Genomic DNA, 57671 nt, shown 5'->3' on the forward strand with positions numbered 1-57671 from the left:
AGGCTAATGCATTAATAGATGAACAATCCCGATTTGTAACGGAAAGAGTTAAATCCAGATTAAAAGGTGAATTCCCGATTGTTACACCTGACCAGGTTGAATATATGGATGTTGCACCAGCGCAGATAGTTAGTCCGGCTGCAGCACTTATTCCATTTCTTGAACATGATGATGCAAACCGTGCACTTATGGGTTCGAATATGCAACGCCAGGCTGTTCCTTTATTAAAGCCGCAAACTCCAATCGTTGGAACCGGAATGGAAGGAAGAGTTGCTCGTGATTCAAGATCAATTATTGTTGCTGAAAACAGCGGCGTTATTGAATTTGTCGATTCAACAAAAATTATTGTCCGGTATGATATTAATCCCAACAGTATTGAAGCTATTACTGCATTCAATGACGTTAGAAGAGTAACATATACACTTATAAAGTTCCATGGAACAAACCAGGAAACAAGCATTAACCAAAAGCCATTTGTCTCCGAAGGTCAGCGTGTTGAAAAGGGGGATGTACTAGCAGATGGTCAGGCAACCGAGCAAGGTGAATTAGCGCTTGGGCGAAATGTACTTGTAGCCTTCATGCCTTGGCGTGGTTATAACTTTGAGGATGCTATTATTCTAAGTGAAAATTTAGTTAAGAATGATGACTTCACCTCTTTGCATATCGAAGAATTTGAACTGCAGGTTCGGGAAACAAAACGTGGTGAGGAAGAACTAACACGAGAAATTCCAAACGTGAGTGAAGAAGCTGTAAAAAATCTTGATGAGTATGGAATTGTAAGAGAAGGTGCGGAAGTTAAAGAAGGAGATATTTTAATCGGAAAGATCACCCCTAAAGGTGAATCAGATCCAACACCCGAAGAAAAATTACTAAGAGCAATTTTTGGTGATAAAGCTGGTGATGTGAAAGATGCTTCCCTTAAAGCACCTCCAGGACTAAGAGGTACTGTAATAAAAACAAGATTATTCAGCAGAAAGAAAAGAGATGCTGAGTCAAAGAAAACAGAAAAAGCGTTGTTTGATACGCTTGAACACGAACACAGTGTTCGTTTAAAAGACCTTTATACGAAACTCGTTGAAAAACTTACCAAACTCTGCGAAGGTTTGGTTACTACAGGCATAAGGGATCTTGATGGAACAGTGGCTTTAAGAGCAAATACAACCATTAAAGATTCTACTTTTGCTTCTGTGGAAGATGTAACCAAGCTTGATTATACTCTTGATTGGTTTGATAGTAAGAAAACAAATCAGCATATAAAAACTTTATTCAAAAATTATTTTGATAAATCGGCTGAAATTGGTGAGGACTACAAACGTGAAAAAATAAAAATTGCCAGCGGTGATGAACTTCCTCCGGGAATAGTGCAGCTTGCAAAAGTTTACGTTGCTAAAAAAAGAAAAGTATCTGTTGGTGATAAGATGGCAGGACGACACGGAAATAAAGGTGTTGTTGCCAAAGCAGTACCGGTTGAAGATATGCCTTATCTGCCTGATGGAACCCCCGTCGATATTATTTTAAATCCTCTCGGTGTTCCTTCAAGAATGAATCTTGGGCAGCTATATGAAACTGCACTCGGATGGGTTGGCAATAAACTCGGTATCAAATTCGCCACACCAATATTCGATGGAGCTAAGGTTGAGGATGTCGAAGAATGGCTGGCTAAAGCTGGTCTTGAATTGGGATCAAAAACTGATTTATATGATGGCAGATCGGGTGAGAAATTCCACCAGAAGGTAACCTGTGGATTTATTTATATGATGAAGTTGAGTCATTTGGTTGATGATAAAATTCACGCACGCTCAATTGGACCTTACTCATTAATCACACAACAGCCGCTTGGAGGTAAAGCACAGTTCGGCGGTCAGAGATTTGGTGAGATGGAAGTTTGGGCACTTGAAGGTTATGGTGCTGCGTATACTTTACAGGAAATCCTGACAATTAAAAGTGATGATGTGGCTGGAAGAGCTAAAGCTTATGAAGCAGTTGTTAAAGGTGATAATTTATTGCAGCCAAATATTCCTGAATCATTTAACGTACTTATAAAAGAGCTTCAGGGATTAGGGCTCGATGTTACGATTAACTAATTGAATTATTTAAAAGAATTTTAATAGAACTTAGGAGATAAAATATGGCTTTTAGAATCCAAGAACATGCAATGATGGATATTGATAGCATTACTATTAGTCTGGCTAGTCCGGATGATATTTTATCAAGATCTTATGGAGAAGTAACCAAACCTGAAACTATTAATTATAGATCATTCCGACCAGAAAAAGATGGGTTGTTCTGTGAAAAAATATTCGGCCCAACACGGGACTGGGAATGTTTCTGCGGTAAATATAAAAGAATCAGGTACAAAGGAATTATTTGCGACCGTTGCGGTGTTGAAGTAACTCAAAAAAGCGTACGTCGCGAGAGGATGGGACATATCGGTCTTGCAGTTCCGGTTGTACATATCTGGTTTTTCAGGTCGCAGCCATCTAAGATCGGAAATATTATTGGCTTAAGTCTTAAAGAACTTGAAAAAGTAATTTATTATGAATCATACATAGTCTTAAATCCCGGACCAACTGGATTGAAGAAAGGTGATCTCATTTCAGAGGATCAGTACTTTGAAGTGATGAGTTCGCTACCAACTGAAAACCAGAGATTTGAGGATACTCATCCTGATAAATTTGTTGCTAAAATTGGTGGCGATGCGGTAAAAACCATTCTCAAGAATACTAATGTCGAAAAGTTATCAGAAGAACTGCGTGAACAGGTAAAAGTAGAAACGTCGCAGCAAAAGAAAGCTGACTTGCTAAAAAGATTAAGAGTGATTGAAGCTTTCAAAGCAGAAAATGTTAAAGTTGAAAATAAACCTGAGTGGATGGTCTTAAGTTACATACCGGTAATTCCACCTGAATTAAGACCTCTGGTGCCGCTTGAAGGCGGAAGATTTGCAACAAGTGATCTGAATGATCTTTATAGAAGAGTTATCATTCGTAATAATCGCTTGAAAAGATTGATGGATATCAAAGCCCCTGAAGTTATTCTTCGCAACGAAAAAAGAATGCTTCAGGAAGCTGTTGATGCTTTGTTTGATAATTCGAGAAGAGGCAGTGCTGTAAGAAGTGATAGTAATCGTCCATTGAAATCTTTAAGTGATATGCTCAAAGGCAAACAGGGAAGATTTCGTCAGAACTTATTAGGTAAAAGAGTTGACTATTCAGCACGTTCAGTTATCGTAGTCGGTCCTGAATTAAAATTACATCAATGCGGTTTACCGAAAGATATTGCTGTAGAATTGTTCAAACCCTTTCTTATAAGAAAATTAATTGAAAGAGGACATAACAAAACAGTTAAAAGTGCAAGGAAAGTTGTTGACAGAAAAGATCCGATGATTTGGGATATACTTGAAAAAATAATCCAGGCTCATCCTGTTTTATTGAATCGGGCTCCTACTCTTCATAGACTCGGTATTCAGGCTTTCCAGCCAATACTAATTGATGAAAAAGCAATTCAGCTTCATCCGATGGTTTGTACTGCATTCAATGCGGACTTTGATGGTGATCAGATGGCTGTTCACGTACCTCTGTCTTATGAAGCACAACTTGAAGCTGCGTTGTTAATGTTGAGCAGTCATAATATTCTTTCACCTCAAAATGGTAGTCCAATAGTTGTTCCGACTCAGGATATCGTTCTTGGATGTTACTATTTAACCAAACAAAGAGAAGGTGATAAGGGTGAAGGAACTGTCTTTTATTCACCTGAAGAAGTGATTATAGCTTATGACAATAAAAAAGTCGGTTTACATGCAAAAATTAAAGTTAAAATCGATGGTAATTTTATAGAAACCACAACCGGACGCGTAATCTTTAATCAAGTACTTCCAAAAGAAATGGGATACATCAATCAACTACTTATTAAAAAAGTATTTGGTGGAATAATTGGAAAAATGTATATCCAGCTTGGAAATAAAGTAACAGCTAAATTTTTAGATGATTTAAAAGATCTGGGATTCAAATTTGCCAGTGAAGGTGGATTGTCAGTTAGTTATGCTGACATGGTTGTTCCGGAAGAAAAAGGTAATCTTATTGCAAAAGCGAATAAAAAAGTTGATGGTATTCTCAATGAGCACGAACAGGGTGTAATTACAGATGCTGAAAGATATAATAAAATAATTGACGTTTGGACACACACCACCAACGATGTTTCGCGTGCGTTAATGGAAAAAATTAAAAAAGTTGAGGGTGGATTTAATTCACTGCATATGATGGTTGATTCAGGTGCAAGAGGTTCTCAGGAACAGGTCAGACAACTCGCTGGTATGAGAGGATTAATGATGAAACCTCAAAAAACATTATCCGGTCAAGCAGGTGAAATTATTGAAAACCCAATCGTGGCTAACTTCAAAGAAGGATTGACTGTTCTAGAATATTTTATTTCGACTCACGGTGCGAGAAAAGGTCTTGCAGATACAGCTCTTAAAACCGCTGATGCCGGTTATCTTACTCGTAGGTTAGTTGATGTGTCGCAGGATGTAATCATTACAGAAATAGATTGCGGAACTATTCTCGGAATAGAAATAAAAGCATTGAAAGATGTTGAACAGGAAAGAGAACCACTTGGCGAACGTATTACTGGCAGAGTAGTTCAGGAAGATGTTTATCATCCGATCAGTGAAGATCTTATCATAGAAGCTGGTGAAATTATCACTGAAGAGATTGCCGATAAAATTGAAGACGCTAACATTGATACAGTTTATATCAGAACAGTACTTACTTGCGAGTCCAAGAAAGGTGTCTGTGCAAAATGTTATGGTAGAAACCTGACTACAAGTAAGCTTGTTGAGGTTGGAGAAGCTGTAGGTATTGTTGCTGCGCAATCCATTGGTGAGCCGGGAACTCAGCTTACATTAAGAACCTTTCACCTCGGCGGAACTTCATCAAGAATCGCAACTCAATCACAGGTGGAGACAAATATCGAAGGAAGAGCAATCTTTGAAAAAGTAATTTTTGTTGAGAAAAATGCTCAGGACCCTTTTACCGGAAAGGACTTTAAAGTAAAAGTTGTTACAGGTAGAAGAGGTGCAATTGGTATCTATGATGAAAATAATCGGCAGCTTAAAAAGTATGATGTTCCTTATGGAGCTGAACTAACTGTTGATGATGGTCAATTAGTAAAAAGAAATGAAGCACTATATCATCATGATCCATACAATGCACTGATTATATCTGATATCACAGGTAAAGTTGGCTTTGTTGATTTAATTGATGGATCAACTCTGAAACAAGTAACAGATGAACAAACCGGACATGTTCAGAAGGTTGTTATCGATTCCAAAGATAAAACTCTCACACCAAGCATCGTTATTGTAGCTGAAAATGGAGATAAAAAATCATTTAATCTTCCAACAAGATCATATTTGGCAGTCGAAGAAGGTGAATCTATAAATGCTGGAACTGTACTAGCCAAGATTTCAAAACAGACTACAAAAACCAGGGACATCACTGGTGGCTTACCACGTGTGACTGAACTGTTTGAAGCTCGAAGTCCTCAGGATCCGGCTATAGTTACGGATATTGAAGGAATCGTAAAGTTTGGTGGAAGGAAGAAAGGATCAAGAGAAATTTCAGTCGTAGCACACGATGGTTCCGATGAGAAAAAATATGCTGTACCACTCGGTAAACATATTCTAGTTCAGGAAGGAGATGATATTCCCGCTGGTGAAAAAATTACTGATGGCCCTATGAATCCTCACGATATTTTAAGGATTAAAGGAACAAGTGCGGTTCAGGAATATCTCGTTAATGAAATTCAGGATGTGTATCGTTTGCAGGGTGTGAAAATTAATGACAAACATATAGAAGTGATCGTAAGACAAATGCTTCAGAAAGTCAGAGTTGTTTCACCTGGTGATACAAAATACCTGGAAGAAGACCTGGTAGATAGAATAGAATTCCTTGATGAAAATAGTAAAATGGATAATTTAGTTGTGGTGGAAGAAAAGGGTGATTCTCGTCTGAAAAGTGGTTCTTTACTTTCCAAAACGAAAGCTAGAGAAATAAATACGGATATTAAGAAGAAAGAGAAAAAGCTTATGGAAGTAAGGGATTCAATGCCTGCTACTTTCGAGCATGTCCTTTTAGGGATTACGCAGGCAGCCCTATCAACCGAGAGCTTTTTGTCAGCAGCATCATTCCAGGAGACAACAAAAGTATTAGCAAACGCTGCGATTCAAGCAAAGATCGATCGTTTAATTGGATTAAAAGAGAATATCGTGATGGGTCATTTAATTCCTGCTGGAACAGGTCTTAAAAAATACAAAAATTTGAAGCTTTCAAGTGAATTAGAAGTAGTAGTTGAATCTAAAGAAGAAGAAGTCAAAGTTGAAGAAAGTAGTCTCCAACAAAATTAAAGAGGATTGAATTTCTTGACTTAATAGTTATCAAGAAGTATATTTGAAATCCGAATTTTTTAATATGAATAAAACTTAGGAGAAAGTATTGCCAACAATTAATCAACTCGTAAGAAAAGGACGAGTTCAAATATTATCAAAGAATAAAGCTCCGGCTTTGAGTGCCTGTCCGCAGAAACGTGGAGTATGTACTCGTGTTTATACAACAACTCCTAAGAAACCAAATTCAGCTTTGAGAAAAGTAGCGAGAGTAAGGCTTACAAATCATATTGAAGTAAGTGCTTATATACCCGGAGAAGGACACAACCTTCAAGAACATTCCATTGTTTTAATTCGTGGTGGTCGTGTAAAGGATTTACCGGGAGTAAGATATCATATAATTCGTGGCACTCTTGACACAAGTGGTGTTGAAGATCGGAAAAAAGGCAGATCTAAGTACGGTGCAAAAAAACCTAAATCTTAATGACGTATGAGAAAAAGAAGAGCAGAAAAAAGATACATAAAGCCAGATCCAAAATTCAATGATATTACCGTTTCAAAGTTTATCAATGTACTGATGAATGAAGGTAAAAAATCTGCAGCCAGAAAAATTATTTATGGTGCGTTTGATATCATCGAAGGAAAAACAAAAAAAACTGGTCTGGAAATTTTTAAGCAGGCACTATCAAATGTTCAACCTGTGATTGAAGTTAGAAGCCGGAGAGTTGGAGGAGCTACCTATCAGGTTCCTAGCGAAGTTCGACCTGAGAGGAGAACTGCTTTGGCAATGAGATGGATTAAAACTTATGCAAGTCAGCGAGGCGATAAGACTATGTCGCAGAAGCTTGCACAGGAGTTAATTGCTGCATCAAATAATGAGGGATCTGCTGTTAAAAAGAAAGATGATACACATAAAATGGCTGAAGCCAATAAAGCTTTTGCTCATTTCAAATGGTAAAGTAAACTAAGATTTTATGTCGCAGAAAGTTAAAATAGATCAAGTAAGAAATATTGGCATCATGGCACATATTGATGCCGGTAAAACCACAACGACTGAACGTATTCTTTTTTATACCGGAAAACTTCACCGTCTTGGAGAAGTCCATGATGGCGCAGCTGTGATGGATTGGATGGAACAGGAGAAAGAACGTGGAATTACAATTACAAGTGCAGCCACAACCTGTTTCTGGAATGATCATCAGATAAATATTATAGATACACCAGGTCACGTAGATTTTACTGTTGAAGTTGAAAGATCTTTAAGAGTGTTAGACGGAGCTGTTGCTTTATTTTGTGCTGTCGGTGGAGTTGAACCACAATCTGAAACAGTTTGGAGACAAGCTGATAAATATGGTGTTCCGAGAATAGCTTTTATCAATAAGGTTGATAGGATTGGAGCCGATTTTTATAACGCAGTTCAGATGATGAAGGATAGATTGAAAGCGAACGCAATTCCAATCAATTTACCGATTGGTCAGGGAGACATGTTCGTTGGAGTCATTGATCTTATAAATTTTAATGCACGAATGTATCACGAGGAAACTTTTGGAGCTACATACGATGAGATTCCAATTCCTCAAGATCTCATGGAAACAGCAACTAAATACAGAACACAGATGTTGGAAGCAGTTTCTGATGTTGATGATACATTGTTAGAAAAATATCTTGAAGGTAAAGAGATTACTGCAAGTGAAGTACTGACTGTTTTGAGAAAAGCAACAATTGAATTGAAAATTATTCCTGTTCTTTGTGGATCTGCATTTAAGAATAAAGGCGTTCAGAAATTACTTGACTATGTTGTTGAACTTCTTCCTTCACCAGTTGATTTTAAAGAGATCGAGGCACATCACATTGGAATAAATGATTCAGTTACCAGAAAAATTGATGAGAAAGAAAAATTTGCTGCGTTAGCTTTTAAGATTATGAATGACCCTTATGTTGGAAAATTATGTTTCTTCCGTGTCTATTCAGGAACACTGAAAGCCGGGTCATATATTTATAATTCAGTCAGCCAGAAAAAAGAACGAATTGGCAGACTATTACAAATGCACGCAAATCACCGGGAAGATATTGATGAAGTTAGAGCAGGTGATATTGCTGCGGCAGTTGGTTTAAAGCACACTAAAACCGGTGATACTCTCTGTGATGAACATGATCCGATCGTACTTGAAAAGATGTCATTTCCTGAACCGGTTATTCAGATTGCAATTGAACCAAAAACAAAAGCAGATCAGGATAAACTATCAGAATCTCTTTCAAAACTCTCTGATGAAGATCCTACATTTAGAGTGACAGTTGATCAGGAAACAGGTCAGACATTAATAAGTGGAATGGGAGAACTTCATCTGGAAATTCTTGTTGACAGGATGAAGAGAGAATTTAAGGTTGAAGCTAACATCGGCAAACCACAAGTTGCTTATAGAGAAACTATAACAGAGACAGTTCAGGTTGAAGGAAAGTTTATAAAACAATCTGGTGGTCGGGGAAAATATGGTCACGTTGAAATCGAATTAGGTCCGAACGATCCAGGAAAAGGATATGAGTTTATAAATGCGATAGTTGGTGGATCGATACCCAAAGAATATATCCAGCCGGTCTCTGCTGGAATTCAGGAGGCGATGCGAAATGGTGTCGTTGCAGGATTTCCGGTTGTTGATATTAAAGTCAAGTTGTATGATGGATCATTTCACGATGTAGATTCTGATGAATTATCTTTTAAAGTAGCTGGTTCGATGGCTTTCAAGAGTGGTTCTAAAAAAGCTAAACCAATCCTGTTGGAACCTATCATGTCTGTTGAAGTTGTTACGCCTGAAGATTATCTGGGCGATGTGATGGGCGATTTAAATTCGCGAAGAGGAAAAATTGAAGGATTTAATGCAAGGAAAGATGCTCAGGTAATTAAAGCACTTGTTCCTCTTTCTGAAATGTTCGGTTACGCAACAATTTTAAGATCAATGACTCAGGGCAGAGCAATTTATACAATGCAGTTTGATCATTATCAGCAGGTTCCTCAATCAATAGCTGAGGAGATTGCTGAAAAAACATTAGGCAAGAAATCAACAGCAGTTTAATTAACAAAAAAATAAATTAATAAAGGAACAAAAGTAAAAGGAGAATCCGATGGCAAAAGAAAAATTTGACAGGAGTAAGCCGCACGTTAACGTTGGAACAATTGGTCACGTAGATCATGGTAAAACCACTTTAACCGCTGCCATCACTATGGCTCTCAGTAAAAAGGGCTTGTCAGAGGTTAGAACATTTGATAGTATTGATAATGCACCAGAAGAAAGAGAAAGAGGCATTACAATTGCAACGTCACACGTTGAATACGCAACTGAAAAAAGACATTATGCGCATGTAGATTGTCCTGGTCACGCTGACTATGTGAAGAACATGATTACTGGTGCAGCACAGATGGATGGTGCTATTCTGGTTGTTGCTGCTACGGATGGTCCAATGCCTCAGACCAGAGAACATATTCTTCTTGCAAGACAAGTAGGTGTTCCGAGAATCGTTGTTTTCATGAATAAAGTTGATCTGGTTGATGATCCTGAACTTCTTGAATTAGTGGAAGTTGAATTGAGAGATTTATTAACATCTTATGAATTCCCTGGTGACGAAATCCCGATCATACAAGGATCAGCACTAAGAGCTCTTGAAGCTGCTTCCAGTGCTGAAACTAAAATTGATGATCCAAGACTTGACTGTATCTGGAAACTTATGGATGCAGTAGATTCTTATATTCCAATACCTGAAAGAGAAACAAAGAAACCATTCTTAATGCCTGTTGAAGACGTATTCTCAATTACAGGTCGTGGTACAGTTGCAACTGGCAGAGTTGAAAGAGGCGAAGTGAAAATTCAAGAGGAAGTCGAACTTATCGGTCTTGGAATACACAAGAAAACTGTTGTAACTGGAATTGAAATGTTTAGAAAAGAACTTGACTCAGCAATGGCTGGAGATAATGCAGGTATATTACTTAGAGGTGTTGATAAAGATGAAATTGAAAGAGGAATGGTACTCGCAAAAACTGGTTCAATTACTCCACACACAGTTTTCGATGGCTCGGTTTACATTCTGTCAAAGAATGAAGGTGGAAGACACACACCATTCTTTAATGGTTACAGACCACAGTTCTATTTTAGAACCACAGACGTTACAGGTGTTGCGACACTTCCTGAAGGAACTGAAATGGTTATGCCAGGTGATAACGTGAACCTAAAAGTTGAATTGATATCAGAGATAGCTATGGAAGAAGGTTTGAGATTTGCTATTCGTGAAGGCGGAAGAACCGTCGGTGCTGGTGTAGTAACAAAAATTTATAAGTAAAATTAAATATTCTTTAATGTGAAGAGAAAAATTATTTCTCTTTTCGTTTATGAAAATTAAAGGAGTTTCTAAGTGCCAGGTCAGAAAATAAGAATCAAGTTGAAATCATACGATCATATTTTGATTGATAAATCAACAGAGAAGATTATTAAAACTGTTAGAAGTACAGGAGCTGTTGTCTCAGGACCAATTCCACTTCCGACAAGAAAAACTGTCTATACAGTACTTAGATCACCTCACGTTGATAAAAAATCACGTGAACAATTTGAAACACGAGCCCATAAAAGAATTATTGATATTCATAACTCTAATAACAAAACCGTCGATTCATTAAGTAAACTTGATATTCCGGCGGGTGTTGATATAGAAATTAAATTATAATAACACTGAGTTTGATATGCCCGGAATCTTAGGTAAAAAAATTGGAATGACAAGCATCTTTAATACTGAAGGTGATTTGATAACTGTAACAGTTATTCAAGCCGGACCTTGTAAAGTTGTTTCACTACGCGAAAAAGAAAAAGATGGTTATTCGGCTGTGGTAATAGGCTTTGAAGATAAAAAAGAAAAACATGTTAGCAAGCCAGTTTTGGGTCAATTTAAGAAAAATAATTTATCGCCAAACAAAACAGTAAAAGAATTCAAAGGATTTGATACTGGTAGTCTAAAAATTGGTGATGACCTCAAAGTTGATTTATTTAAAGAAGGCGACATTATAAAAGTCAGAGGAAGAAGTAAAGGAAAAGGATTTCAGGGAGTAATGAAGCGTCACAACTTTGGTGGTGTTGGTGGAACAACTCATGGTCAAAGTGATAGATTAAGAGCTCCGGGATCGATTGGTGCCAGCTCCTGGCCCTCAAGAGTTTTTAAAGGTCAGAGGATGGCTGGACGTAAAGGTTTTGAAAATGTAACTGTTCGTAACCTCAAAGTAATAAAAATTATTCCTGACGATAATTTAATTATGATTAAAGGTGCTGTGCCTGGCTCAATAAATTCAATAGTTGAACTGATAAAGAATTAATAACTGAATAAAAATGACTTTAGAAATTTTTAAAACAGACGGCAAGCCTTCAGGTAAAAAAGTTAAGCTTGACGATGAAATTTTTGGCATTCAGCCAAACGATCATGCAATTTATCTTTCTGTTAAAGCATTTCTTGCTAATCAAAGACAAGGAACTCACAAAGCTAAAGAAAGAGCAGAAGTAAGAGGCGGCGGTAAAAAACCTTGGAGACAAAAGGGAAGAGGAACTGCAAGAGCAGGTACGATTCGTTCACCTTTGTGGATTGGTGGTGGTACTATTTTCGGTCCTCGACCAAGAGATTACAGACAAAAACTTTCTCAAAAAGTTAAACAACTTGCACGAAAATCTGCTCTCAGCTACAAAGCAAAAGATGAGCAATTAATAGTTGTTGAGGATTTTTCTTACGATAAACCAAAAACAAAGGAATTTGTTTCTTTAATGGATGCGTTGAAACTAAATGGAAAAAAAATTCTTTTGTTAACCGGAAAAAATGAGACCAATGTTTATAAGTCTGGAAGAAATATTAATAAAGTAAGTATAATGGAAGCAAGTAAGGCATCTACTTATGATATTCTGAATAACCAGATCTTAGTTTTACAAAAGACGGCTGTTGATGCAATAGCCCAAACCTTTAATGAGAAAGAAGCAAAGGTGGTGAACTAATGCACCAGATATTAATCAGTCCTCTTATTACTGAGAAGATGACAAATATAACTGCCGATAAAGGTAAATATGGGTTTCTTGTTAATCCGAATGCAAATAAAATTCAAATAGCAAAAGCTATAGAAGAAAAGTTTAATGTTCATGTAACTGATGTGAAGACAATTAATCACCAGGGAAAAACTAAAACGCAATTCAGGAAAAGTGGAAGATTCACTGGTAAAACAGCAAAATTTAAAAAAGCTATCGTTACCCTTAAAGAAGGGGAAAAAATTGAGTTATTCGAAGCAGTTTAGCTGATAGGAACAGGTAAGTAAATGGGAATTAAAAAAAATAAACCAGTAACTCCAGGAACAAGATTCAAAAGCAATTATACTTTTGAAGAATTAACGAAATCAACTCCTGAGAAATCATTAACAGTTGCATTACGAAAATCTGGTGGAAGAAATAATCTTGGCAGAATTACCGCAAGACATATTGGCGGTGGGCATAAAAGACGCTACAGGATAATTGATTTCAAGAGAAACAAGCATGGAATTTTTGCAAAAGTATTTTCAATTGAATACGATCCAAACAGATCAGCAAGAATTGCTTTGTTACATTATACTGATGGTGATAAAAGATACATACTGGCTCCGAATGGATTAAAAGTTGGTGATAAAATTTCTTCTGGTTCTGGAAGTGAAATTTCAGTTGGCAACACATTGCCATTAAAGGAAATGCCTTTGGGCAGTTTTGTACACAATGTCGAAATAAAGCCAGGTAAAGGTGGTCAGTTGGGAAGAAGCGCCGGTAGTTCTCTTCAACTCATGGCTAAAGAAGGTAATTTTGCTCAGTTGAAAATGCCCTCTGGTGAAGTCAGAATGATAAATGTTAATTGCCTTGCTACTTATGGAATGGTTGGTAATTCAGAACACGAAAATATTAGTCTTGGTAAAGCTGGTCGTTCAAGATGGTTGGGAAAGAGATCATATGTGAGAGGTGTTGCAATGAATCCCGTTGATCATCCGATGGGTGGAGGAGAAGGCAAAACATCTGGTGGTGGGCATCCGGTTTCTCCCTGGGGTCAAAAATCAAAGGGATTAAAAACAAGGAAGAGAAAAAATCCATCTAATAAATATATTATTAAAAGAAGGAAAAGTTAGGTTTATTTATGCCACGTTCTGTAAAAAAAGGACCATTTATTCATTACAAGCTGTTCAAAATGATCAAGCAGCTTAATGATAATAATCAAAAAAAAATTATTAAAACATGGTCACGTGCATCTATCATTACTCCTGATTTCGTTGGTCATACAATCGCAGTTCATAATGGAAATAAGATGATTCCGATTTTCATTACTGAAAATATGGTTGGACATAAATTAGGTGAATTTGCACCAACGCGGATTTTCCGTGGTCATCCCGGAACTAAAGCCGAAAAATCAGTTAAAGCAGGTTAATCAAGAAAGATTATTTACGATGGAAGCAAGAGCAATAAATAGGTTTATAGGTTCATCTCCGAGGAAGATGAGGCTAGTGATTGATTTAATCAGAGGTGAATCTGTTGATAAAGCATTGGAAATACTCCATTTCTCGCCAAAGCATTCTTCAAAAAATGCCGAGAAGACTTTAAGGTCAGCAGTTTCAAATCTTATTAATAATAAAGAAGAAACTATAAGAATTGAACCGGCTGATCTGTTCGTTAAAGAAGCATTTGTTGATGTTGGTCCGATTTTAAAAAGAATATCTCCCGCACCACAGGGAAGAGCATACAGGATAAGAAAAAGATCTTGTCATTTAACAATAGTAGTAGCAAAAAAAGCATAATATCAGGAGGAATTTTTGGGACAAAAGACTAATCCGATAGGTTTAAGAGTAGGCGTGATCAGAGGCTGGAATTCAAATTGGTACGAGAGTAAAAGTTATGCTATAAAATTAAAAGAAGATGACAAACTTCGTGATTATATCAGGAACAGATTAAAAAAAGCAGGGATATCTAAAATCATTATTGACAGGACTTCGAAAAGTATAATTTTAAATATTCATACTTCAAGACCAGGTGTTGTAATTGGTAAAAGTGGAAAAGAAATTACACAGCTTGAAGAAGAGTTGAAACAAATTTCAAATAAAGAAATAAAAATTCAGATTTCAGAGATAAAGAGACCAGAATTAGATGCTTACCTGGTAGCAGAAAACATTGCCAGCCAATTAGAAGGAAGAATTTCTTTCCGCAGAGCAATGAAGATGGCTATTACTGCCTCGATGCGTATGGGTGCGGAAGGAATTCGTATTAAATGTGGTGGCAGACTCGGTGGTGCTGAAATCGCAAGAACTGAACAATACAAAGATGGAAGAATACCGCTTCACACTTTAAGAGCCGATATTGATTATGCTAATGGCAGAGCAGAAACTATATATGGTTCAATAGGAATTAAAGTGTGGATTTGCCGGGGTGAAATTCTCGGTAAAAGAGTTGCGGAATAATTTTGAGCAGGAGCTAACATTATGTTAATGCCGAAAAGAGTTAAATACAGAAAAGCACATAGAGGTAGAAGAAAAGGGAATGCAAAACGTGGTAGTTCAGTTGCGTTTGGTGATTTCGGACTGAAATCATTAGAACCAGCGTGGATTACAAGCAGGCAGATTGAAGCCTGTCGTGTTGCACTTACACGAAAAATGAAAAGAGATGGCCGCGTTTGGATCAGAATTTTTCCTGATAAGCCTGTTTCAAAGAAACCTCTCGAAACAAGAATGGGAAAAGGTAAAGGTGCCCCTGAATTCTGGGTCGCTGTTATTAAACCCGGAAGAATTCTTTTTGAAGTTTCAGGTGTAACAAGAGATATGGCAAATGAAGCATTAACATTATGTTCTCATAAACTGCCAATTAAAACAAAAGTAGTCTCCAGACCAGATTTTGAATAAGGAACGAGTTTAAATGAAGATTCACGAAATAAAAGAATTGAAAACTGAAGAAATAGTTCAAAGAATTAAAGATGAGGAACGCAATCTCGTTGATTTGAGGTTTTCGCATCAATTGAAACAGTTGACTAATACTTCGAAACTGAAAAATGTGAAAAGGGATATTGCAAAATTGAAGACAGTTCTCAGAGAAAGAGAATCACAACTGGTAAGTACTGAAGTGAAAGGAGCAAAAGCTTAAGTATGGAAACTCGAAGTCTTAGAAAAACAAGGATAGGTATTGTTGTTAGCAACAAGATGGATAAAACTATCACTGTTGCCATCGAAAGAAAAGTAGCTCATCCTATTTATAAAAAATATTTCAGGAAAACTACAAAGCTCATGGCTCACGATGAAAAGAAGGAATGCGGCATAGGTGATAAAGTAAAAATTATGGAAACACGCCCGCTCAGTTTAAAGAAGAGATGGCGATTAGTTGAAATTATTGAAAAAGCCAAGTAGGCAGGAGATTCACGGCGATGATACAGGAAGAAACAAATCTGATTGTAGCTGATAATTCGGGTGCGAAGAAAGTAAGATGCATTCGTGTTCTTGGTGGAAGTGGAAGACGTTATGCTACGGTCGGTGATACTATAGTCGTTAGCGTAAAGACTGCTATGCCGAACGGAACGGTTAAAAAAGGCGAAGTATCCAGAGCAGTTATTGTCAGAACAAAAAAGGAAGTTAGAAGAAAAGACGGCTCGTACATTAGATTTGATGAGAATGCAGCAGTATTGATCAATCCGCAAAATGAACCGAGAGGCACTAGAATTTTTGGTCCTGTTGCCAGGGAATTAAGAGATAAACAATTTATGAAAATCGTTTCATTAGCACCCGAAGTATTGTAAAAGGTTTTAAAATGAAAATTAGAAAAAATGATATGGTAATGGTAGTCTCCGGTAATGACCGAGGTAAAACCGGTAAAGTTTTAAAAGTTTTTCCTCAGAAATATCGTGTAATAGTTGAAGGTATCAATCTTAGGAAAAAGCATACAAAACCAAATCAAAAAAATCCGCAAGGCGGAATTATAGAAAAAGAAGCATCAGTCCACGCATCTAATGTGATGATTTTAGATCCAAAATCAAATGAACCGACAAGAATCGGATCCAGAGTCATTTTAGATGAAAAGACAGGTAAAAAGAAAATTGCACGTGTTGCAAAAGCAAGCGGAGAAATGATTCAATAAGAATTTAATTATTGTTAAGAAAATGGCAGAAAAAAAACAAGCAAAAGAATCAAAAGAGAAAAAAGATAAGCCAAAAAAAGAAGCTGAAAAATCACAGATAGAAAAGGATCTAAAAATTCCAAGCCGGCTCGCAAATTTCTATCATAGTGATGTAGTTCCAACTTTGATTAAAGCTTTCACTTATAAAAATGTAATGCAGGTCCCAAAGATCGAAAAGATTGTGGTAAATATGGGAGTTGGTGCAGCGGTTGCAGAACCAAAAATACTTGAAGAAGCAGTTAAAGAACTTGAATCGATTACAGGTCAGAAAGCCAGCATTAGAAAAGCAAAGAAAGCGATTTCAAATTTTAAACTGCGGGAAGGAATCAGCATTGGTGCAATGGTAACTCTTCGTAAAGAAAGAATGTACGAGTTTCTTGACAGACTGATAAATGTTGCGCTTCCACGGGTTCGTGACTTTAGAGGATTATCTGATAAATCATTTGATGGAAGAGGAAACTATACCCTTGGAGTTAAAGAGCAAATTATCTTCCCCGAAATTAATGTTGATAAAATTACTCGTGTGCTTGGAATGGATATTACTATAGTTACTTCAGCAAAAAGTGACAACGAGGCTTACGAATTACTTAAAACATTCGGAATGCCTTTCATCAAAAAAGAAATTAAAAAAGCTTAGGAGATTTTAATGGCCAGAACATGCTTGATAGCAAGAGAGAATAAAAGACACAGACTTTACGAAAAGTATAAAAAAATTCGTGAAGATTTGAAAGCTTCAGGAGATTATGAAGCTCTTCAAAAGCTGCCTCGTGATTCTTCAGTTACGAGATTGAAAAATCGATGCATGTTCACTGGCAGAGCCAGAGCCTATTACAGAAAATTTGGAGTTTCCAGACTTGTCTTCAGAGAAATGGCTCTGAGAGGTGAAATTCCAGGTGTAAAAAAATCAAGTTGGTAAACGGAGAAAGTTTAAATGGCAGTTACAGACCCTATTGCAGATTATTTGACAAGAATCAGAAACGCTACAAAAGCAAAAAAAGTACGTGTTGAAATTCCGGCAACGAAAACTAAAATCGGATTGTCAGAAATTTTAAAAAACTTAGGTTACATAATTGATTATGAAATAATCGATGACACTAAACAGAAAAAATTGAATATAGTGCTTAAATATAAAAACGGAGTATCAGCCATTACAGGCTTGAAGAGAATCAGCAAACCAGGTCTGCGTGTTTATAGATCGTCTGATAAACTTCCAAGAGTATTAAACGGTTTAGGCACTGCGGTTATTTCTACGCCGAAAGGTTTGCTGACTGATAAAGATGCCAGAAATAATCTGGTTGGTGGTGAAGTAGTTTGTTATATATGGTAAAATTTTTAAAGTCGGAGATTTAAGAGTGTCCAGAATAGGTAAAAAACCAATAGAGATTCCAAAAGGTGTGACAATATCATTGGATGGTCAGACAATTAAGGTTAAAGGTCCAAAAGGTGAGCTTCATAGAATACTTCACCATTTGATAAAGACTGAAATTGTTGACAACGAAATAAAGTTTAGCAGACCTGATGATTTGAAGGAAACAAGATCTTTACACGGATTAACCCGTGCTTTAGTTCAGAATATGATTGTTGGTGTAACCGATTCATATAAAAAATCTCTTGAGATAGTTGGCGTTGGTTACAAAGCAGAATTAAAAGGCAAAAATTTACTTTTAAATATTGGCTACTCACATCCGATTTACTTCGTCCCCCCGGATGAAGTGAAACTTGAAGTTCCTGCACCAACTCAGATTAATATTTCTGGAAATGATAAAGAATTAGTCGGACTGGTTGCTGCAAAAATCAGGTCTTTTAGAAAACCAGAACCATACAAAGGTAAAGGTATTAAATATTCTGATGAAAGAATTATCAGAAAAGCTGGCAAAACTGCTGGTGCATAATTTTTAGGAGTTTATTTTGTAATGAAAAAGAAAACATCACGAACAAGATCAAGAATAAAAATCAGAAAAAAAATTTCCGGTACAACTGAAAAACCACGTCTTTCAGTTTACAGGAGTCTGGATAATATTTATGCTCAGATCATTGACGATTCAACAGGTAATACGTTAGTTGCTATGTCAAGCTTGAATAAAGAAGCTAAAACTGAAGTGAAATCTGTTAAAGGTAAAATCAATAAAAGTAAGCTTATAGGATCTATGCTTGCAAAAAAAGCATTAGAAAAAAATATAAAATCTGTCGTGTTTGATAGAGGCGGATTCAGATATCATGGTCGTGTAAAAGCTTTAGCTGATGGTGCCCGAGAGGGAGGACTTGCATTCTAATGATTCTTGCCGGGTCGTCTAATGGTAGGACTACGCCCTTTGGAGGCGTCTGTAGAGGTTCGAATCCTCTCCCGGCAGCTTCCATATTATTAAAGAAAGTTTTTTAGGAGATAAATTGAAAAGAGTTAAATCCACCGAAACAGAAGGATTGAAAGAAAAAGTTGTTCACATTAATCGTGTAGCTAAAGTTGTCAAAGGCGGACGAAGATTTAGCTTCAACGCAATTGTTGTGGTTGGTGATGGTAATGGTATTGTTGGAGTTGGACTTGGTAAAGCTAACGAAGTTACTGATGCGATTTCAAAAGGTATTGATGATGCCAAAAAGAATCTTGTAAAAGTCACAATGCGTAAAGGCACTGTCTCTCATCAAATCATTGGCAGATACGGTGCTGGAAAAGTTCTTCTAAAACCAGCTACTCCAGGTACAGGGCTTATTGCCGGTGGTGGAGTCAGAGCAGTTCTTGAAGCTGTGGGTGTGCAGGATATTTTAACAAAGTCATTGGGTTCAAGTAACCCTCATAATCAGGTTAAAGCAACCTTAAACGGATTATTGATGCAAATTGATGCAAAGAGTATGGCAGATAAAAGAGGAAAAACTATTCAGGAAATTTTTGCTTCTTAATAGAGGAATTATGGCAAAGTTAAAAATAATACAAACTAAGAGTGTAATTGATAGACCCGAAACACAGAAAAGGATTATCGAAGCATTGGGTTTAGGAAAACCAAACTGGGAGAAAATTCATAACGATACTCCTCAAATCAGGGGTATGATAAATAAAGTTACACATCTCGTTAGAGTTGAAGAAGTTAAGGAGTAAGGAAACTAAAAGATGGACATTTTAAGTAATTTAAAATACGCTGAAGGTTCAAGAAAAAAACGTAAAAGAGTCGGCAGAGGTGAAGGTTCAGGTCACGGTGGTCAGGCTACAAGAGGTATGAACGGTCAGGGCTCTCGTTCTGGTTCCAAGAAGAAACCATGGTTCGAAGGCGGACAGATGCCTTTGCAAAGAAGAATTCCCAAATTCGGTTTTACAAATATTTTCAAAGAAACCTATCAGATCGTAAATCTGAATGCACTGCAAAGAGTAGCAGACGCAAATAAACTTAATGGTGTTATTAATATTGCTGAATTAAAGAACTTAGGTTTGATTTCGAGTACAGAAAAACCAGTTAAAATTCTGGGTAAAGGCGAACTTAAAGTAAAATTAAACCTTGAAGTTAATGCAATAAGTCAGAGTGCTAAAGAAAAAATCGAATCGGCTGGCGGTTCAATAAAGTTAATCTAATACGGTATTAAATGTCGAGACTTACAGATACTTTCCGGAACATTTTCAAAATACACGAACTTCGCCAGAGGATTTTTTATACACTGGCTATACTGTTTCTTGTTCGTTTAGGTGCACATATTACTATTCCTGGTGTTGATACAACACTACTTGCTGAGAGCATGAAAAATGCAACAAGCGACAATCTTTTTGGTATGTATGATCTGTTTGTCGGTGGTGCATTTTCAAATGCTGCAATATTTGCGCTTGGAATAATGCCCTATATTTCTGCTTCAATTATTTTGCAATTGCTTGGGGCTGTTTGGCCGTATTTACAAAAACTCCAGCAGGAAGGCGAAGAAGGCAGAAAAAAAATTACTCAATGGACTAGATATGGAACTGTCGCAATCGCCGGGATGCAAGCCTGGGGTGTTACGATCAGATTGTTGAATATTCAGGTACAGGGAATGCCAATTGTACCTGAAGCAGTTAGTGGATTTGCATGGGTTCTTTCAACAATCATTATTCTAACTTCCGGAACGATTTTAATGATGTGGATGGGTGAACAGATGACTGAGAAAGGGATTGGTAATGGAATTTCTCTTATCATCTTTATTGGAATCATCGCACGTTTTCCTCATTCAATTATTGATGAGATTAGATTAATCAGCGTTGGGCAGAGATCAATTATAATCGAAATAATTATTCTGATTTTTATGTTCTTTATAATTGCCGGAGTCGTTCTTGTAACTCAGGGAACCAGACGAATTCCTGTTCAGTACGCAAAAAGAGTTGTTGGAAGAAAAATTTATGGCGGTGTTACACAATACATTCCTTTAAGAGTAAACACAGCTGGAGTGATGCCGATAATTTTTGCTCAATCTATCATGTTCATTCCAAATACCGTTTTGTCATTTTTCCCGGATAATGAATTTTTACAGAATGTAGCTGGGTACTTTGCTTATAATTCACCGGTTTACTCTATAATTTATGCATTGATGATTGTGTTCTTCACATATTTTTATACTGCTATTGCATTCAATCCGAAGGATGTAGCTGACAATATGAAGAAACAGGGAGGTTTTATTCCGGGCATCCGACCAGGAAAACAAACCTCAGAGTTCATTGATAATATTTTAACTAAAATTACTTTACCCGGATCAATCTTTTTGGCGATTGTTGCAATAATGCCAGCATTCATTTCCGGTTTTAATGTGTCACAGCAATTTGCTCAATTTTTTGGCGGAACAAGTTTATTGATTATCGTTGGTGTAGGTTTGGATACATTGCAACAGATTGAATCACACTTGCTGATGAGACACTATGATGGTTTCATGAAAGCCGGTAAACTTAGAGGACGCAGAGCTTAGTCATCAATTGTGATTTATATTAAAACACAAAAAGAGATTGATTTTATCATAGAGAGTTGTAGAATTGTTGCAGAAACGCTGCGATTACTAAAAAGTAATGTTAGTGTTGGTATCACAACGATTGAGTTGGATAGGATAGCAGAAGATTATATCAGAAGTAATAATGCTTCACCTGCATTTAAAGGATATTCGCAGGGTGGATTACCCGGTTTCCCGGGTTCTGTTTGCACATCTGTAAATGATGCAGTTGTTCATGGTATTCCGGCTAAGGTAAGTCTCGAAGATGGAGATATAATTTCTCTGGATGTTGGTGTTCTTAAAAATAATTATTATGGCGATGCTGCAACGACAGTTGCAGTCGGAAAAATTTCTGAAGAAAAAAGAAAACTTCTTGAAGTAACAGAAAAATCACTGTATCTGGGAATTGAGCAAGCCAAAAGTGGAAACAGAGTCCACGATATTTCAGCAGCGGTTCAGGATTATGTTGAACAGAATGGATTTTCGGTTGTAAGAGATCTTTGTGGTCATGGAGTTGGAAAATTTTTACACGAAGATCCGGCAGTTCCGAACTTCGGAAGAAAAGGAACTGGACCAAAACTTAAAAAAGGAATGACGATTGCCATTGAACCAATGGTTAATGCTGGTGGATATGAAGTGATGTCTGCTTCGGATGGTTGGACTGTTCAAACCGTAGATGGTTCTCCATCAGCACATTTTGAACATACAATATTGATACTTGATAATTCACCGGAAATATTGACAGTTTGTTAATGGCTAAACAAGGTCCGATTAAAATAGATGGTGTAATAACAGAAACTTTACCGAATGCAACCTTTAGAGTAAAGTTGGATAATGGGCACGAAATTCTTGCTCATATCTCAGGCAAAATGAGAATGCATTTTATTAAAATTCTGGTTGGCGATAAAGTATCAATTGAAATGTCTCCCTACGATTTATCAAAGGGAAGAATTACTTACAGATATAAATAACAGGTGCGAATATGAAAGTCAGATCATCGGTTCGGAAAATATGTGATAAGTGCAAAATTATCAGACGCAAAGGTGTTGTCAGAGTAATTTGTTCTAATCCGAAGCACAAGCAAAGACAAGGTTAAATTTTAAAAATAGGAGTTGAATTTTGGCTCGTATATCAGGTGTTGATTTACCAAAGAATAAAAAAGTTTTGTTCGGTCTGCAATATATCTATGGAATAGGACCGACTTCTTCTTCTGAAATTCTTGAAAAGGCAAAAATAGACGCCAACAAAAAAGTCGGCGATCTCACTGAAGAAGATGTTGCTCAAATCAGAGCTGTCATCACAGCTGAGTTTAAAGTTGAAGGTGCACTTCGTTCAGAAGTTCAGCAGAACATCAAACGATTGATGGATATCGGTGCTTACAGAGGAATAAGACATAGAAAAGGACTTCCGGCGAGAGGTCAAAGAACCAGAACGAATTCAAGAACGAGAAAAGGCAAACGTAAAACAGTCGCCGGCAAGAAGAAAACACCAACTAAGAAATAATTTTTGTTAATCGGAGGATTTTGATTGGCTAAATCAGTAAAAAAAGTTAAAAAGAGAACGCAGGTTGATCTGAATGGTGTTGCTCATATCAAAGCAACTTTCAACAACGTAATTGTTACTATCACAGATATTTATGGTAATACATTATCCTGGTCATCTGCTGGTAAAAATGGTTTTAAAGGATCAAGAAAGAATACACCATTCGCTGCGCAGGTTTCTGCTGAAGCTGCCGCAAAAGAGGCTTATGATCTTGGTCTTAGAAAAGTTGAAGTAAAAGTGATTGGACCTGGCTCCGGTAGAGAAGCAGCCATCAGATCTTTACATACAGCCGGATTGGAAATTACTTCCATTAAGGATGTAACTCCGATACCGCATAACGGATGCAGACCACCAAAGCGCAGAAGAGTTTAAAGAAGGAGTTATTGTTAAATGGCAAGATACACAGATTCAGTTTGCAAATTATGCAGAAGAGAAAGACAAAAGCTTTTTCTTAAAGGACAGAAATGTTATACTGAAAAATGCCCTATCGAATCAAGAAATTATGCACCAGGTCAACACGGACTGAGCAGAAGGGCGAAAATATCCGAATATGGTTTACAGCTTAGAGAAAAACAGAAAATCAAAAGAATGTATGGATTGCTTGAAACTCAATTCAGAAATTATTTTGATAAAGCTAACAAGCAAAAGGGTATTACTGGTGAAAACCTGATTAAGATACTTGAAAGAAGATTGGATAATGTGATTTACAGGCTTGGATTTGCTGCTTCCAGAAATCAGGCAAGACAGCTTATAAAACATAGACATTTTATGGTAAATGAAAAGCTTGTGGACGTACCATCTTATCTGGTTGCACAGGGCGATATTGTTAAAGTAAAAGAAAAAAGTAAGAAGTTAGACGCAATTCATAATTCACTTAAGCGTGTAAAAGAAAGTGCGTATCCTTGGCTTACTATCGATAAAGCAACATTAACCGGAACATTTCTTCAGGTTCCGGAAAGAGCAGATGTTCCTCTAAACGCCAATGAACAATTGGTTGTAGAGCTCTATTCTAAATAATTAATTTTTGAAATTTTAGAGGGTTTTATTAATGAATACATCACATTTAATTATGCCTGAGTCAGTGGTTTTAGATGAAGCCAATTATTCAAATACTTTTGGTAGATTTACTCTTCAACCTCTGGAAAGAGGATTTGGAGTAACCTTAGGTAATTCTTTGAGAAGAGTACTTCTCTCATCATTGCCGGGTGCTGCAATAACTTCCGTTAAATTCAGCGGTATATTGCATGAATTTACAACTATTCCGGGAGTAGTTGAGGACGTATCCGAAATCGTTCTTAATCTTAAACAAGTAAGAATGAAACTGCTTACAAAAAAGCCCAACAAAATTGATTTGTCATTTAATGGAGATAGTACCTGGACTGCTGCGGATATTCAAAAATCAAGTAATGAAGTTGAAATATTAAATCCTGATCTCCACATTGCAACTTTGAATAAGAGCGCAAAATTTGATGTTGAAATCAGAATTGGTAAAGGTACGGGTTATGTGCCTGCCGTTGAAAACTCCTCGCCCGATCAGGCAATTGGAGTTATTCCGATTGATTCGATCTTCACACCGATCAGAAATGTTAAAATGACTGTTGAAAATGTTAGAATCGGCGATAAAAATGATTTCGAAAAATTAACTTTAGAAATTTCAACTGATGGTTCAATAACACCTGATGATGCGCTTACACAAGCTGCAAAAATTCTTAGAGAGCATGTTCAGTTATTTATTAATTTTGATATGGAGCAGGAAGAAGAACAACCGGTTATTCAAAAAGATACAGAGTTTGATAAAATTAAAAAGATACTTCAGACTCCTGTAGATGATCTTGAACTTAGTGTCAGATCACACAACTGCCTTAAAGCGGCAAACATAAAAATACTTGGCGATTTAGTCAGGAAAGATGAAGCAGAAATGTTAAAGTTCAGAAATTTCGGAAGAAAATCTCTGGCAGAGTTGATGGAAATTGTTGAAGACCTCGGTATTGAATTCGGAATGGATGTTGACAAGTATCTTAAAGTAGAAGCAGAAGCCAAATAAAACGACAAAGGTAATCAGATGAGACACAATGTTAAGGGAAGAAAATTAGGAAGAACTGCAAGCCATCGGAAGGCTACATTAAATTCGCTTATAACTTCTCTGTTAAAATATAAACGAATCAAAACAACTCTTGCAAAAGCAAAAGAAACCAGGGTTGTTGCAGAAAAGCTTGTAACTAAAGCCCGCAAAGGTGATTTACATGCAAAGAAACAGGTTATGATCTCTATCAAAGATAAAGAAGTTGTTAAGGAATTGTTCTCTGAAATTATTCCAAAGATTGGTGAGAGACCGGGAGGATATACTCGTGTTATTAAATTAGGACGCAGAATGGGCGATGCTGCACAGATGGCAATAATCGAGCTTGTTGATTACAATGAAGTTGTTACTGCCAGAGCAGAACAGCAGAAAGAAAAACGTGACGCAAAAGCTAAAGAAAAAGAAGCAAAGGCAAAAGCTGATAAAGAAAATCAGTTGCTTGAAGAACAAGCTGCTGAAGTTCCTAAAAAATAGTTTAATTAATTTTTTGTATTATAAGAGTAATCGAATTTTCGGTTACTCTTTTTTTATTAATAATGTTTAAAGATATTCATTTTATAAAATCAGTATTTGAACTTTCTGGTTTGTCGAAGGTTACTTTGCCTCAACTGATTCTCTGTGGCAGATCCAATGTTGGTAAGTCTTCCTTCATCAATAGTATTTCTAACAGGAAAGGACTGGCCAAAACCAGTTCAACGCCCGGCAAGACACGCTCGATCAATTTTTATAAAGCCAACGATACTTTTTTCATTGTCGATTTACCGGGATTTGGTTACGCAAAAACCAGTCAGACAGAACGGGAAAAATGGGGAAATCTTGTTTCTAGATACATCCTTGATTCAAAAAATATACATCACGCTTTTCATCTGATTGACTCGAGATACGAACCAACTGATCTGGATAAAGAACTGAATGCGTGGTTGAAAAGTGCTGAGAAAGATTATTCTGTAATTCTTAGTAAAGCTGATAAACTAAATCAATCTGAAAATTATAAAGCGGTTAAATTAATTGTATCTGTTTTCCCGGAGCTGGTGCTTAACAAAAATCTGTTCTTGTATTCTTCAGTCACCGGAAAATGGAAGAAGCCTGTTCAAAAAAAAATCACCGAACTGTTCTTTTAATTTCCGCCGGATGTTATTTTTTAATATTTAGTTGTTAAATTTATTCTACAAAAATAATTTCCTATTTAATCGTCGTATGCTGGATAAAAGACAACGAAAAAGAATTTTAATTTTCCTGGTTATTCCAATACTTGCGTCCGGTCTTTTTTTAAGCGACGATCTTTTCCTCCGCCTTGTGATAATTGGTCTGCTTGTAATCTATGTGGCTTTCATTATTTTTTTACGTGACTCAATAAGATTCTCAGGTGGTTATTCTATTTCCGAAGCTGATGAAACAATTTCTGAACCTCAGGTAACAGCTCATTCAGATCACGAAGAATCTTTTAAAATTGTCTCAAAGAACAAAAATATTGATGTAATAACCGATGAAACCTACAGACCCGAATACGGAGTTTCTAAGACAACATTAAAACCGCACGATCTTAAAGAACGTTTTGAAGAAATTGTTAAGGAAACACTTCCGCCCGGAACCGGTCACGATGAGCAGTTTGGTTTTGTTATTGAGAGGATGCTCACTGTAATGACAGAACTATACAATGCACACTCTGCTATATATTTTTGGTACAACAAGAAAAAAGAAAAATTAATAATTGAAAAATGTATTTCATCTTCAAACCAATTAACTAAAAGAAAATTTGATATTGAAGACGATGTGCTAAGTAAAATAGTTGAGAACGGCGAACCTGAATTATTAACGGATATATCCCGTACAGCAGAAGCTGATGTTATCAGATATTATGATGCACCACAAGGGATTAAAAGTTTTGCGGGCGTTCCTGTATTTTATAATAACGATTTGGTTGCAATAATAGCAATCGATTCAAAGGTTGAAGATGCTTTCGGAATCGAAACTATCTATTCGCTGGGTCGCTTTATCCGGCTTATTACTATGCTGATCGGTATTTTTGAAGAAAAATATACTGATACAATCTCTCAAAAAAGGCTTGACGGTTTATTAAAAATTCTTGGACCGGAAAACGAGTTCGAGGATGAAAAAGAATTAATTAATGCATTACCCGAAGCCTTGAAGAGTATGATTAAATGGGATGCATTTGTGTTTATATACTTTGAGCCTGTTCAGAAAAGTTTTAAAACAGTAAAAGTTGAAAATACAACGGCTCTGAAGTATATCGGGAATGATTTGCAAATTGATCTTAATGGAACACTTGTTGGTAAATCAATTGTAACGGGAATCCCGGTTAAAATTGATGATACATCAACCGGAAATTATAAAAGGTTTTCACGCGCTGAAGATGTTTCATTTGATGGTTCATTTCTGACTATCCCACTGATTTATAATAAACAAAATTATGGTGTGATTTGTTTCGAAAGTCTGAAAAAAAATGCATACAGCAATAATGACGTTCAGTTTCTTAAAAAATCGCTCAATGTTTTAGCTTACATCATTTATACTCATTCAACTCAAAAACTTCTGAAAAACCTTACTACAGTTGATTTTGAAACGAGAGCTCTGAACGCTGCTTCATTCAAAGATAGATTGCAGGTGGATTTGATCAAGTCTAAGCAGCTTGAAGTTCCCGGGACATTAGCTCTTATAAAAATTGATGACTTTATCGAACAAGAAACACTTTTTGATGATAATCCTTTACCGAGAGTAGTTTCGGCTGTATCTGAAATTATTGCTGATGAAATGACTCAGCTAAATCTTTTTGGAAGACTTGATGACAGGATATTTGCGATTTACTTTTTTAATGCTCCTGCCAAGAATGTATTCGTCTGGGCTGAAAAGCTCCGTGTTAAGATAGCTCGTAAACCAATTTCTGTGGTTTCAAAGCAGACAACTTTTACAGTTTCAATTGGTATTGCTTCTACAACAAATAAAGATAACGTAGATGAAGTCCTGCATAATGCAAATCTTGCCCTGAATAAAGCTCTCGAAAAAGGCGGTAACGCCGTCCTCAATGTGAACTAATATTTCATTAATTGAAATGAAAAATTTCTTTGTAATCGTACTTGACGGAGTTGGTATTGGAGAGTTACCTGATGCAGCTAAGTATAGAGATGAAGGAAGTAATACTCTGCACAATATTGCTTTAGCAATCGGTGGACTAAATCTGCCAACTTTACAATCACTCGGTCTTGGAAATATTGAGCCAATAAAAGGTGTTAGAAATGTTTCGAATCCTGCATCTTCATTCGGAAAAATGGCAGAAATCTCTCAAGGAAAAGATTCAACAACTGGTCATTGGGAGTTGGCTGGAATTCATGTTAGAACTGATTTCACTTATTTCCCAAACGGTTTTGATGATGAAATTGTAATCAGGTTTTTAAAGGAAACCGGTTGTAAAGGAATTCTTGGAAATAAACCTGCTTCCGGAACTGAAATTATAAATGAACTCGGCGAAAAGCATTTAAGTACCGGTTTCCCGATTGTTTATACTTCGGCAGATTCTGTTTTCCAGATAGCAGCACATGAAGACATCATCCCTCTAAAACTGCTTTACGATATCTGTTCGATTACGCGTGAGAAAGTTTTACTAAATCCTCTCCAGGTCGGACGAGTAATTGCACGACCATTCATTGGCATCCCTGGAAATTTTACAAGAACAAAAAACAGAAAAGATTTTTCACTTGATCCACCACAACCTACAATTCTTGATATACTTTCAAACAATAATATTACGACAATCGGTATCGGTAAGATAAACGACTTATTTAATTATCGTGGTATAAAGAGACAAATATTAACGAAAACAAATGAAGAAGGCTGCGAGCAGCTTATTAAATTTGCAGCCGATTCTGAGAGTAGTTTTATTTTTGCAAATCTTGTAGATTTCGATGTGTATTTCGGACATAGAAACGACCCTGATGGTTTCGCAAAAAAGCTTATGGAGTTCGATCAGTTTCTGCCGGAGTTTTTGTCTGAACTTGATGAGAGTGATAGACTGATTATTACTGCTGATCACGGTAATGATCCAACCACACCAAGCACAGATCACAGCAGAGAATATGTTCCTCTGCTTTATTTCAGGAAAGGTGTTCCCGGGAAAAATCTTGGTGTGCGAAATACTTTTTCTGATGTTGCTAAAACTGTTGCAGATTTTTTTGGAGTTGAAAATAATCTGTATGGGATCAGCTTTCTGAATGAATGAGGATTAGTTATGATACTTCCGAAATTGTTCATTGAATTTAATACTAAAAATTCTGATAATATTATCTCGACGAAAATTCAAAACCTGAATATTTCAAATTCTCCGGTTATCAATTTAGAAGTTAAAGAATCGAACGGTAGAATTAATAATTTCAAACTGGATATTCAGCTATTCAAAACCATAAAAATAGTTCAGGACTTACCGGATTGGGTTATAGTAAAGATGTTGTTAGCATCCGGTAAATTAAAAGATTCGGGTTATCAATATCGGATTTCAAATGGTTAAATTCCTTCTTGAAACTGATGTGCTGGTTGATTATCTGACATCGGGTGAAAATAATTATTTGATAAACCTGATGCAGTCAGGTATTTGTTTTACAACTGTTCTGAATGCTTCTGAGCTTTTGGCTGCTTGTAATGATGATTCAGAAAAATATTCAGTACGAAGTGTATTGGATTCATTAAAAATTCTTGGTTTACATTCGAGATATGCATTAAGTATCCCGGAATATTCAGGTAAAACTGAAAGTCTTCGCGATTCACTGTTTGCGGTTGTTTCTCAAATAAATAAATTGCCGATAGTAACATTGAATAAAGAACGTTATAAAAAAACAAATTTGAAAATCATTCATCCAAAAGAACTGGGAGTATAAATGTTTCTTGGAAAGGTTATCGGTACGGTGTGGTCAACAAAAAAAGATGAAAATCTTGTTGGTGCTAAATTTTTAATTGTTCGTGAGCTGACTCTCGATTTGAAAGAAAAAGAAAGATTTGTAGTTGCTGTTGATAGTGTTGGTGCTGGTGAAGGTGAAGTAGTTTTGGTTGCAACCGGAAGTTCATCAAGAATGACAAGCTTCACAAAAGATAAACCAGTTGATGCTGTTATTATGGGCATCGTTGATAAGCTTGATGTATCTGAAAAATAAATATTAATAATTTTTGTGAGTAAAAATTGTTTCTGGGAAAAGTTATCGGAAATATCTGGGCAACACGAAAGCATCCTTCATTAAGCAATTTAAAGTTGATGATAGTTCAACCGTTAAATGGTGAACTTGAGAAAGCTGGAGATCCGATTATAGCTGTAGATACGGTTGGTTCCGGTCCGGGCGAAATTATTTATTATATAACAGCATCCGAAGCCGTTATTCCATTACCTGTTGATCTGGCTCCGGTCGATGCATCAATAGTTGGTATTGTTGATTCAGTTAACTCCGAAAAATCAAATAAAAGTAAGTCGTGAAAATAACCAAACAGTTTACAAATCGTGATTCTCAATCACTGGATAAATATTTCCACGATATCGGTAAAGTTACATTACTTACTGCCGAACAAGAGATTGAACTTGCGCGAAGAATAAAAGAAGGTGACTCAGAGGCTCTGGATAAACTGACAAAAGCCAATTTAAGGTTTGTCGTAAGCGTTGCAAAACAATATCAAAATCAGGGGCTTTCACTCGGTGATTTAATAAATGAAGGTAACCTCGGTCTGATTAAAGCTGCCAGAAGATTTGATGAAACAAGAGGATTTAAATTTATATCTTATGCAGTATGGTGGATCCGGCAATCTATTATGCAAGCACTCGCTGAACAATCACGAATTGTAAGATTGCCCTTAAATCGTGTTGGAGCTCTGAATAAAATCGGCAAAGCATACAGCAACCTGGAACAGGAATTTGAAAGAGAACCAAGTCCTGAAGAACTCGCTGAAGAACTTCAAATGGATGTTGAAGATGTTTCAGAAGCTATGTCTTTATCTTCAAAGCATCTTTCAATGGATGCACCTTTTTCTAATAACGAAGAAAATCGACTGCTTGATGTGCTGGAAAATCCGGATGAACCATCGCCTGATGACACACTCATGAACGAATCTTTTAAAGAAGAAATCGGAAGGGCTTTATCCAAACTTTCTGCACGCGAAGCCGAAGTAATTAAACTTTATTTTGGAATAGATATTGACGAACCGCTAACGCTGGAAGAAATTGGAGAAAAGTTTAATCTTACCCGTGAAAGAGTTCGTCAAATAAAAGAAAAAGCAATTCGCAGATTGCGAAATACAACCCGAAGCAAAGAATTGAAAAAATATCTTGGGTGAAGTTGAGAAGTGTCAGTTCAAATATATTCTTGTTTTTAATCTCATTATTTATAATCTGTTCCTGCTCATCCAGCAATACAATCCGGTTTGGTAAAAAAACACCCGATGAAGATAAAGAGAAATCTTCTGTCAGATTTACATCTGAGGATGATTCGATGATTGTAGATCTTAATCTGGATTTCAAAGATCCTGATGACCTTCCTTTGGAAGATCCTGATATTGATGTTTCGACTCTTTTAACCGGTACTGAGAATGATTACACTTTTGATGTCCCTGGATACGATTACACTACAATCAAAGAAAAAATGCTGATGGAGATTATCAAGTACCTTGGAACACCGTACAAATACGGCGGCAACACAAAAGAAGGAATGGATTGTTCTGCATTTACTCAGATAATTTTTAAGAATGTTTTTAATTTAAGTCTTGAACGTTCTGCACGATTACAGTACACACAGGGAAGTGTAATTGAAAAAGGTGATGAACTAAAAGTTGGTGATCTTGTATTTTTTAACACGCGAAAAAGAGTAAAACCCGGGCATGTTGGTATCTATATTGGCGATAATCTCTTTGCACACGCAAGCACTAAAAAAGGTGTTACAATAACTGCATTAGATTATGATTATTACTCAAGAACTTTTATGGGTGCAAGAAGGTTGGAGATGAATGGGTTGACGGAGAAAACGCAATGATGGTTTTTGTAAATTCTAATTGATTATTTGGTTTGTATTACTGAAATGAAACCGGATGATAGATATGCACGAACTATTTTTAAATACTAAGATTTTGAGAAAATTTGAAAACGATTGGAACTTAGATATGCAGCTGCACGCGCATCTACGTTCTCTAACTAATAATTCGGTGCAGTATAAGTAATAGTTAGTTGGCTTTGTAAAATAGGATAGTATTTTTATGATTGAAAAATTAGAATGTGGTTATATAACAAGCTATATAAAAGATTTACTGCCAGAAATAGATAATTATAGCCACTATAAAAACAAAGATATATTTCGTTCCTTATCTGCGTTCGAATTAGAAACATTATCTTCATATCCTCCTACAAATAATCTTTCGGAAAAAGAAAGACAGTTAGTTTATGTTTTAGACAATTTGTTAAGTAGAGGATTCCCAACCTTTTGTTCAATTAATTTAGAAAGAGATTTATCTAGAATAATTAGAAATGATTTTAATATTCAAGAATCGGCTGCTCAAGGGGCAATAAAGTTTAGCGATAGCATCACTAACAATCAGTATAAAGCGAAATGGATAAAATCCATTACTGACTCGTTAATATTATTCGATCAAAAGTTTGATCCTAATAAAGTATTTGAAGAAATAGAAAAGAAGTATAATTCAGAAAATAATATTACTGTCAGCCAAGAAGAGAAAATATTTTATTGCCAAATACTACCTAATCTTATCGGACTGAATATTTCTCAACTTTTTGAACCACAAAGAAAAATTGAAACTATGCTTCCGGCTAATGAAGCTCAAAATTATTTTGGTCAAAGAGTTGATTTTGCAATTGAGACCGTAGATATCAAAGTTATTATTGAAATTGATGGCTTACAACATTTCCAAGATCAAGTTCAAATGAATCTTGACAATCAGAGAAGGAATTCATTACGAAACAATGGCTGGAAAGTAATAGAAATTACTTCAAGGGAAATTAATGAAGGATTGAATGAACAAAATATCAACGAGCTTCGAAATACAATAATTGATAGTGACTATTTGGAATGCCTAAATCAAAACGAAACAATTTCTTTTTCTTCTCTTTCCGATCGGTTAATTCATATTCCCTTACTTGTAGCAAGATTTCAAAAAGTATTATTGTGGGCTTTAAAAAAAGGCTACTTAAATTTTCATCAAGAAAGTTGGAATTTATGTTTCATTGAAGAAGATGTGTCATACGCAAAATTTGCAGTTGAGGATACAAAAGTATGGTTGTCAAATTTTTGTTCACTCTATAATGTGCCTTTACCAGATATTCAATACAGAACTGAAAAAACACTTGAAGACTTCAATCCAAACAGTAACAATGAGATATTATTTTATATTTCATTGAAAAAGAAATGGGCAATCAAAGAGAAACAAAATATTCGAGAGAAAGTTAATTACTTAGCGTTTGTCGTTACATCCAGATTCTATTTTGATAATAATTTTAAAGTTAATTCTATAACTCCTTTTCCTTATGAGCTAAATGAAAGCAAGGAAAAGAATCTTTTGTTCTTATTGCAAAGTATTTTTAGAAAAGAAGACTATTGGGAAGGTCAGATTGAAGTCCTTAAGCGCTCGCTGTCATTAAAACCAGTTATTGGATTATTGCCTACTGGTGCTGGTAAATCTCTAACTTACCAACTTTCTGCACTTTTACAGCCTGGAGTTACACTGGTCGTTGATCCCCTAAGATCATTAATGTTTGATCAAGCAGATAATATGAACAATTACCTTATTGACAATATTAGCTTTATCAATAGCGAATTAACTAGTGAAGAAAGAGTGCAAGTTGTTAATGAAATGTCTAATGGAAAATATAATTTAGTATTTATTGCCCCTGAAAGATTTCAAGACAACAACTTTAGAAATTCCTTAATTCAGATGACCGTTTCTTTTTCTATACCCTATCTTGTAATTGATGAGGCACATTGTGTGTCAGAGTGGGGTCACGATTTCAGAACGTCCTATTTAAATTTAGCAAAGACCGCAAAAAAATATTGCAAATACCAAAACTATGAACCTACCGTATTAGCTTTAACTGGTACAGCCTCTTATTCTGTCTTAACTGACGTTCAAAGAGAAATTGGAATAGACGAAGAAGAAGCTAAAATATATCCATCAACATTTAACAGAGATGAATTACAATTCGATATTTATTCTACACCAAGCACAAACAAAAAAGACATTTTATTTGGATTGTTACAGAATACGATTCCGCAAGTCCTTAATACAAATGAAAATGAATTATTTCAACCGGATGGAAATAATACCAAATCTGGTTTGGTCTTTGTCCCTTGGACAAACAATGTGTTTGGCTCACAAGTACGAGACGATTTACAAAATAGGTTAAATATACAAGTTGGATTTTTTAGTGGTTCAGTACCAAAATATTTTCAACCAAATTTGCATCGCTTTCAGCGTGAAATAGAGTGGAACAAAGAAAAAAGAAGAATTCAGAAAGATTTTAAGAATAATGAATTTGCCGTCTTAGTTTCAACAAAAGCATTCGGAATGGGAATTGATAAACCAAATGTTAGATATACTGTACATTTTGGAATCCCTGCTTCACTAGAAGCCTTTTATCAAGAAGCTGGTAGGGCTGGAAGGGATAGGAATAATTCTTATTGTATAATAATATTTTCTGACGATAATTCAACAATTGCTGATCAGTTTTTAGACATTAATCTTTCAGCACAAGATTTGAGAATTCTAAAACAACAAGGTCAATGGCCACAATTTGGACAAGAAGGCGATATTCATAGAATGTTATTTTTTCATATGAATGCTTTTCAAGGGGTTGATATCGAAATTAGTAATCTTCATAACTTGCTAACAAATAGCATTTACCCAGTTTATAATAATTTGCAACTTGGACAAACACATCAAATAATAATTCCACGAAATGATAATCTTGACAAATCGATCTATCGTCTTTCAATTCTTGGAATAGTCTCAGATTATACCATCGATTGGAATGCAAACCAATACAGTGTTACTTTAAATCGATTATCGGATGAGGAATGTTTGACAAATTTAAAAACTTATTTAAGTCGTTATAAAACCCCAGACTATATTCGTACAGCGCAAACACAAATAGTTAATGCAAATGGAACCAATATGCTTGAACGTTGTCTTGGTTACATTGTACGTTTTGCTTACAACGAGATCGAGAAAAAACGAAGAACCGCTCTAAAAACCATTTTAGAAGTTTCAAGAAGTTCTTCACAAATGCCACCAAACAGTAGAAATAATTACATACGTGAGCAATTATTAGCCTATTTAGAAAAATCAATTTTCACAGATCTTCTTTTAGAAATTGTTCAGTCCGATGACCACACAAAATGGTGGGAGGTTCTCGAACAAGTAACAGACATTGATTTAGCAAGACAACTACTAGGAGGTTGTCGTCGAACAATGGAAAGCTACCCTGAATATTCTGGTTTATATATCCTTAGTGCGTTTTCCAGATTATCAATACCTAATTACGAAATTGAATTTGTAATTCAAGACTTTATTACCGGAATTAATTTTCTTCGACAGCAATATGAGTTTGAAACGCAAGAGAATATAATTGCCAATATTATCGATATCTATCAAAGAAAAATTGGACAGATAAATGAAGAGTTTGGCAACTTGTTTCTTGAATTAATCTCATCAAGAAAAATTGCACGTCTAATATATCCTTCATTACCAAATCAGAGTAAAATGATACTACTATCAATTCTCTTAAAAAACACGATAAATTATAACAAACATTATATAGGTAACTAAAATGCCAGATGATTTCTTGAAAATTGAGGAAACTGTAAGTAATCTTTTAAATGAGCTATATAAAATTAGAAGCGCAAATGAGCAGATAGATAAACTTGAGAAAATATCAAGTGAGACAGCTAGAATTGCTGACAATGCAAATAACAATTCTCTTCAATTAATTACGCGTGGGAAAAGTATTTTTGATCAAATTGAGAAAGCAAAACTTGAGGTCAACCTCAAATCCATATTAGAACAATTAAACGAGAATAAAAGGGTCGCTTCAAAAAATACTACATTGCTCATTACTGTAATTGTTCTCCAAATTATCGTTTTGGCATCTGTAATTATTTTAAAATTTATGTAACGCCAACTAACAAGCCAATCAAGCGGACGCCGTATTCGCATTTGGCATTTGTGTAATTATTGGCTTTGTTCTTCCGTGTAATGTTGCTTTGTAAAGTAGTTATGTTAAATAAATGTTTTTAAAATTATTGGCAGTTGTTATTCAAGTGGCATCGCTGTTCTGGGGCGACCGCTTATTGGCGACGCCGCTAACAAAAAAAGCCAATCCTTTTGAGAATGGCTTTTACGTAACAAATATTTCCTGGAAATCAACTGCAACCAGAAGTAGAACCACAAGTCATACATTTAAGACAGGTTCCGTTTCTTACCATTGTCATACTCTGACATTCTGTGCAGATATCACCTGTATAACCTCTTTCAATTGCCATTTTTACCTGTGTGTTCATTTCAGTTTTTTTACTTGTAGCTGTTGGTGTTTCACGCTTCAGGTGCGAGTTTTGGGGTCTTGTTGGTTTTGAGAAATCATCAACATTATCCTTATCAAGCTCAACAAGTCTTTCACTTACTATTTCTTCGCTGATAAAATCAGGTTCAGCAAACTTCTTAACAATTCCGGGAGAAGCTTTTGATTTAATTTCCTCAGGTTCAATGTGTGCGAGATCATATCGGTTCAAATATGTAACAGCAAGTTCTCTGAAAATGTAATCAATAACAGAAGTTGCCATTTTAATTTTCTCATTACCGGTTACTATTCCACTGGGCTCAAACCGCGTGAATACAAACGCATCAGCAAATTCTTCAAGCGGTACTCCGTGCTGCAAGCCTAGTGATATTGAAATTGCAAAACAGTTCAGCAAACTTCGGAATGCAGCACCTTCACGATGCATATCTATGAATATTTCACCAATCTGTCCGTTATCATATTCACCTGTTCTGATATAAACCGACTGACCGTTAATTTTTGCTTTCTGAGTATAGCCTGATCTTCTGTCAGGAAGCCTTCTTCTTTTTGCAATATATCTGTGAATAATTCTCTCAGCCACTTTAACCATATCGTGTTTTTCTTTGTCTTCTATCAAAGCTTCAACATCTTCTTCACTTAAAGCGTTCAGTGGTTGGGATAGTTTCGATCCATCTCTGTAGAGTGCGTTTGCCTTCACCCCAAGCTTCCAGGATTGCATATAAGCATCTTTAACATCTTCAATAGTCGATTGATTGGGAAGATTAATTGTCTTTGAAATTGCCCCGGAAATAAACGGCTGTGCGGCAGCCATCATTTTGATATGAGCCAGTGAACGAATGAACCTAGTTCCTTTCTTTCCGCATTTGTTTGCACAATCGAAAACGGGATAGTGTTCATGTTTGAGGAATGGAGCACCTTCAATTGTCATTGTACCACAAACATAGTCATTAGCTGAGGCAATTTCCTGTTTGGAGAAACCTATTTCTTCTAAAATGTTAAAATCAAACCTGTTAATTTTTTTCTCATCAATTTCAAGTTTATTGATTATGAACTCTTCACCTAGTGTGAACTTATTGAATGCAAAGCTGATTTCGAAAACAGATGGAAGAGATTTTTCAATCCTGGCTATAATTTCCTCAGTAAAACCTTTTGCTTTTAATGATTCCGGATTGATGTAAGGGCAACCTTGAAGAGTTCCCTGACCATTGGCATATTTTACAATTTCAATAATTTGATCTTTGTTATAGCCTAATCTCTCTAATGCCGGAGGAATTGATTGATTAATAATTTTGAAATAACCACCACCAGCAAGCTTCTTAAATTTAACAAGTGAGAAATCCGGTTCAACACCTGTTGTATCGCAATCCATAACGAGTCCGATTGTTCCTGTTGGAGCAATTACTGTAACCTGTGCATTCCGGAATCCAAATTGTTCACCCAGTTCCAATGCTTTATCAGCATCTTCTCTGGCTGCTTTTAGCAAATCGGACGGACAGTGCTTTGGATTAATTCCAACAGGATAAATTTTTAAATTTTCATATTCTTCATTCGGTACATTGTGCGCTGCACGTCTGTGATTTTTTATTACACGAAGCATATTCTTTTTATTCTGTTTGAAACCAGGGAAAGGACCAAGTTCTTTGCTCATTTCCGCTGAAGCTGAATAAGCAGTCATGTGCATTATTGCAGTCAACGCTCCGCATATAGCGAATCCTTCATTACTATCATAAGGAATTCCCTGAAGCATTAATAAAGTTCCGAGATTTGCATAACCTAATCCAAGAGTTCTATATTCATAACTGAGCTTAGCTATATTTCTGCTTGGGAACTGAGCCATTGTTACACTTATTTCAAGTACGATTGTCCACAATCTTGATGCATGCCGATACTCGTCAACATTAAATTTCTTTTCTTTGATATTATAGAATTTAACCAGATTGAGTGAAGCAAGATTGCAAGCAGTATCATCGAGAAACATATATTCGCTGCACGGATTTGATGCACGTATTTCACCACTTTCAGGGCAAGTATGCCAATCATTAATTGTATTATGAAACTGAATTCCCGGATCTGCTGATGACCATGCAGCAAAAGCTATATCATTCCATAAATCTCTTGCGCGTAAAGTTTTGCACGGCTTTGGATTTCTGCTCTCAGATTTTGCCTTCCGCTTTTCTATTCTCCAATATAAATTCCAATCCTTATCATCGAGAACTGCATTCATAAATTCGTTCGTTACTCTTATTGAGTTATTTGAATTTTGTCCTGATACGGTTGCGTAAGAATCAGAATTCCAGTCAGCATCATATTCAGGAAATTCTATTGATTTAAATCCTTGTTTTGCTAGTTGAATAACCCGTTCAATATAATTATTCGGAATCATCGCTTTTCGTGCATCGAGAACAGCAGCTTTCAGGTTTTGATTAAAATTTTTATTAAATCTATCATTCTCAGGATGAGCAGAATAACAGGCTGTCATTATATTATTTAAATGGAAGTTAGCAAGTTGAGATCCAGCTACCATTGAAGCGACTTTTTGTTCTTCAATAACTTTCCAGTTAACAAATTCCTCAATATCAGGATGATCGAGGTCAAGAGTTACCATTTTGGCTGCTCTTCTTGTTGTTCCACCTGATTTAATTGCACCTGCTGAACGGTCTCCGATTTTTAAGAATGACATTAGACCTGAAGATTTTCCACCACCACTGAGAGGTTCATTATTTCCTCTTAAATCTGAAAAATTTGAACCTGTACCTGAACCATATTTAAATAATCTGGCTTCACGAACCCAGAGATCCATAATTCCGCCTTCATTAACAAGATCATCGCTTACTGACTGAATGAAGCAGGCGTGAGGTTGAGGATGTGTGTAAGCATCTGTAGAAGATACCATTTCACCGGTTTGATAATCAACATAATAATGACCTTGCGATGGGCCTGTAATACCATAAGCCCAATTTAAACCTGTATTGAACCATTGCGGGCTATTTGGTGCGGCAAACTGATTTGCAAGCATGTATAAAAGTTCATCGTAAAACGCTCTGGCATCATCCTCTGAATTAAAATATCCACCTTTCCATCCCCAGTATGTCCAGCATCCCGCTAATCTATGAAAAACCTGGCGGGAATCTCGTTCGGATGTAAAACGATCATCCTCAGGAAGTGTATTTAGTCTTTCATTATCAGAAGTTGAAGGCAGCAGCCATTCGGGTACACCATCTTCCTGAATTTTTATGAGAAGTTTAGGAATGCCGGCTTTTCGAAAATACTTTTGTGCTATTATATCAGATGCTACCTGTGACCAGTTTTCAGGAACAATAACATCTTCCATTTTAAAGACAATAGAACCATCGGGGTTTTTTATTTCGGATCTGCGCTTGGCGAATTTAATAGTTGATAAAGGATCTTTACCAGCTGTTGTAAACAATCTTTTTACCTGCATCAAGTTCTCCTGGTTTTAAATTGTTTTATTTTTGTTGTGTAAATGTTATTTAAAAGTAGAAGGATATTCACTTAATAAGTAATTATTTTTAAGTAACAAAATGAACTATTAGAATAATTTTAAGTTGGAGTCTAAAGGAAGCAAAACTTCTTTAAAGCAGAAATAGCGTAACATGTTTTCAAATTTTTTTTACTCCAACAAGGCAATACTAACTTGGTAATATTTTTTAATAATTGCAAATTAAATTTGAGATGATTGTAAAAAATATTTTTGTGATTTACAGTTTTAAATTTTGATTTGATTTTTAAATTTCTAAAGGAACTATTTACCGTTCATTTAAAATTAGTTTAGCGATAATTATTTTTGAATTAGGTTTCGGACAACATGAACAAATTATTTATAAATAGATGAGCTCAGTTGAAAAAGTAATTCAGATTTCTTCTTTAAGTAAAAGGTTTAAAGATTTACTTGCAGTTGATGAGCTTGAATTACATGTTAACAGAGGAGATGTATTTGGTTTCCTCGGTCCAAATGGTGCTGGTAAAAGCACAACTATCCGAATGATGCTATCACTTGTTTCACCAACATCCGGAACAATAAATATTTTTGGAAAATCTCTTTTAGAAAATCGAAAAGAAATTCTCACAAACATCGGTGCAATCGTAGAAAAGCCTGATTTTTATCAATACCTTCCAGCTATCAAAAACCTTGAAATTTTGGCTAAAATATCAGGAAAAGAAGTATCCAGCAAAAGAATAATAGAATTGTTGGACCTTGTCGGATTGAAAGACAGAGCCAAAAGTAAAGTGAAAACTTACTCACATGGAATGAAACAGAGACTTGGAATTGCACAAGCATTGCTTCATGATCCTGAACTGATTGTGCTGGATGAACCGACAACCGGGCTCGATCCGCAGGGAATGAAAGAAATAAGAGACTTGATCTTGCGATTAAGTAAAGATGAAAATAAAACAATATTTCTCTCTTCACACATTCTTTCAGAAATTGAACTCGTTGCAAACCGTATGATCATTATAAATAAAGGAAAAAAGATTGTTGAAGGAGAAGTTAGCAATCTGCTCAATTCCAATAAAGTTAAAGTAACTGTGGAAGTAGAAAACATTGTAACCGTAAAAAATATTTTAGAAACAACAAAATGGTTGAATCAGATTGAATCGATCTCAGCAAATAAAATCAATATTAATCTTGAACAGAATGAGATCCCCTTATTAAATAAATTCCTCGTTGAAAACGGAATAATGGTGAATGCCCTTGTGCCGGTAAGATCGCTTGAAGATTATTTTTTGAACATAACTTCAGGCACAAAATGATAATGACATTGGTTAAAATTGAGCTTTTGAAAATTTTCAGGAAATGGCGTACATATATTGGTTTTATTGCAATCGGTATCCTTGTGCCACTACTGCATCTGGCAATGTATCTGGAAGGGCAGGAATCGATAGATTTTGTAACACGCAATTTACGGGATTCTTTTATCTTAGTTGGAAATCTTCTGAACGGCTATTGGATTTCATACATAATACTTAACGCTCTTACTATTCACATCCCGTTTTTAATTACACTTGTTGCCGGAGATTTACTTGCTGGTGAAGCAACTGCAGGAACTTACCGGCTGCTTGTAATAAGACCAATTTCACGTTTGCAAATAGTCACTTCAAAATTTCTGGCATCTTTGATTTATACAAGTGTGTTGATACTTTTTCTTTCTTTTATGAGTTTGGTTATCGGGCTTATCATATTCGGAAGCGGTGAATTAATTGTAACAGGCAGCAATGCGATAATTATATTTGAAAAAAGTGATGTACTATGGCGATTTTTCCTGGCTTATAGTTTTGCAATTCTGAGTATGATGGTAGTAGCAAGTCTGGCTATCTTTTTTTCTTCACTTGTGGAAAATGCTATTGGTCCGATTGTAGCAACTATGGCAATAATTATTATCTTCATAATACTCTCTGCTTTCGATGTTGAGATACTAAAAGAATTAAAACCGTATTTATTCACGAGTTATATGATGAATTGGAGAGATTTTTTTGATGACCCGGTTAATCTGACCGAAATAATGAAATCAATATTTGTGCTGACTGGTCACATTATTGTTTTTTTTGCTTTGACTTCATTCATCTTCAATAAAAAAGACATCCTCAGCTAATGATTCGAGATAACTATATGATACAAAAAATATTATTACTTGCAGTGATTATTTATATTTCCCCTTTCGCACAGCAGCGAACACCTGAAGAGATTCTGGAAAAAGTTAAAGCTGAATTTGATAAAATTGATGACTATCAGGTTGAAGTTCAGGTGAAAGTAGATGTAAGCTTTCTGAAAATGCCAGACCGGAAGGCAATGATATTTTATAAGAAGCCGGATAAATTCCACATTGATTCCGAAAATTTTGCAATGCTGCCAAAAGCAGGGATGAATTTTTCACCACTTGGATTCTTAAACTATAAATACACAGCTTTTATGGAAAAGAAAGATACTATTGATGGTATTCCAACTTTAGTAATAAAGGTAATTCCGCTTGAAGGTAGTTCAGAAGTAATTTTAAGTACACTCTGGATTGATACTAATCGTAATTTAATTCTTAAAATTGAATCATCCAGAAAACCGCAGGGAACGTTCACAATTAACCTTGACTATCTAAAAACATCTAATGGATTCTGGCTTCCATCTTCAATATTGTTTGAATTCACTATAGAAGGTTCAGGAATACCAAAACGATTCGGTAAAGAAGAAGAATCAAAAACAGACAATAGTAAAAGTGAATCAAAACAGCCTGAAACAGGTAAAGTTTATTTGAAGTATTCCAATTATAAAGTGAATGAAGGTTTGTCTGATTCGATTTTTGATGAAAACAATGACAAGTGAAAAAAATAGGCGGTCGGAAATTCTTATCACAATGTAAGTGAGGGCATAACATTGTAGGAAAATTTTCCCGACCGCCCGAACCTGACCGCTAGGAGGCTACTCTTTTTTAAAGAGGCGATCAGATTTTGGGAGGAGAATTACTAAATAATTATTAATTCTTCTGAATACATGTTATTAAGATTGTCAATAAAAAAAAAGTCAGAATTTCAGGAACTATCATTTTGCCCACTGATGGCTGTAATGATCGTTTATATGAAATAGTAAGAATTTTACTGAATCTATTCCAACTAAAAATTAGCTTATTGTGAAATAATTTAGTTGATTATTCATCAAAAACCTTTTTGAAAACTTTTTGCATTTCCAGCCATGATTCCTTATCTGCTTTTTCGTTATATGCCAAAGGCATATCAAATTTTTGACCCAGGCTGTCAGCAGCAGGATTTGTAAAACTATGAATAGCACCTGCGTAATTGACGAACTCATATCCCACATTTGCAGTATCCATTTCTGTTTTAAATGCATCTATTTGCTGTTTAGTCGTGAAAGAATCATCAGCTCCATTACAAACGAGAAAAAAGGTTTTAACTTCATTTTTTTTGGGTGGAACTATTGCCTCAAGACTGCCATGAAAACTTGCGACTGCTTTCAAATCAATTCCAATACTAGCCATATATAATACAACTCCGCCGCCAAAGCAGTAACCAATTGCAGCTATTTTGGATGAATCAACATTTTCCTGACTTTTCAAAAAATTGTATGCAGCCATAAATCTATTTTCACCAATCTTCAAATTAGTGAATATCTCTGAAGCTAACCTTTGTGCGTCTTCAGGGTTATCAGCAGTTTTACCATCACCGAACATATCCAGAGCTAAAGCAACATATCCTAATTCTGCAAGCATTCTGGCGCGGCTGCGAGCGTAATCATTTAGTCCCCACCATTCGTGTACTACCAAAATACCGGGTCGTTTTCCTTTCTGTTTATTATCATAAACAAGATATCCTTTCAAAAGCGTACTGTCTGCAAAATATTCTACTTCCTTTTCTGCCAAATCTGTCTTCTCAATTTTGTTTTCTGAACAGGAGTTTAAAATTGCAATAAGTGATATAATTATAGTAAGAAATATTTTTTTCATAGCTTCTCCTTATACTGGTTATAAAAAATTTATTTATCTCTGTGAACCGTATCCGGTGAAAATGCAGGAATACAGACAGCAACATATTCTGCACCTTCAGGATTTGGTGAACTGTATCTTATCCATTCACCGCCATAAGTAATTATAGCCTGACCTTTCTTTACATCAAAAATACTTTCTCTGGTTTCGACTCTCAACATTCCATTAAGCACTAATGTATATTCATCAAATTCTGGTGTTTGACCTGGTTCTTCCCAACCAGCAGGACTTGTCATTTTTGCGATGCTAATATTTTCAGTTTTAGAATTAACTCGTCCAAAAAACTCCTCAATAATTTTTGGTTTATTTCCAACGGCTTTGATAGTTGAAGGTGCAGAAATTAATTTTGGCATATTATTATCTCGTTCAGCTATTATGTAATTTCTTTTTGGATTTGATTTTTCTGTATCTCCTCTTCGCATTTTCAATAGTTTTTTCGCGATAAACTTTATCTTTATGATATCTGTTCAATGCTCTTTTTCGTGCAGCATCACGATATTTTTTATTTTTTTTGTACCTCGAATTGACCTTAGCAAGTTCAATGCTTCGGTTTTTATCGTAGTATGTTCCTTTTTTTCGTTTCATTACTGGCTCTAATATTTTAATTCTTTAAACTCGCCGGCAGTTTTTGTAAAAATATAAATTGAAATAATTCCAAGAATAAAATTACCAGCAAGGCAAAACCAGACATATTCAGGATTTCCATTATCTCTGAAATATCCATAAAGTACTGTATAAGTTACTCCACTTAATGCACCGCCCAATCCTGTTGCAAGAAAATTTGTTCCCATATATAGTCCGGCTTTTTCTTTTGGTGCAAGCCACATAATGTATTCCTGAATTCTTGGTGATGCAATCATCTCTCCGACCGCAAAAAGGAAAATTCCGAGAAAAACTACTTCCGGAACAGATAGATACGCATAACCTATTGTGAACATACCAAGTGCTGCAATTAGCAATCCAATGTTAAATGATGCAATAGCTTTGAACTTTTCAAATATCCAGGAAATAAAAACCTGAAAAATCATAATTATATATCCTGTATGTGCAATAGTTTCGCCAAGAAGTCTTCGTTCGCCTGATTCGACTTCAGTAGATAATAGATTGGAAAACCAGGTCGGGAAAATACTATCAATTACCATAAACAGACGAACAGTATCTAAATTCCGATCTACATATACTGCTATAATTCCGAAAAATGCCCAGAGAGGAAGCCAAAACATTAATCCAAGGAGAATGAGGAAAATAAGAAACTTAATATCAGACAGTGCGATTCCAATTTCACGGAATTTCTGTTTTAAAGTAACTCCTGAAATTTCTCTTTTTGGTTCCTTGTAGAAAAATATAGTTATAAGAAGCATTAAACCTATACTTATTGCTGCGGCAATAAAAGCATGATTCCATGATATTGCTCTTAACTTACCGGCAACTACAGGACCGAACGAAGCCCCGATATTCACCATTGCGTAAAATATTCCGAACGCTAGAGTCTTGTTAGTTGCATTACTGGTTACTCTTACTGTACCTGAAATCAGTGGTTTAAATATGCCGGCTGCAAAACCAATTGCCAGCATTGTTAATGCAATTCCGGTAAATGATTTGGTAAATATTAACAGCAAGATGGTTGGCAGGTAAGCAAAGTAAGATATGATTAGAATTTTTTTGAATCCATACTTATCAGCGAAGGAGCCAGAAAAAATTGGTGTAACATAAGAAAAAAACAGGAACAGGCTCTGAACTATACCGAGTTGACCTTTAGTATAACCGAGATACTCCATATAAATTCCAAAACCAAGATAAATTCCATAGTAAGCAAATCTTTCCAGCACTTCAATAAAATTCGCCACCCAGAAAACAACAGGAAATGGGGTTCTGTTTTTCATTAAAACCTTTGCAAGTAACTAAAACAATTAATTAAAAAGTATTGATCATATCATTATACTTTTAAAACATCAGCAGCTCGCTCATATTCTTCCGGTCGAACATACAGCAAATAACCAAAACAACCTCTGCCGTCGGTTACGCCATTCGATGCGTAAACATTAACGTTAGCGTTAAAAAGTATCTGATGGATTTCAGCCAAAGCTCCCAATTCATCGTCTCCCTGAACCAGCAGAGCAGGATGAGGTCCATCTAATGTAAGTCCAGCTTTATTTGCCTCAGCAACCAACTTATCCGGAGAATCTGGAAATAAAGTCAATTGTGTTCTGTTCGGTCCAACAGGAATCGCTGTGAAAGCAAGTAAACTGATTCCGCTTTTTTCAATCTGTGAAAGTAATTTGTAACCTTCACCGGGTCGATCAATCACTGAACAATAAAAATAATCTACTTTTCTTATTTTGAATGACATTTTTCCTCCCACTGTTACTGTTAATAATTTAAAATTAGGTAGAATCAGATTTCTGACATTCTCTGGATACAAAGTTAGAATTTATATTTGTTTTTGCAATACTAATTAATAAAATATCATAATCGAGTACTCGTGTCTCGGGAGGATTGGGTAAGCAATGGCAAGAACGAAATTGAAAAGAATCGTCGCCGTAAAAGATCTGAAAAATGTTTTTAGCATAAATGATCCTGATTTTAGGAAATCATTTGACGAATATTTCGATACATCAAAATACTTTACAATTGAAATAGGATGCGGGAACGGTGAATATTGTGTTGAACTTGCAGGAAGATATCCGGTCAGAAATTTTATAGGAATAGATGTTAAAGCCTCAAGAATATATCATGGTGCATTACACGCAATCAAAAATAAATTGCATAATGTGGCATTTGTTATCTCAAGAGCAGAGAAACTATGTGAAATTTTTCCGCAAAAATCTTTGGATGAAATTTACATACCTTTCCCTGATCCACACATTCGGCGGGCAAATCACAACCGACGATTGATTTCTCCTGACTTTCTTAAAATTTACAGTCAACTGATTGTGGACAATGGCAGAATTCATTTCAAAACGGATAATAAAGAACTTTACGAATATGCTTCGAGAACTATCTCAGAATTCAGATGCAAGATTGTTTTTATGACAAGTGATTTATATAAGGAGAGCAGTGAAGAATTTACAACTAACATTAAAACAAGTTTTGAATCACATTACGTTAAACAAGGCAGAGAAATCGGATATATATGTTTCCAGTTTTAATTATTTAAGAATAATCATAAGTTTGATTATGATAAATTAATAAATTCAGCTTTTAAAGCATTTCTCAATTAATATTCATGGAGGATCGTATGAAATCTCAAGCTATGCAATTCTTTGTTGTTACTGTAGCAATTGCAATCTCATCAATTTTTGTGAATAATGCATTCTCTCAAGAAAAAAACTTTATTGGTACTAAAAAAATCTTTCAGGATGGAAAGGTGGCTATAGAAACTTTTCCTGAAAAAAATAATGGTGCGATTGAAAATCTTGATGAACATTTTTATGGAATGAACAATGCAAACGGTGACAAATATGTTTTAGGAGGAAACGTTCTATGGTCAACACAGGATGCTGTTGCAATCGCGAATGTAGTTGCAATTAACTCAACCGGCAGTTCAGCTTTGACAGGGTGGGGACTTAATAATCAGAGAGTTACTCTTTATTCAGATGTAAATTCAAATCCAATCTGGGATTTCACAACTGGTCAGATTGATCCGTTTATTGATATTTCAGCAGATGGTTCAAAAATAGCAGCAACTGCAGGGACACAATTTTACTTACTCAATCCTGTAAATGGAAACATAGATTTTCAGTTTGATCTGCCTGATTCTCTTTATGCTTCGGCGGTTGCATTATCACGCGATGGATCAATGGCGGTGGTTCTTGCACAAGCAGGGGGAAGTTCAACTACATATCGTGCTTACGCGTTTGATATTTCAGGTTCACCAACAATTGAATGGACGTTTGATGTGCAGGGAAGTGAAATTTTAAACTGGGCAGGTGTAAACTTCTCAGCCGATGGATCCAATGTCGCAATAACAGGTCGTAATCATTTGTACATTTTCAATAGTTCAGACGGAACACTTATATGGGATCATTTTGTTGATAACACAGAATCAGCACCAGCAATAAGCGGTGATGGTAAAGTTGTAGTTACTGCAGATAACAGTGGTTTCGTTCAAACCTGGCATTTTGATTCTTTAACGAATGAATATTTCAAACTCTGGCAGTATCGAATTCCGGTAGGTGCTTTTACAAACTGGGCATCTTCTGTTGGAATATCTGCTGATGGAAAAACTATTGTTGCTGGTTCTTTAATTTTTTACTCAGCAGGTTACGATGGTACAGTTATGTGTTTCGATACATACGGAGATGGTATGCCAAAATGGGTATTTGCAAATGCAGGAGACCTTGTAGATGACATTAAACTTTCTGATGATGGGAAAGTTGCTGCAGCAGTTACATGGGGCGATCTTGCACACACGCGTCCAGATCTATTGGTTTTTGATACTCAAACTGGTCAGGTGACTTTTAATGTAGTATCACCAGGTTCGTTTTTTACATGTGATATAAACCCTGAAGGCACACGCGTCTTTGCTGGTGGTAAAGCTGTTCATGCACGTGAGTTCGGCAATGGCGGAAGAATTTATTTATGTGAAATAGATCTAGGTGGAGGAACTGTAAACGGTGTTGCGAATCTGACAAACACTGGTGACGATAGTGGCATTTTAGTCAAAGTTTTAGGTACTAGCCGAACAGCTACAACGAATCTATCTGGAAGTTACACAATTCAAAATGTTCCTGCCGGAACTTATACTGTTCAAGCTGAAAAACCCGGATACAATTTTGGAACTGTAACTAATGTAGTTGTCACCGATGGCGGGATTACTTCCGGAGTAAATATGGCAATGGCTCCATTTACTGCTCAACCACCTACACTCAGCGCTTCAACAAATCTTATGGGGATGATAATGCTGAACTGGACTTTACTCTTCACGAATCCTGTGCGTCAGAAAGAAATTGCTTTAATGGTTGGAGATGAAGTTGGTCAGATAGATGTATCGCAAACAGCTACAAGAACTATTTCGGAGAAAGAAAACCTGAATGGTTCAAATTCCAACTACTCAGATTTTATTTTAGCAGATAGCATTGCTATTTACAGAAGCTTAGTTGCTGGTGGGCCATATCAGAAAATTGCAAGTGTCGCAGCTACCGAAACAAGTTATAATGATATGGATGTTTTTGCGCTAAGAAATTATTATTATGTGGTAAACATCTTCAATGAAACAGGTCAGAGCATTTACTCAAATGAATCTTTGGGTAGTGTTAGCGATTCTCTGTTAACATTTAGTCTTGATGTTCCTGAGGCATCAATCCCAACTATTGATGGCGTACTATCTGCCGGTGAATGGGATGATGCTTTCAAACTTGATATCTCAGATATTTTTGGTTACGGTGGCGGAGTACCGAGAGCTCAGGGTTCAGCTTTCCTTTACTTAAAATTTGATGATACTAATGATATGCTCTATATAGCCGGTGAAGATTTTCTTAATCCAACTCTCGATGACAATGAAGGATTCGGTTTGTATTTTGATGATAATAACAACAATGTTTTCGATGGTCAAATTCCATTTATACAGGAAGGAAACTTTTGGGCATATTGGCATCCAACAGGTGCAAATTTACGGTTCAGACCAATAAACGGAGGAGCGATAGGTCAAGTAGATACACTATTTAATGCTGAAGTAGATTTCTCTGCATCCGCTGGTCATCTGCAAGGTGAATTTGCAATTCCAATGGGATTTAAGGAAGGATATCAGCTTCAAATTTTTGGTCCGGATAAAATAGCAGGATTAGGAGCTTTCCTGATCGCAAGACAGGCAGGTTCTCCAATCTATAGCGGCTGGTGGCCTCAGACAATGAATACTGTATTTAATCCTCAATATTTTGGTGATGTTGGAATAGATGTTTCACTTCAGGCACCACCGCAACCGCCATCAAATATTTCTGTTACACGTCAGGGTGAAGATTTATTGATAACCTGGGAAGATCCTACTTTAGGAATAAATAATGATCCGCTGCAAGTTGCGCCAACTATAAATATTTATAAGAATGGAGAATTTTTAGCATCTGTTCAAACCGGAGTTGAAACATATCTGGATAATGAAGTGTTTTGTGTTGCGTGGTATGAATATCAGTTCGAAGCTTATTTTATTGACGGAAGTGATACACTAACCGGTCCAATGACATCTCCATTCGGAGCGTATGCTTGTCAAGAACCTGTTCTGGTTCCAATAAGTTATGATGATGGCGAATGGGATGGATTTTATGTACCAAGTTTTAGTTGGGAAGAAAACAAATGGGCGGTTAGGTTTACTCCAACTTCCTATCCATCATATTTAAGGAAAGTGGAAACAATTGTAAATGGAAACGAGGCTTTTGATTTTACCATACAAAAAGACGATGGTGGGTTTCCATCTGATATTATTGCTGGTCCATATCGTGTAAATGACAATGATCCTGAAATTGTAGCTACGATATCTAAAACTTTACCCGGCATTGATCCTCCGGAAATAACTGATGGGGATGTTTGGGTTGTCATCAATTATCTGGAATCCACACCAGGCGCACCCGGTGTTGGGGTTGATTCTGATCCACCACTTGATGGCAGAACTATTCAATATCTTACAAGTACCGGTTGGACTAGTTTCGGAAGCGGAGACCTGATGATAACTGCATATTTTTCTGATCAGCCGGTTGGCGTTGAAAATAATAATGATAAAAATATTCCATTGACGTTTGATTTAAAACAGAATTATCCAAATCCATTTAATCCTTCAACCGTAATTGCATATCAAATTCCGCAAAGTGAATTTGTTACCCTGGAGATTTATAATTCAATTGGTGAAAAGGTAAGAACTCTGGTGGACGGAACTCAGGAAACAGGCTTTTATCAGGTTCAATGGGATGGAAAAAATAATTCCGGTAATCAATTGTCAAGCGGAGTCTATTTGTACCGTCTCAGTGCAGGTAATTATACCAATGTGATGAAGATGGTTCTTTTACGTTAAATCTAATTCTAATTTATAATTTAGGGCTCACTTTTAAGGTGAGCCTTTTTTATTTAGATAAGAAATTCAAATTAATCCAAAGTCAGCACTATTCCTGTAGTTCAAAATCACAGGAAATTGGTATGTTTGTGCAGCCATTGTTAAGGGTTTCCTGCGCGTCATAAATTATTTAAATTTTATTTCAATCAGGCAGAGTGTCATTATAAAATCAATTATTAAATATTTTGCTGTTATCAGCTTGCTTTTCATTATTCTATCATCCTGCAGTAAAGAAGGATCAGAAGAAGAGAAAAGTCTAAACGAAAGATTAAATTTTAGCAGTACAGAATATTTGCAGTCTTTCAAAAGTAAAATAACTTCAATTGATTCAAGTTTGATTAAGCTGGATACACTTATTCAATACTATGATACATTGCGAAGTTTTTATACCAAAAGAAATTTCCAACCGCTATTTATAAAAAGTTTTGATGATGAAGGAAATGTCTATTCAATCCTTTCCATATTTGAAAAAGCTGGTGACCACGGATTGAATCGTGAGCAATATCATTTTAACAATATTGTATCTGAGTTTACAGATGCAATAGATACATTGCCAAATAAGTTCAGATATTCAAATTTGTCGAACGCAGAATTATTACTGTGTGATGGAATTCTAAAATATTGTCAACACCTGCGATATGGTGCGGTTAATCCAAAGGAATTATTCTCCGATTCTTACTACATTCCTCTGGATGATTCAACAAAAGGAGATTTATTTCAGCCGTTAAAACAAGAAAATATTCTGCAATACCTTGTTGATATCCAGCCAAAAAGTAAAAGATATGTCGAGTTACAAACTGCTTTAAAATATTTCAGCAAATTCAGTAATATCAAGTGGGCTATTATTCCGGTACCTGTTAAAAAAATCGAACCTGGCAGTCGTGATTCTTTGATAGCAAAAATAACCCAAAAACTTATTTCACTTGAATACCTTGATACTTCAAAGATTAAGATCAATGACTTCACATTTTATGATTCGACACTTGTTGAATTAGTGAAATCTTTCCAGCGAAATAATGGTCTGGTTGATGATGGGGTAATAGGTAAAGGAACTATTGAACGTTTCAATATTTCACCAAAGCAGAATATTGACATAATAAAATTAAATCTTGAAAGATTCAGATGGAATGAATATGCTGATACCGGCAAATATATTTTAGTAAATATTCCGGATTTTATGCTCAATATTTTTAATGAAGGGAAAAAAGTTTACACTTCCAAAGTATGCGTTGGTTCAAAGCGATCATCATACTATCAGCAGCAATTTAAAGTTTATAAGAAAACAAAACAATGGAAAGATAAACCGGATGATTGGGAAACACCTAATATGTTTGGCGAGATTTCATATATAGTGCTTAACCCAACATGGAATGTTCCACCGAGTATTATGCGGGAAGAAATCGCTTATAAATTGAAAAAGGATTCAACTTATTTAAGAGATAAGAATTTTAAAGTTTATAAAGATGGGATTGAAATTGATCCGATGGAAGTTCAGTTAGCCGATCTTCATTCTGATAAAATTCCATACAGAATAATTCAAGACCCAGGATCCGGAAATGCACTCGGCAAGATAAAATTTATTTTCAGTAATCCGTTTGGAATTTACTTACACGATACACCAAACAGACCGCCATTTAATCAATCAAACAGAGCAGTCAGTCATGGCTGCGTTCGTGTTGAAAAACCGTTGCCACTTGCGGAATTTCTTTTAAAAAATAATCCGAAATGGAATATCGATTATCTTAAAATTGAGATTGGACAAAAAGTCGAGAATAAAAAAATTGTCTCAGAGTATATGAAAAAAAGAACTTCATTGAGGAAAAATTCAAGTCTCGGTGAAACTACCGATGTATCACTTGCACAAAAAATTTCATTGTATATTGATTACTATACTGCCTGGGTGGATGATACAGGAATCCTTCAACTAAGGACTGACGTTTATGGCAGAGATAAAATTTTACTGGATTATATGACTAATCAAAGATTCATCTGATCATTTGAGAAGAAGCATCTTCTTCGACTGAACAAATTCGTTTGCAATCATTCTGTAAATGTAAGTTCCGGTGCTCATCGGAAATCCTGAATCATTTAGTCCATCCCACTCAAGTGTGTACTGACCTTTTTGAACCTGCTCATTAAACAGCGTTTTAATTTCTCTTCCGAGAATATCATATACTTTAATCATTACTTTACTGTCAACCGGAACTTCGAACCTCACGCTCGTTGATGGATTGAACGGGTTAGGATAATTCTGATATAAAACGTAATCAAGTGGAATGTATGGTGGTTCAGAATAAATTATTTCGATATCAGCGTTAAAAATTCTTTCTCTATTAACATTGATCAGTATTAGATTATCAATGCTGATACTTTGAGGGTTGCTGATATTAAAAGGTATCTCAGCAAGAAAATTCTCTCCTGATTCAATAATTTTTGTACCTTTTCTGTCATATAACAAAACTCTTAATTGATCAGAACCTTCATAATAATATCCATTTCCAAGATCTGTAGTTATTAACATATTGTTCGGTACTTGAAATTCGCCAGCAAATTCAATCTGAGCTGCTCTTACATCAGTGCTGGTATTCAGATATGCAGTAATTCCTTTTTCATAAATATAGAGTTTTACTTTATAATCTTCTTCACCTTCAACTTTTGGAAAACTGGTGAAAGAACATCCGTTGATTGGAATTCCGTTTGGATAAATTCCAGTAAGAATAATATTTTGAAGAAGAGATAAATCCTGCACATTAACATAAGCATCAGGATTTGGTTCCGGATCACCTGGAATCCATGGAGCAATATTTGCTCTTTCGAATTCATCTGTTTCAAGTGAGTCTCTTCCGACAATATGATCTACTATCATAATTATATCAAGAATATCCAGACATCCATCACCATTAACATCACCATAAGCTGCAACCCTGTTAAGTGCAATGACAGTAAGTTCATCTCTTGAAGGAGTTATATCTATTGGAAAACCCTGATAAGTACTTGCTTCTGCATCCGAAATTTTGAATGATGATTTTACGCTGTCCTGCAATGCCGGAAGATTGGCTACACGGTATTTGACTTTTAACAATTCATTGTAATCACCGGGAGGTAGTCCATTATCCTGATTAAGATTAAATAACAAAACCAGTATTTCATCAACCGATGCTCCGTTTCCGGTAAGTGGTCCTCTGAATACATTATATGTAAGTACCCAGCTTGGATCAATTACATCTGCACCTTTCTGAATATTCTGGAATGTCAGAATAACATTATCATCAAGAACTTTGTTAACGAGCAGCCTGAATTGTAATGCTTGTGCTTTGTATTGCAAATCTTTTAATTGCATTATATCTATATATGAATCATCTTCCAATCTATAAACAGTATCTTGCTCAAAAATTAATCCCTGATCAGGTATGATATAAATTCCTTTAATGACTATTATGAATTCCTCTCTCGATGGTGTTATATCAATTTGCTGTCCTTGTATTGTACTGGCAATTGCATTCGCAATTTTCATCGATGATTTTACACTGTCCTGAATGACCGGAATCTCCGCAATCCTGTAATTCACTTTAAACAGTTCGTTATAATTACCTGGCTGTAAAACACCATTCTGACTTGTGTTATATAATAGAACTAAAACTTCACACTCGTATGCGTCATTGGATAAAGTAGTACCTTCAATAACATTGTAATTGATTACCCATTTAGGATCACTGATATCAGCACCTTTTTCCAAACTTTCAAAAATCAGTATTGTGCTATCGTCTTCGGCTTTGTTTATTTTTATTCTGAATTGGATAGCGTGTGCAAATCCACTAAGATTTTTTAGTTGAATTATATCTACATAAGAACTGTCTTGTTTGCGGTATGCAAATGCTTTTTGAAAAATTAAACCGGATTCCTCGGTAGGAAATAATGAAATAGAATTTGAATCCAGTTTATCCGGAGTGTTATTAAAATTGTTTCCACCTGCCAGCATTTCAATTGCAGGAATAAAAACAAAGAATAAATACAATAAAATTAATTGACGGGAAACCCGCATCTCTGTTCTCTTCTTATAAAAAAATTACTCAACCACGAGCATCATTATTCAATAACAATACCAGCCTGTTTGTTTATTTTGATACAGTTATTCTTGTGAAAATCATCCTTAAACAGAATTAATGATAGTTAGCTGATTAGTTAAGTAAAGAAAGAATAGGGAAGTGATGTAATAATTGCTTTGCAGATGGATATTATAGGTAATCTGTATTACCTGTAAAAGATCGTAACCCAGAAAATATAAATTAAGTTTTAAAAGGAAACATCGAAAAGAATAGTACGACAACGATTGTAAGTCCTACCAATGATAATGTAATCGTCCCGCCTAAATCAAATCTGTTTTCTTTTAATTTTCCGACGTCATCCATCAATATAATTTTCTTTTTGGGTACCCTCAGATATAACTAAAGAGTCACCAGCTATTTGAACATTCGTAGAATCATTTTTCTCAACGATGAATTCTCTGCCGTTGGTGTAGACAATTTTAATGTCTTCCATCGTAGAAATTTTAGTGTAATCGGCTTTTGGAATGACGAAATAAGAATGACAACCAGTAAACAAAATTGAATTGCACAGAATGCAGATTATAAAACGCAAAGTAATTTGTGAAAATTTCAAAGTAAAATATTTTTATTATTTGATGATTGCTTACTTAAGCAATGACATTTTTTTTGTTTGTATGAAACTTCCGCATTTTAATTGATAAAAATAAATTCCGGAAGATGGAAAATGTTTGATGGAAGATGTATTAAACTCAACTTCATAAGTACCGGCAGGTTTTTGTTCGTTGACGAGAGTTGTGACTTCATTTCCTAAAATGTCAAAAACTTTCAATGTTACATAGCTGCTAACTGGCAAATTATAACTGATTACTGTACTTGGATTAAATGGATTCGGATAGTTTTGAAATAGCTCGAATTTCTGTGGTAACAAACTTATTTCTGAAATATCAGTTGGTCCGTTCTGCCGTAATGGATGCGGATATGTAAACTGAGTATATCCAGGTTTTGGTGTTGTACCGTTATTGATAAAATCTCTTCCTTCAAGAAGATGTGGTTTTCCGTTTACTTCACAACCGTTAGTACAAACCATCCCGACCAGTGTGTTATTGCTATAATTATTCCATAAATAAAGTGGATAGCTGTAAGCTGTTGCTCCTTCACTTTGAGTCCCTATTTGATATTGACAACGCCAGCCAGCCTCACCTGAAACGTTTTGGTCAGCAGGATCATTTCCATCACAAAGAGATAAACTTCTTGGGTCAAATGATTTATAATCAATTGCGCCTATTGGAATAGTCCAATCCGTTTCCCAGGTTCCACCACCGATAAAATTGTTTCCCCAAACTACACCGGTTCCGGCGGAAATGTCCATTCCTTTCCATTTTGTAGTGTTTGTCCAGAATGTGTTATTATAAATTTCGTACGCATTAGCACTCACTAATCCGCTTCGCGCTAAATCGTGTGTCTCCCAAAATCCATAGTTTATTGTATTATTTCTGAAGACAACTCTTCCACCTCGATACAAATCCATACAAGCTGCACCAGTAACTCCGTACCAATCATCCCAGTCAAAAATATTTTCTTCAATGAAGAAGAAATCTGATGTCCCAAGAACCAATGGAGATTCCCAGTCATCAGTACCATCTCCGTAGAAGATTAATCCGTGAGCTGAACCTTTGAAAGTATTTTGATAAATCACACCACTGATGCCAGAGTAACCTGAAATGGTCCACTGTTTATTATTCTCAAATACATTATGGTGTACTAAAAGATTTTTCCAGTTTTTCGGACCGCCAAAATTGATTGCAGTTCCACTCCAGTAGTCTGTATCGCCTCCATAAAACCAGAATCCTGTAATTTCCATTCTGCCGGTTTTATTTCCAGCATCAACTTCAAGTAATCCGTGATTTGTTCCACCATAAATTATTTTAGTACCACCATCACCTGAACCAGCACCAATCAGTATGATTGTTTTATTTTGAATTATGACTTCTGAATTCCAAATACATTCTCCTGCCGGAACGAAAACAGTATCTCCATCTTGAGCAAAATTGATAGCCGATTGAACATCAGCTTGTGAACAACTTGCTGCCTGAATAATATTAGCCGATGAGACGGGCGTAGTGCAAAGTGCAATTAAACTTATTGATGCAAAGAATTTTAATGGTCTCATTTTCATCGCCTTTAAATTTCAGTTAATATATTTTCTATTTGATTAATAACATTGACTTTGTAATTGTAAAGTTCTCAGCTTTCTCACCTGGAGTTCGTACCGACATTTGATAGAAATAAATTCCGCTTGTTAATGTAGAATTCATAATGTAAAATGTAGAATGAAAACCAGCTTCGAGATATTCATTTACGAGTGTTGCAACTTCTCTGCCCAATAAATCATAAACTTTCAATGTTACGAAAC

The 57671-nt window shown here is 35.7% G+C and carries 63 protein-coding genes and 1 tRNA gene (2 of these 64 running past the window's edge); 54 read left to right on the forward strand and 10 right to left on the reverse strand.

Annotated elements, in window-relative coordinates:
• The 48 genes from rpoB to HND39_11920 form a co-directional block, all read left to right on the forward strand.
• A protein-coding gene (gene rpoB / locus HND39_11685) for a DNA-directed RNA polymerase subunit beta (protein ID QKJ96884.1) crosses the window boundary here: on the forward strand, positions 1-2084 show its 3' portion. It extends 1675 nt beyond the left edge of the window; only the last 2084 of its 3759 coding nucleotides appear in the window; its start codon lies beyond the left edge, outside the window; the stop codon is at positions 2082-2084.
• 44 nt (positions 2085-2128) lie between these two features.
• Complete coding sequence (gene rpoC, locus HND39_11690; protein QKJ96885.1) at positions 2129-6400, forward strand: DNA-directed RNA polymerase subunit beta'; 4272 nt, start codon at positions 2129-2131, stop codon at positions 6398-6400.
• An 88-nt stretch (positions 6401-6488) separates the two neighbouring features.
• Entirely contained in the window at positions 6489-6863 is a 375-nt protein-coding gene (locus HND39_11695) for a 30S ribosomal protein S12 (protein QKJ96886.1), read from the forward strand.
• Positions 6864-6869: 6 nt separating this feature from the next.
• Complete coding sequence (gene rpsG, locus HND39_11700; protein ID QKJ96887.1) at positions 6870-7337, forward strand: 30S ribosomal protein S7; 468 nt, start codon at positions 6870-6872, stop codon at positions 7335-7337.
• Positions 7338-7353: 16 nt separating this feature from the next.
• Complete coding sequence (gene fusA, locus HND39_11705; GenBank protein ID QKJ96888.1) at positions 7354-9450, forward strand: elongation factor G; 2097 nt, start codon at positions 7354-7356, stop codon at positions 9448-9450.
• A gap of 49 nt (positions 9451-9499) precedes the next feature.
• On the forward strand, positions 9500-10708 hold the full coding sequence (tuf, locus tag HND39_11710; GenBank protein ID QKJ96889.1) for an elongation factor Tu: 1209 nt from the start codon (positions 9500-9502) through the stop codon (positions 10706-10708).
• Between the two features lie 72 nt (positions 10709-10780).
• The gene (rpsJ, locus tag HND39_11715) at positions 10781-11089 is read left to right on the forward strand and encodes a 30S ribosomal protein S10 (GenBank protein ID QKJ96890.1); all 309 of its coding nucleotides are present in this window, start codon (positions 10781-10783) and stop codon (positions 11087-11089) included.
• A 16-nt stretch (positions 11090-11105) separates the two neighbouring features.
• Positions 11106-11729, forward strand: coding sequence for a 50S ribosomal protein L3 (rplC, locus tag HND39_11720; GenBank protein ID QKJ96891.1), 624 nt, complete (start codon positions 11106-11108; stop codon positions 11727-11729).
• 13 nt (positions 11730-11742) lie between these two features.
• Complete coding sequence (gene rplD / locus HND39_11725; GenBank protein QKJ96892.1) at positions 11743-12393, forward strand: 50S ribosomal protein L4; 651 nt, start codon at positions 11743-11745, stop codon at positions 12391-12393.
• Complete coding sequence (gene rplW / locus HND39_11730; GenBank protein ID QKJ96893.1) at positions 12393-12686, forward strand: 50S ribosomal protein L23; 294 nt, start codon at positions 12393-12395, stop codon at positions 12684-12686. The genes rplD and rplW overlap by 1 nt, the downstream gene beginning before the upstream one ends.
• A gap of 21 nt (positions 12687-12707) precedes the next feature.
• Positions 12708-13535 carry a 50S ribosomal protein L2 gene (gene rplB, locus HND39_11735; GenBank protein QKJ96894.1) on the forward strand — a complete coding sequence of 276 codons (828 nt, stop codon included), beginning with the start codon at positions 12708-12710 and terminating at the stop codon, positions 13533-13535.
• Between the two features lie 8 nt (positions 13536-13543).
• On the forward strand, positions 13544-13831 hold the full coding sequence (gene rpsS, locus HND39_11740; protein ID QKJ96895.1) for a 30S ribosomal protein S19: 288 nt from the start codon (positions 13544-13546) through the stop codon (positions 13829-13831).
• Between the two features lie 19 nt (positions 13832-13850).
• Positions 13851-14198 (forward strand): 50S ribosomal protein L22, encoded by a 348-nt coding sequence (gene rplV / locus HND39_11745; protein ID QKJ96896.1) that lies wholly within the window; start codon positions 13851-13853, stop codon positions 14196-14198.
• 15 nt (positions 14199-14213) lie between these two features.
• Entirely contained in the window at positions 14214-14855 is a 642-nt protein-coding gene (gene rpsC, locus HND39_11750) for a 30S ribosomal protein S3 (GenBank protein ID QKJ96897.1), read from the forward strand.
• Positions 14856-14876: 21 nt separating this feature from the next.
• Complete coding sequence (rplP, locus tag HND39_11755) at positions 14877-15293, forward strand: 50S ribosomal protein L16 (protein ID QKJ96898.1); 417 nt, start codon at positions 14877-14879, stop codon at positions 15291-15293.
• Between the two features lie 13 nt (positions 15294-15306).
• On the forward strand, positions 15307-15531 hold the full coding sequence (gene rpmC / locus HND39_11760) for a 50S ribosomal protein L29 (GenBank protein QKJ96899.1): 225 nt from the start codon (positions 15307-15309) through the stop codon (positions 15529-15531).
• A gap of 2 nt (positions 15532-15533) precedes the next feature.
• Positions 15534-15791 (forward strand): 30S ribosomal protein S17, encoded by a 258-nt coding sequence (gene rpsQ, locus HND39_11765; GenBank protein QKJ96900.1) that lies wholly within the window; start codon positions 15534-15536, stop codon positions 15789-15791.
• Between the two features lie 17 nt (positions 15792-15808).
• Complete coding sequence (gene rplN, locus HND39_11770; GenBank protein ID QKJ96901.1) at positions 15809-16177, forward strand: 50S ribosomal protein L14; 369 nt, start codon at positions 15809-15811, stop codon at positions 16175-16177.
• Positions 16178-16188: 11 nt separating this feature from the next.
• The gene (rplX, locus tag HND39_11775) at positions 16189-16515 is read left to right on the forward strand and encodes a 50S ribosomal protein L24 (protein ID QKJ96902.1); all 327 of its coding nucleotides are present in this window, start codon (positions 16189-16191) and stop codon (positions 16513-16515) included.
• A 22-nt stretch (positions 16516-16537) separates the two neighbouring features.
• Positions 16538-17191 (forward strand): 50S ribosomal protein L5, encoded by a 654-nt coding sequence (rplE, locus tag HND39_11780; GenBank protein QKJ96903.1) that lies wholly within the window; start codon positions 16538-16540, stop codon positions 17189-17191.
• A gap of 9 nt (positions 17192-17200) precedes the next feature.
• On the forward strand, positions 17201-17470 hold the full coding sequence (gene rpsN / locus HND39_11785; GenBank protein QKJ96904.1) for a 30S ribosomal protein S14: 270 nt from the start codon (positions 17201-17203) through the stop codon (positions 17468-17470).
• Positions 17471-17485: 15 nt separating this feature from the next.
• A complete protein-coding gene (gene rpsH, locus HND39_11790; GenBank protein ID QKJ96905.1) occupies positions 17486-17881 on the forward strand; it encodes a 30S ribosomal protein S8 in 396 nt (131 codons plus the stop codon).
• A gap of 25 nt (positions 17882-17906) precedes the next feature.
• A complete protein-coding gene (gene rplF / locus HND39_11795; protein QKJ96906.1) occupies positions 17907-18446 on the forward strand; it encodes a 50S ribosomal protein L6 in 540 nt (179 codons plus the stop codon).
• Between the two features lie 21 nt (positions 18447-18467).
• Entirely contained in the window at positions 18468-18827 is a 360-nt protein-coding gene (locus HND39_11800; protein ID QKJ96907.1) for a 50S ribosomal protein L18, read from the forward strand.
• A gap of 7 nt (positions 18828-18834) precedes the next feature.
• Positions 18835-18905: transfer RNA gene (locus HND39_11805), tRNA-Gln, on the forward strand.
• A 10-nt stretch (positions 18906-18915) separates the two neighbouring features.
• Entirely contained in the window at positions 18916-19449 is a 534-nt protein-coding gene (rpsE, locus tag HND39_11810) for a 30S ribosomal protein S5 (GenBank protein QKJ97987.1), read from the forward strand.
• Positions 19450-19459: 10 nt separating this feature from the next.
• Positions 19460-19645, forward strand: a complete 186-nt coding sequence (gene rpmD, locus HND39_11815) for a 50S ribosomal protein L30 (protein QKJ96908.1) — start codon at positions 19460-19462, stop codon at positions 19643-19645.
• Between the two features lie 12 nt (positions 19646-19657).
• On the forward strand, positions 19658-20113 hold the full coding sequence (gene rplO / locus HND39_11820) for a 50S ribosomal protein L15 (protein ID QKJ96909.1): 456 nt from the start codon (positions 19658-19660) through the stop codon (positions 20111-20113).
• 11 nt (positions 20114-20124) lie between these two features.
• Positions 20125-21462: a preprotein translocase subunit SecY gene (secY, locus tag HND39_11825; protein QKJ96910.1), complete on the forward strand. Its 1338-nt coding sequence runs from the start codon at positions 20125-20127 to the stop codon at positions 21460-21462.
• Between the two features lie 9 nt (positions 21463-21471).
• A complete protein-coding gene (map, locus tag HND39_11830; GenBank protein QKJ96911.1) occupies positions 21472-22233 on the forward strand; it encodes a type I methionyl aminopeptidase in 762 nt (253 codons plus the stop codon).
• Positions 22233-22451, forward strand: a complete 219-nt coding sequence (infA, locus tag HND39_11835; GenBank protein QKJ96912.1) for a translation initiation factor IF-1 — start codon at positions 22233-22235, stop codon at positions 22449-22451. Before map ends, infA begins: the two co-directional genes overlap by 1 nt.
• A gap of 11 nt (positions 22452-22462) precedes the next feature.
• Positions 22463-22576 (forward strand): 50S ribosomal protein L36, encoded by a 114-nt coding sequence (gene rpmJ / locus HND39_11840; GenBank protein ID QKJ96913.1) that lies wholly within the window; start codon positions 22463-22465, stop codon positions 22574-22576.
• A 23-nt stretch (positions 22577-22599) separates the two neighbouring features.
• Positions 22600-22983, forward strand: a complete 384-nt coding sequence (rpsM, locus tag HND39_11845; protein QKJ96914.1) for a 30S ribosomal protein S13 — start codon at positions 22600-22602, stop codon at positions 22981-22983.
• Between the two features lie 24 nt (positions 22984-23007).
• On the forward strand, positions 23008-23394 hold the full coding sequence (gene rpsK / locus HND39_11850; GenBank protein QKJ96915.1) for a 30S ribosomal protein S11: 387 nt from the start codon (positions 23008-23010) through the stop codon (positions 23392-23394).
• A gap of 18 nt (positions 23395-23412) precedes the next feature.
• Positions 23413-24039, forward strand: coding sequence for a 30S ribosomal protein S4 (gene rpsD / locus HND39_11855; protein QKJ96916.1), 627 nt, complete (start codon positions 23413-23415; stop codon positions 24037-24039).
• Between the two features lie 31 nt (positions 24040-24070).
• On the forward strand, positions 24071-25066 hold the full coding sequence (locus HND39_11860) for a DNA-directed RNA polymerase subunit alpha (GenBank protein ID QKJ96917.1): 996 nt from the start codon (positions 24071-24073) through the stop codon (positions 25064-25066).
• An 18-nt stretch (positions 25067-25084) separates the two neighbouring features.
• Positions 25085-25576 (forward strand): 50S ribosomal protein L17, encoded by a 492-nt coding sequence (gene rplQ, locus HND39_11865; protein QKJ96918.1) that lies wholly within the window; start codon positions 25085-25087, stop codon positions 25574-25576.
• Positions 25577-25638: 62 nt separating this feature from the next.
• A complete protein-coding gene (locus HND39_11870) occupies positions 25639-26223 on the forward strand; it encodes a YihA family ribosome biogenesis GTP-binding protein (protein QKJ96919.1) in 585 nt (194 codons plus the stop codon).
• Between the two features lie 79 nt (positions 26224-26302).
• Positions 26303-28156: a GAF domain-containing protein gene (locus tag HND39_11875; GenBank protein QKJ97988.1), complete on the forward strand. Its 1854-nt coding sequence runs from the start codon at positions 26303-26305 to the stop codon at positions 28154-28156.
• 16 nt (positions 28157-28172) lie between these two features.
• On the forward strand, positions 28173-29336 hold the full coding sequence (locus HND39_11880; protein ID QKJ96920.1) for a phosphopentomutase: 1164 nt from the start codon (positions 28173-28175) through the stop codon (positions 29334-29336).
• A gap of 9 nt (positions 29337-29345) precedes the next feature.
• Positions 29346-29621, forward strand: coding sequence for a hypothetical protein (locus tag HND39_11885; GenBank protein QKJ96921.1), 276 nt, complete (start codon positions 29346-29348; stop codon positions 29619-29621).
• A complete protein-coding gene (locus tag HND39_11890; protein QKJ96922.1) occupies positions 29614-29988 on the forward strand; it encodes a PIN domain-containing protein in 375 nt (124 codons plus the stop codon). Before HND39_11885 ends, HND39_11890 begins: the two co-directional genes overlap by 8 nt.
• Positions 29989-30261, forward strand: a complete 273-nt coding sequence (locus tag HND39_11895) for a EutN/CcmL family microcompartment protein (GenBank protein ID QKJ96923.1) — start codon at positions 29989-29991, stop codon at positions 30259-30261.
• A 26-nt stretch (positions 30262-30287) separates the two neighbouring features.
• Positions 30288-30575, forward strand: coding sequence for a EutN/CcmL family microcompartment protein (locus tag HND39_11900; GenBank protein ID QKJ96924.1), 288 nt, complete (start codon positions 30288-30290; stop codon positions 30573-30575).
• Entirely contained in the window at positions 30572-31426 is an 855-nt protein-coding gene (locus HND39_11905; protein ID QKJ96925.1) for an RNA polymerase sigma factor RpoD/SigA, read from the forward strand. The genes HND39_11900 and HND39_11905 overlap by 4 nt, the downstream gene beginning before the upstream one ends.
• The gene (locus tag HND39_11910) at positions 31423-32118 is read left to right on the forward strand and encodes a C40 family peptidase (protein QKJ96926.1); all 696 of its coding nucleotides are present in this window, start codon (positions 31423-31425) and stop codon (positions 32116-32118) included. Before HND39_11905 ends, HND39_11910 begins: the two co-directional genes overlap by 4 nt.
• Positions 32119-32338: 220 nt before the next feature.
• Positions 32339-35917, forward strand: coding sequence for a RecQ family ATP-dependent DNA helicase (locus HND39_11915; GenBank protein ID QKJ96927.1), 3579 nt, complete (start codon positions 32339-32341; stop codon positions 35915-35917).
• A 1-nt stretch (position 35918) separates the two neighbouring features.
• Positions 35919-36263: a hypothetical protein gene (locus HND39_11920; protein QKJ96928.1), complete on the forward strand. Its 345-nt coding sequence runs from the start codon at positions 35919-35921 to the stop codon at positions 36261-36263.
• A gap of 247 nt (positions 36264-36510) precedes the next feature.
• On the opposite strand, the gene HND39_11925 is transcribed toward HND39_11920, so the two are convergent.
• Positions 36511-40107: a vitamin B12-dependent ribonucleotide reductase gene (locus HND39_11925; GenBank protein QKJ96929.1), complete on the reverse strand. Its 3597-nt coding sequence runs from the start codon at positions 40105-40107 to the stop codon at positions 36511-36513.
• 407 nt (positions 40108-40514) lie between these two features.
• On the opposite strand from HND39_11925, the gene HND39_11930 reads away from it, so the two are divergent.
• The 3 genes from HND39_11930 to HND39_11940 are packed head-to-tail and all read left to right on the forward strand — an operon-like array spanning position 40515 to position 42999.
• Positions 40515-41438, forward strand: a complete 924-nt coding sequence (locus HND39_11930) for an ABC transporter ATP-binding protein (GenBank protein QKJ96930.1) — start codon at positions 40515-40517, stop codon at positions 41436-41438.
• Entirely contained in the window at positions 41438-42277 is an 840-nt protein-coding gene (locus HND39_11935) for an ABC transporter permease (protein QKJ97989.1), read from the forward strand. The genes HND39_11930 and HND39_11935 overlap by 1 nt, the downstream gene beginning before the upstream one ends.
• A 17-nt stretch (positions 42278-42294) precedes the next feature.
• Entirely contained in the window at positions 42295-42999 is a 705-nt protein-coding gene (locus HND39_11940) for a hypothetical protein (protein ID QKJ96931.1), read from the forward strand.
• 322 nt (positions 43000-43321) lie between these two features.
• Here the strand turns inward: HND39_11940 and HND39_11945 are convergent, their stop codons facing one another.
• The 5 genes from HND39_11945 to HND39_11965 are packed head-to-tail and all read right to left on the reverse strand — an operon-like array spanning position 43322 to position 46523.
• Positions 43322-44134 (reverse strand): dienelactone hydrolase family protein, encoded by an 813-nt coding sequence (locus HND39_11945; protein ID QKJ96932.1) that lies wholly within the window; start codon positions 44132-44134, stop codon positions 43322-43324.
• Positions 44135-44163: 29 nt separating this feature from the next.
• The gene (locus HND39_11950; GenBank protein QKJ96933.1) at positions 44164-44526 is read right to left on the reverse strand and encodes a cupin; all 363 of its coding nucleotides are present in this window, start codon (positions 44524-44526) and stop codon (positions 44164-44166) included.
• 13 nt (positions 44527-44539) lie between these two features.
• A complete protein-coding gene (locus tag HND39_11955; GenBank protein QKJ96934.1) occupies positions 44540-44758 on the reverse strand; it encodes a hypothetical protein in 219 nt (72 codons plus the stop codon).
• 8 nt (positions 44759-44766) lie between these two features.
• A complete protein-coding gene (locus HND39_11960; GenBank protein QKJ96935.1) occupies positions 44767-46056 on the reverse strand; it encodes an MFS transporter in 1290 nt (429 codons plus the stop codon).
• A 53-nt stretch (positions 46057-46109) separates the two neighbouring features.
• Entirely contained in the window at positions 46110-46523 is a 414-nt protein-coding gene (locus HND39_11965; protein ID QKJ96936.1) for a hypothetical protein, read from the reverse strand.
• Positions 46524-46680: 157 nt separating this feature from the next.
• Here HND39_11965 and trmB point away from each other — a divergent pair, with 157 nt between their 5' ends.
• The 3 genes from trmB to HND39_11980 all read left to right on the forward strand — a co-directional run bounded on the left by trmB (position 46681) and on the right by HND39_11980 (position 53205).
• Complete coding sequence (trmB, locus tag HND39_11970) at positions 46681-47322, forward strand: tRNA (guanosine(46)-N7)-methyltransferase TrmB (protein ID QKJ96937.1); 642 nt, start codon at positions 46681-46683, stop codon at positions 47320-47322.
• A gap of 89 nt (positions 47323-47411) precedes the next feature.
• Positions 47412-51173, forward strand: coding sequence for a PQQ-binding-like beta-propeller repeat protein (locus HND39_11975; GenBank protein ID QKJ96938.1), 3762 nt, complete (start codon positions 47412-47414; stop codon positions 51171-51173).
• Between the two features lie 238 nt (positions 51174-51411).
• Entirely contained in the window at positions 51412-53205 is a 1794-nt protein-coding gene (locus tag HND39_11980; protein ID QKJ96939.1) for a L,D-transpeptidase family protein, read from the forward strand.
• Here the strand turns inward: HND39_11980 and HND39_11985 are convergent, their stop codons facing one another.
• The 4 genes from HND39_11985 to HND39_12000 form a co-directional block, all read right to left on the reverse strand.
• The gene (locus HND39_11985; GenBank protein QKJ96940.1) at positions 53206-55254 is read right to left on the reverse strand and encodes a T9SS type A sorting domain-containing protein; all 2049 of its coding nucleotides are present in this window, start codon (positions 55252-55254) and stop codon (positions 53206-53208) included.
• Between the two features lie 359 nt (positions 55255-55613).
• Positions 55614-55871, reverse strand: coding sequence for a hypothetical protein (locus HND39_11990; protein ID QKJ96941.1), 258 nt, complete (start codon positions 55869-55871; stop codon positions 55614-55616).
• A 30-nt stretch (positions 55872-55901) separates the two neighbouring features.
• Positions 55902-56345 carry a T9SS type A sorting domain-containing protein gene (locus HND39_11995; GenBank protein ID QKJ97990.1) on the reverse strand — a complete coding sequence of 148 codons (444 nt, stop codon included), beginning with the start codon at positions 56343-56345 and terminating at the stop codon, positions 55902-55904.
• A 1117-nt stretch (positions 56346-57462) separates the two neighbouring features.
• Positions 57463-57671, reverse strand: partial view of a T9SS type A sorting domain-containing protein gene (locus tag HND39_12000; GenBank protein ID QKJ96942.1) — the 3' end only. Its footprint extends 1351 nt past the window's final position; the window shows 209 of its 1560 coding nt (coding positions 1352-1560); its start codon lies off the right edge, out of view; the stop codon is at positions 57463-57465.

The organism is Ignavibacteriota bacterium (assembly GCA_013285405.1).
Lineage (GTDB): Bacteria > Bacteroidota > Ignavibacteria > Ignavibacteriales > Ignavibacteriaceae > IGN2.

Excerpts from the sequence above, each read along its gene's own strand:
- rpoC (QKJ96885.1), top strand. The coding sequence starts at position 2,129 with ATGGCTTTTAGAATCCAAGAACATGCAATGATGGATATTGATAGCATT.
- rpsG (QKJ96887.1), top strand. The coding sequence starts at position 6,870 with ATGAGAAAAAGAAGAGCAGAAAAAAGATACATAAAGCCAGATCCAAAA.
- fusA (QKJ96888.1), top strand. The coding sequence starts at position 7,354 with ATGTCGCAGAAAGTTAAAATAGATCAAGTAAGAAATATTGGCATCATG.
- tuf (QKJ96889.1), top strand. The coding sequence starts at position 9,500 with ATGGCAAAAGAAAAATTTGACAGGAGTAAGCCGCACGTTAACGTTGGA.
- rplC (QKJ96891.1), top strand. The coding sequence starts at position 11,106 with ATGCCCGGAATCTTAGGTAAAAAAATTGGAATGACAAGCATCTTTAAT.
- rplD (QKJ96892.1), top strand. The coding sequence starts at position 11,743 with ATGACTTTAGAAATTTTTAAAACAGACGGCAAGCCTTCAGGTAAAAAA.
- rplW (QKJ96893.1), top strand. The coding sequence starts at position 12,393 with ATGCACCAGATATTAATCAGTCCTCTTATTACTGAGAAGATGACAAAT.
- rplB (QKJ96894.1), top strand. The coding sequence starts at position 12,708 with ATGGGAATTAAAAAAAATAAACCAGTAACTCCAGGAACAAGATTCAAA.
- rpsS (QKJ96895.1), top strand. The coding sequence starts at position 13,544 with ATGCCACGTTCTGTAAAAAAAGGACCATTTATTCATTACAAGCTGTTC.
- rplV (QKJ96896.1), top strand. The coding sequence starts at position 13,851 with ATGGAAGCAAGAGCAATAAATAGGTTTATAGGTTCATCTCCGAGGAAG.
- rplP (QKJ96898.1), top strand. The coding sequence starts at position 14,877 with ATGTTAATGCCGAAAAGAGTTAAATACAGAAAAGCACATAGAGGTAGA.
- rpmC (QKJ96899.1), top strand. The coding sequence starts at position 15,307 with ATGAAGATTCACGAAATAAAAGAATTGAAAACTGAAGAAATAGTTCAA.
- rpsQ (QKJ96900.1), top strand. The coding sequence starts at position 15,534 with ATGGAAACTCGAAGTCTTAGAAAAACAAGGATAGGTATTGTTGTTAGC.
- rplN (QKJ96901.1), top strand. The coding sequence starts at position 15,809 with ATGATACAGGAAGAAACAAATCTGATTGTAGCTGATAATTCGGGTGCG.
- rplX (QKJ96902.1), top strand. The coding sequence starts at position 16,189 with ATGAAAATTAGAAAAAATGATATGGTAATGGTAGTCTCCGGTAATGAC.
- rplE (QKJ96903.1), top strand. The coding sequence starts at position 16,538 with ATGGCAGAAAAAAAACAAGCAAAAGAATCAAAAGAGAAAAAAGATAAG.
- rpsN (QKJ96904.1), top strand. The coding sequence starts at position 17,201 with ATGGCCAGAACATGCTTGATAGCAAGAGAGAATAAAAGACACAGACTT.
- rpsH (QKJ96905.1), top strand. The coding sequence starts at position 17,486 with ATGGCAGTTACAGACCCTATTGCAGATTATTTGACAAGAATCAGAAAC.
- HND39_11800 (QKJ96907.1), top strand. The coding sequence starts at position 18,468 with ATGAAAAAGAAAACATCACGAACAAGATCAAGAATAAAAATCAGAAAA.
- rpmD (QKJ96908.1), top strand. The coding sequence starts at position 19,460 with ATGGCAAAGTTAAAAATAATACAAACTAAGAGTGTAATTGATAGACCC.
- rplO (QKJ96909.1), top strand. The coding sequence starts at position 19,658 with ATGGACATTTTAAGTAATTTAAAATACGCTGAAGGTTCAAGAAAAAAA.
- secY (QKJ96910.1), top strand. The coding sequence starts at position 20,125 with ATGTCGAGACTTACAGATACTTTCCGGAACATTTTCAAAATACACGAA.
- infA (QKJ96912.1), top strand. The coding sequence starts at position 22,233 with ATGGCTAAACAAGGTCCGATTAAAATAGATGGTGTAATAACAGAAACT.
- rpmJ (QKJ96913.1), top strand. The coding sequence starts at position 22,463 with ATGAAAGTCAGATCATCGGTTCGGAAAATATGTGATAAGTGCAAAATT.
- rpsD (QKJ96916.1), top strand. The coding sequence starts at position 23,413 with ATGGCAAGATACACAGATTCAGTTTGCAAATTATGCAGAAGAGAAAGA.
- HND39_11860 (QKJ96917.1), top strand. The coding sequence starts at position 24,071 with ATGAATACATCACATTTAATTATGCCTGAGTCAGTGGTTTTAGATGAA.
- rplQ (QKJ96918.1), top strand. The coding sequence starts at position 25,085 with ATGAGACACAATGTTAAGGGAAGAAAATTAGGAAGAACTGCAAGCCAT.
- HND39_11870 (QKJ96919.1), top strand. The coding sequence starts at position 25,639 with ATGTTTAAAGATATTCATTTTATAAAATCAGTATTTGAACTTTCTGGT.
- HND39_11880 (QKJ96920.1), top strand. The coding sequence starts at position 28,173 with ATGAAAAATTTCTTTGTAATCGTACTTGACGGAGTTGGTATTGGAGAG.
- HND39_11885 (QKJ96921.1), top strand. The coding sequence starts at position 29,346 with ATGATACTTCCGAAATTGTTCATTGAATTTAATACTAAAAATTCTGAT.
- HND39_11890 (QKJ96922.1), top strand. The coding sequence starts at position 29,614 with ATGGTTAAATTCCTTCTTGAAACTGATGTGCTGGTTGATTATCTGACA.
- HND39_11895 (QKJ96923.1), top strand. The coding sequence starts at position 29,989 with ATGTTTCTTGGAAAGGTTATCGGTACGGTGTGGTCAACAAAAAAAGAT.
- HND39_11915 (QKJ96927.1), top strand. The coding sequence starts at position 32,339 with ATGATTGAAAAATTAGAATGTGGTTATATAACAAGCTATATAAAAGAT.
- HND39_11920 (QKJ96928.1), top strand. The coding sequence starts at position 35,919 with ATGCCAGATGATTTCTTGAAAATTGAGGAAACTGTAAGTAATCTTTTA.
- HND39_11925 (QKJ96929.1), bottom strand. The coding sequence starts at position 40,107 with ATGCAGGTAAAAAGATTGTTTACAACAGCTGGTAAAGATCCTTTATCA.
- HND39_11930 (QKJ96930.1), top strand. The coding sequence starts at position 40,515 with ATGAGCTCAGTTGAAAAAGTAATTCAGATTTCTTCTTTAAGTAAAAGG.
- HND39_11940 (QKJ96931.1), top strand. The coding sequence starts at position 42,295 with ATGATACAAAAAATATTATTACTTGCAGTGATTATTTATATTTCCCCT.
- HND39_11945 (QKJ96932.1), bottom strand. The coding sequence starts at position 44,134 with ATGAAAAAAATATTTCTTACTATAATTATATCACTTATTGCAATTTTA.
- HND39_11950 (QKJ96933.1), bottom strand. The coding sequence starts at position 44,526 with ATGCCAAAATTAATTTCTGCACCTTCAACTATCAAAGCCGTTGGAAAT.
- HND39_11955 (QKJ96934.1), bottom strand. The coding sequence starts at position 44,758 with ATGAAACGAAAAAAAGGAACATACTACGATAAAAACCGAAGCATTGAA.
- HND39_11960 (QKJ96935.1), bottom strand. The coding sequence starts at position 46,056 with ATGAAAAACAGAACCCCATTTCCTGTTGTTTTCTGGGTGGCGAATTTT.
- HND39_11965 (QKJ96936.1), bottom strand. The coding sequence starts at position 46,523 with ATGTCATTCAAAATAAGAAAAGTAGATTATTTTTATTGTTCAGTGATT.
- trmB (QKJ96937.1), top strand. The coding sequence starts at position 46,681 with ATGGCAAGAACGAAATTGAAAAGAATCGTCGCCGTAAAAGATCTGAAA.
- HND39_11975 (QKJ96938.1), top strand. The coding sequence starts at position 47,412 with ATGAAATCTCAAGCTATGCAATTCTTTGTTGTTACTGTAGCAATTGCA.
- HND39_11985 (QKJ96940.1), bottom strand. The coding sequence starts at position 55,254 with ATGCGGGTTTCCCGTCAATTAATTTTATTGTATTTATTCTTTGTTTTT.
- HND39_11995 (QKJ97990.1), bottom strand. The coding sequence starts at position 56,345 with ATGGTTTGTACTAACGGTTGTGAAGTAAACGGAAAACCACATCTTCTT.